The sequence below is a fragment of the Acinetobacter shaoyimingii genome (assembly GCF_011578045.1).
Taxonomy (GTDB): domain Bacteria; phylum Pseudomonadota; class Gammaproteobacteria; order Pseudomonadales; family Moraxellaceae; genus Acinetobacter; species Acinetobacter shaoyimingii.
The window spans coordinates 2,422,198-2,479,868 of the sequence record NZ_CP049801.1; the positions used below are offsets into that span (position 1 = coordinate 2,422,198).

At 38.7% G+C, this 57,671-nt stretch carries 52 protein-coding genes and 1 other RNA gene (2 of these 53 only partly in view); 14 read left to right on the plus strand and 39 right to left on the minus strand.

Annotated features, from left to right (window positions below; translation table 11 throughout):
* A protein-coding gene (locus G8E00_RS10875; protein ID WP_227591362.1) for a YiiX family permuted papain-like enzyme crosses the window boundary here: on the minus strand, positions 1–129 show its start. Its footprint begins 480 nt before the window's first position; 129 of the gene's 609 nt are visible here — the first part of the coding sequence; it begins with the start codon at positions 127–129; its stop codon lies off the left edge, out of view.
* Positions 130–186: 57 nt separating this feature from the next.
* Between G8E00_RS10875 and G8E00_RS10880 the strand changes: the two genes are divergently transcribed.
* The gene (locus tag G8E00_RS10880) at positions 187–906 is read left to right on the plus strand and encodes a glutathione S-transferase family protein (protein ID WP_166224530.1); all 720 of its coding nucleotides are present in this window, start codon (positions 187–189) and stop codon (positions 904–906) included.
* Positions 907–1,075: 169 nt separating this feature from the next.
* On the opposite strand, the gene G8E00_RS10885 is transcribed toward G8E00_RS10880, so the two are convergent.
* The 6 genes from G8E00_RS10885 to G8E00_RS10910 all read right to left on the minus strand — a co-directional run bounded on the left by G8E00_RS10885 (position 1,076) and on the right by G8E00_RS10910 (position 11,433).
* Complete coding sequence (locus tag G8E00_RS10885) at positions 1,076–2,320, minus strand: NADH:flavin oxidoreductase/NADH oxidase family protein (RefSeq protein ID WP_166010670.1); 1,245 nt, start codon at positions 2,318–2,320, stop codon at positions 1,076–1,078.
* Between the two features lie 132 nt (positions 2,321–2,452).
* Entirely contained in the window at positions 2,453–4,054 is a 1,602-nt protein-coding gene (locus G8E00_RS10890; RefSeq protein WP_166226521.1) for an ABC transporter ATP-binding protein, read from the minus strand.
* The gene (locus G8E00_RS10895) at positions 4,029–5,042 is read right to left on the minus strand and encodes an ABC transporter permease (RefSeq protein ID WP_166010672.1); all 1,014 of its coding nucleotides are present in this window, start codon (positions 5,040–5,042) and stop codon (positions 4,029–4,031) included. The genes G8E00_RS10890 and G8E00_RS10895 overlap by 26 nt, the downstream gene beginning before the upstream one ends.
* Positions 5,042–6,118: a microcin C ABC transporter permease YejB gene (locus tag G8E00_RS10900; protein WP_166010674.1), complete on the minus strand. Its 1,077-nt coding sequence runs from the start codon at positions 6,116–6,118 to the stop codon at positions 5,042–5,044. Before G8E00_RS10900 ends, G8E00_RS10895 begins: the two co-directional genes overlap by 1 nt.
* A gap of 141 nt (positions 6,119–6,259) precedes the next feature.
* The gene (locus G8E00_RS10905; RefSeq protein ID WP_166224533.1) at positions 6,260–8,104 is read right to left on the minus strand and encodes an extracellular solute-binding protein; all 1,845 of its coding nucleotides are present in this window, start codon (positions 8,102–8,104) and stop codon (positions 6,260–6,262) included.
* 35 nt (positions 8,105–8,139) lie between these two features.
* Positions 8,140–11,433 (minus strand): lytic transglycosylase, encoded by a 3,294-nt coding sequence (locus G8E00_RS10910; protein ID WP_166224536.1) that lies wholly within the window; start codon positions 11,431–11,433, stop codon positions 8,140–8,142.
* 216 nt (positions 11,434–11,649) lie between these two features.
* Here G8E00_RS10910 and dnaQ point away from each other — a divergent pair, with 216 nt between their 5' ends.
* From dnaQ to nudC, 3 genes are all read left to right on the plus strand, one after another.
* Positions 11,650–13,185, plus strand: coding sequence for a DNA polymerase III subunit epsilon (gene dnaQ / locus G8E00_RS10915; protein ID WP_166224539.1), 1,536 nt, complete (start codon positions 11,650–11,652; stop codon positions 13,183–13,185).
* A gap of 217 nt (positions 13,186–13,402) precedes the next feature.
* Positions 13,403–15,046: a chemotaxis protein gene (locus G8E00_RS10920; protein WP_166224542.1), complete on the plus strand. Its 1,644-nt coding sequence runs from the start codon at positions 13,403–13,405 to the stop codon at positions 15,044–15,046.
* Positions 15,046–15,801: an NAD(+) diphosphatase gene (nudC, locus tag G8E00_RS10925; protein ID WP_166010684.1), complete on the plus strand. Its 756-nt coding sequence runs from the start codon at positions 15,046–15,048 to the stop codon at positions 15,799–15,801. The genes G8E00_RS10920 and nudC overlap by 1 nt, the downstream gene beginning before the upstream one ends.
* Before the next feature lie 41 nt (positions 15,802–15,842).
* On the opposite strand, the gene G8E00_RS10930 is transcribed toward nudC, so the two are convergent.
* The 4 genes from G8E00_RS10930 to G8E00_RS10945 all read right to left on the minus strand — a co-directional run bounded on the left by G8E00_RS10930 (position 15,843) and on the right by G8E00_RS10945 (position 18,935).
* Complete coding sequence (locus G8E00_RS10930; protein WP_166224545.1) at positions 15,843–16,763, minus strand: alpha/beta hydrolase; 921 nt, start codon at positions 16,761–16,763, stop codon at positions 15,843–15,845.
* 1 nt (position 16,764) lies between these two features.
* Positions 16,765–17,448: a BON domain-containing protein gene (locus tag G8E00_RS10935; RefSeq protein WP_166224548.1), complete on the minus strand. Its 684-nt coding sequence runs from the start codon at positions 17,446–17,448 to the stop codon at positions 16,765–16,767.
* Positions 17,449–17,509: 61 nt separating this feature from the next.
* On the minus strand, positions 17,510–17,935 hold the full coding sequence (locus G8E00_RS10940) for a YraN family protein (RefSeq protein WP_166224551.1): 426 nt from the start codon (positions 17,933–17,935) through the stop codon (positions 17,510–17,512).
* 58 nt (positions 17,936–17,993) lie between these two features.
* A complete protein-coding gene (locus G8E00_RS10945) occupies positions 17,994–18,935 on the minus strand; it encodes a penicillin-binding protein activator (protein WP_166224553.1) in 942 nt (313 codons plus the stop codon).
* 11 nt (positions 18,936–18,946) lie between these two features.
* Between G8E00_RS10945 and rsmI the strand changes: the two genes are divergently transcribed.
* Positions 18,947–19,786, plus strand: coding sequence for a 16S rRNA (cytidine(1402)-2'-O)-methyltransferase (gene rsmI, locus G8E00_RS10950; RefSeq protein ID WP_166010693.1), 840 nt, complete (start codon positions 18,947–18,949; stop codon positions 19,784–19,786).
* A gap of 176 nt (positions 19,787–19,962) precedes the next feature.
* Here the strand turns inward: rsmI and G8E00_RS10955 are convergent, their stop codons facing one another.
* From G8E00_RS10955 to G8E00_RS10965, 3 genes are all read right to left on the minus strand, one after another.
* Positions 19,963–20,211 carry a hypothetical protein gene (locus G8E00_RS10955; RefSeq protein WP_166010695.1) on the minus strand — a complete coding sequence of 83 codons (249 nt, stop codon included), beginning with the start codon at positions 20,209–20,211 and terminating at the stop codon, positions 19,963–19,965.
* A gap of 179 nt (positions 20,212–20,390) precedes the next feature.
* A complete protein-coding gene (locus G8E00_RS10960; protein WP_166224556.1) occupies positions 20,391–21,656 on the minus strand; it encodes an FAD-dependent monooxygenase in 1,266 nt (421 codons plus the stop codon).
* The gene (locus tag G8E00_RS10965) at positions 21,653–22,864 is read right to left on the minus strand and encodes an FAD-dependent monooxygenase (RefSeq protein ID WP_166224561.1); all 1,212 of its coding nucleotides are present in this window, start codon (positions 22,862–22,864) and stop codon (positions 21,653–21,655) included. Before G8E00_RS10965 ends, G8E00_RS10960 begins: the two co-directional genes overlap by 4 nt.
* 549 nt (positions 22,865–23,413) lie before the next feature.
* On the opposite strand from G8E00_RS10965, the gene G8E00_RS10970 reads away from it, so the two are divergent.
* Positions 23,414–23,587, plus strand: coding sequence for a hypothetical protein (locus G8E00_RS10970; RefSeq protein WP_166010701.1), 174 nt, complete (start codon positions 23,414–23,416; stop codon positions 23,585–23,587).
* A gap of 369 nt (positions 23,588–23,956) precedes the next feature.
* Here the strand turns inward: G8E00_RS10970 and G8E00_RS10975 are convergent, their stop codons facing one another.
* The 3 genes from G8E00_RS10975 to G8E00_RS10985 all read right to left on the minus strand — a co-directional run bounded on the left by G8E00_RS10975 (position 23,957) and on the right by G8E00_RS10985 (position 27,051).
* Positions 23,957–24,445, minus strand: coding sequence for a hypothetical protein (locus G8E00_RS10975; protein ID WP_166224564.1), 489 nt, complete (start codon positions 24,443–24,445; stop codon positions 23,957–23,959).
* 507 nt (positions 24,446–24,952) lie between these two features.
* Complete coding sequence (pepP, locus tag G8E00_RS10980; RefSeq protein ID WP_166224567.1) at positions 24,953–26,269, minus strand: Xaa-Pro aminopeptidase; 1,317 nt, start codon at positions 26,267–26,269, stop codon at positions 24,953–24,955.
* A 161-nt stretch (positions 26,270–26,430) separates the two neighbouring features.
* Positions 26,431–27,051 (minus strand): UPF0149 family protein, encoded by a 621-nt coding sequence (locus G8E00_RS10985; protein WP_166224570.1) that lies wholly within the window; start codon positions 27,049–27,051, stop codon positions 26,431–26,433.
* 65 nt (positions 27,052–27,116) lie between these two features.
* Here G8E00_RS10985 and G8E00_RS10990 point away from each other — a divergent pair, with 65 nt between their 5' ends.
* The 3 genes from G8E00_RS10990 (at position 27,117) to ssrS (ending at position 28,239) form a co-directional block, all read left to right on the plus strand.
* A complete protein-coding gene (locus G8E00_RS10990) occupies positions 27,117–27,668 on the plus strand; it encodes a hypothetical protein (RefSeq protein ID WP_166224573.1) in 552 nt (183 codons plus the stop codon).
* Positions 27,669–27,670: 2 nt separating this feature from the next.
* Complete coding sequence (locus G8E00_RS10995) at positions 27,671–27,955, plus strand: cell division protein ZapA (RefSeq protein WP_166224576.1); 285 nt, start codon at positions 27,671–27,673, stop codon at positions 27,953–27,955.
* Positions 27,956–28,055: 100 nt separating this feature from the next.
* A non-coding RNA gene (gene ssrS / locus G8E00_RS11000) (6S RNA) lies at positions 28,056–28,239 on the plus strand.
* 353 nt (positions 28,240–28,592) lie between these two features.
* Here ssrS and G8E00_RS11005 read toward each other — a convergent pair.
* The 13 genes from G8E00_RS11005 to G8E00_RS11065 form a co-directional block, all read right to left on the minus strand.
* Positions 28,593–29,402 (minus strand): sulfite exporter TauE/SafE family protein, encoded by an 810-nt coding sequence (locus G8E00_RS11005; protein ID WP_166224579.1) that lies wholly within the window; start codon positions 29,400–29,402, stop codon positions 28,593–28,595.
* 39 nt (positions 29,403–29,441) lie between these two features.
* Positions 29,442–29,936: a flavin reductase gene (locus G8E00_RS11010; RefSeq protein ID WP_166224582.1), complete on the minus strand. Its 495-nt coding sequence runs from the start codon at positions 29,934–29,936 to the stop codon at positions 29,442–29,444.
* Between the two features lie 98 nt (positions 29,937–30,034).
* Positions 30,035–31,078 (minus strand): methionine synthase, encoded by a 1,044-nt coding sequence (locus G8E00_RS11015; protein ID WP_166224585.1) that lies wholly within the window; start codon positions 31,076–31,078, stop codon positions 30,035–30,037.
* A gap of 49 nt (positions 31,079–31,127) precedes the next feature.
* Entirely contained in the window at positions 31,128–32,126 is a 999-nt protein-coding gene (locus tag G8E00_RS11020) for a putative oxygenase MesX (RefSeq protein ID WP_166224587.1), read from the minus strand.
* Between the two features lie 289 nt (positions 32,127–32,415).
* Complete coding sequence (locus tag G8E00_RS11025) at positions 32,416–33,453, minus strand: dipeptidase (RefSeq protein WP_166224590.1); 1,038 nt, start codon at positions 33,451–33,453, stop codon at positions 32,416–32,418.
* 16 nt (positions 33,454–33,469) lie between these two features.
* Entirely contained in the window at positions 33,470–34,621 is a 1,152-nt protein-coding gene (gene pqqE, locus G8E00_RS11030; RefSeq protein ID WP_166224593.1) for a pyrroloquinoline quinone biosynthesis protein PqqE, read from the minus strand.
* Positions 34,618–34,902 (minus strand): pyrroloquinoline quinone biosynthesis peptide chaperone PqqD, encoded by a 285-nt coding sequence (gene pqqD, locus G8E00_RS11035; protein WP_166224596.1) that lies wholly within the window; start codon positions 34,900–34,902, stop codon positions 34,618–34,620. The genes pqqE and pqqD overlap by 4 nt, the downstream gene beginning before the upstream one ends.
* A complete protein-coding gene (gene pqqC / locus G8E00_RS11040) occupies positions 34,899–35,657 on the minus strand; it encodes a pyrroloquinoline-quinone synthase PqqC (protein ID WP_166224599.1) in 759 nt (252 codons plus the stop codon). The genes pqqD and pqqC overlap by 4 nt, the downstream gene beginning before the upstream one ends.
* Positions 35,658–35,667: 10 nt before the next feature.
* Positions 35,668–36,579, minus strand: coding sequence for a pyrroloquinoline quinone biosynthesis protein PqqB (gene pqqB / locus G8E00_RS11045; RefSeq protein WP_166224602.1), 912 nt, complete (start codon positions 36,577–36,579; stop codon positions 35,668–35,670).
* A 72-nt stretch (positions 36,580–36,651) separates the two neighbouring features.
* Positions 36,652–36,726: a pyrroloquinoline quinone precursor peptide PqqA gene (gene pqqA, locus G8E00_RS11050; protein ID WP_075107140.1), complete on the minus strand. Its 75-nt coding sequence runs from the start codon at positions 36,724–36,726 to the stop codon at positions 36,652–36,654.
* Positions 36,727–37,149: 423 nt separating this feature from the next.
* On the minus strand, positions 37,150–38,274 hold the full coding sequence (locus tag G8E00_RS11055; protein ID WP_166224606.1) for a siderophore-interacting protein: 1,125 nt from the start codon (positions 38,272–38,274) through the stop codon (positions 37,150–37,152).
* Between the two features lie 53 nt (positions 38,275–38,327).
* Positions 38,328–39,551 carry an MFS transporter gene (locus G8E00_RS11060; protein WP_166224609.1) on the minus strand — a complete coding sequence of 408 codons (1,224 nt, stop codon included), beginning with the start codon at positions 39,549–39,551 and terminating at the stop codon, positions 38,328–38,330.
* Between the two features lie 73 nt (positions 39,552–39,624).
* Positions 39,625–41,853 carry a TonB-dependent receptor gene (locus G8E00_RS11065; RefSeq protein WP_166224613.1) on the minus strand — a complete coding sequence of 743 codons (2,229 nt, stop codon included), beginning with the start codon at positions 41,851–41,853 and terminating at the stop codon, positions 39,625–39,627.
* 385 nt (positions 41,854–42,238) lie between these two features.
* On the opposite strand from G8E00_RS11065, the gene G8E00_RS11070 reads away from it, so the two are divergent.
* Positions 42,239–43,165: an AraC family transcriptional regulator gene (locus tag G8E00_RS11070; RefSeq protein ID WP_166224616.1), complete on the plus strand. Its 927-nt coding sequence runs from the start codon at positions 42,239–42,241 to the stop codon at positions 43,163–43,165.
* Between the two features lie 50 nt (positions 43,166–43,215).
* Here G8E00_RS11070 and iolE read toward each other — a convergent pair whose 3' ends face one another.
* On the minus strand, positions 43,216–44,139 hold the full coding sequence (gene iolE, locus G8E00_RS11075; protein WP_171522901.1) for a myo-inosose-2 dehydratase: 924 nt from the start codon (positions 44,137–44,139) through the stop codon (positions 43,216–43,218).
* Between the two features lie 565 nt (positions 44,140–44,704).
* Between iolE and G8E00_RS11080 the strand changes: the two genes are divergently transcribed.
* Positions 44,705–45,556, plus strand: coding sequence for a sugar phosphate isomerase/epimerase family protein (locus G8E00_RS11080; protein ID WP_166224619.1), 852 nt, complete (start codon positions 44,705–44,707; stop codon positions 45,554–45,556).
* Between the two features lie 411 nt (positions 45,557–45,967).
* On the opposite strand, the gene G8E00_RS11085 is transcribed toward G8E00_RS11080, so the two are convergent.
* From G8E00_RS11085 to G8E00_RS11115, 7 genes are all read right to left on the minus strand, one after another.
* Positions 45,968–47,155 (minus strand): maltoporin, encoded by a 1,188-nt coding sequence (locus G8E00_RS11085; RefSeq protein WP_166224622.1) that lies wholly within the window; start codon positions 47,153–47,155, stop codon positions 45,968–45,970.
* Positions 47,156–47,247: 92 nt separating this feature from the next.
* The gene (locus tag G8E00_RS11090) at positions 47,248–48,318 is read right to left on the minus strand and encodes a maleylacetate reductase (RefSeq protein ID WP_166224627.1); all 1,071 of its coding nucleotides are present in this window, start codon (positions 48,316–48,318) and stop codon (positions 47,248–47,250) included.
* 11 nt (positions 48,319–48,329) lie between these two features.
* Positions 48,330–48,695: a nuclear transport factor 2 family protein gene (locus G8E00_RS11095; RefSeq protein WP_166224630.1), complete on the minus strand. Its 366-nt coding sequence runs from the start codon at positions 48,693–48,695 to the stop codon at positions 48,330–48,332.
* A 770-nt stretch (positions 48,696–49,465) separates the two neighbouring features.
* Entirely contained in the window at positions 49,466–50,674 is a 1,209-nt protein-coding gene (pcaF, locus tag G8E00_RS11100; protein WP_166224633.1) for a 3-oxoadipyl-CoA thiolase, read from the minus strand.
* A 102-nt stretch (positions 50,675–50,776) separates the two neighbouring features.
* Positions 50,777–51,427, minus strand: a complete 651-nt coding sequence (locus G8E00_RS11105; RefSeq protein WP_166224636.1) for a 3-oxoacid CoA-transferase subunit B — start codon at positions 51,425–51,427, stop codon at positions 50,777–50,779.
* A 10-nt stretch (positions 51,428–51,437) separates the two neighbouring features.
* Entirely contained in the window at positions 51,438–52,124 is a 687-nt protein-coding gene (locus G8E00_RS11110) for a 3-oxoacid CoA-transferase subunit A (protein ID WP_166224639.1), read from the minus strand.
* Complete coding sequence (locus G8E00_RS11115) at positions 52,125–53,006, minus strand: intradiol ring-cleavage dioxygenase (RefSeq protein WP_166224642.1); 882 nt, start codon at positions 53,004–53,006, stop codon at positions 52,125–52,127.
* A gap of 130 nt (positions 53,007–53,136) precedes the next feature.
* On the opposite strand from G8E00_RS11115, the gene G8E00_RS11120 reads away from it, so the two are divergent.
* Complete coding sequence (locus tag G8E00_RS11120) at positions 53,137–54,060, plus strand: LysR family transcriptional regulator (protein ID WP_166224645.1); 924 nt, start codon at positions 53,137–53,139, stop codon at positions 54,058–54,060.
* Between the two features lie 187 nt (positions 54,061–54,247).
* Complete coding sequence (locus G8E00_RS11125; RefSeq protein ID WP_227591363.1) at positions 54,248–55,321, plus strand: Gfo/Idh/MocA family protein; 1,074 nt, start codon at positions 54,248–54,250, stop codon at positions 55,319–55,321.
* Between the two features lie 420 nt (positions 55,322–55,741).
* Here the strand turns inward: G8E00_RS11125 and iolG are convergent, their stop codons facing one another.
* A complete protein-coding gene (iolG, locus tag G8E00_RS11130; RefSeq protein ID WP_166224648.1) occupies positions 55,742–56,767 on the minus strand; it encodes an inositol 2-dehydrogenase in 1,026 nt (341 codons plus the stop codon).
* A gap of 614 nt (positions 56,768–57,381) precedes the next feature.
* Between iolG and chvE the strand changes: the two genes are divergently transcribed.
* On the plus strand, positions 57,382–57,671 hold the 5' portion of the coding sequence (chvE, locus tag G8E00_RS11135) for a multiple monosaccharide ABC transporter substrate-binding protein (RefSeq protein WP_166224651.1). 778 nt of this gene lie beyond the right edge of the window; the window shows 290 of its 1,068 coding nt (coding positions 1–290); the start codon lies at positions 57,382–57,384; the stop codon falls past the right edge of the window.

Genomic DNA, 57,671 nt, shown 5'->3' on the forward strand with positions numbered 1-57,671 from the left:
TAAACTTTGTTGTGACTTAGACACATGGAAAATAATATCGCCTGTTTGTAAAGCAGATTTTGCCCATAATATTGGGCTATACAAAATTGAAATCACCATTAAAAATAATAATTTAAAATTTCTTTTCAAGTTAATTCATCCTGTTTATTCTTATACTCAATATTCTTCAAAATGAAGATCATGATCATGCAGATTAAGCTTTATCATTCACCAAATTCTCGTTCACAGCGGATCATTTGGCTATTTGAAGAGTTAAATTTAGACTATGAACTTATCACTATCAATAAAAGTCGTTCAACAAATAGAAGTCCTTCAAACAAAGAACGTGTAAATATCCCTAATGCTGTTTTACCACTAAAGTTTCCAACAATCTTGATCAATACATCTGATCAGAACATTGCAATTACAGAATCGAGTGCAATTGCTGAGTTTTTTGCTGAACATTCAGCAAAACTGCGAGTAACATCAGAAAAGATCAAGATTCGAAGTGATTATCTTTTTTGGAAAAATTATGCTGATGCCAGTTTTATGCCCAATCTCGCGTTAAAACAAATATTTGCACAGATTGTAGAGCGCACTCCATTACCCTTCAAATGGGGCAGCTTGTTGTTTAAATATGCGTTTAATAAAGGGTATCTAGATCAGGCGATTGATGATCAACTGTATCGAATTAACAACCATTTAAGCCATCAAACTTGGCTTGCAGGTGAGGTTTTCACGATTGCAGACCTATTGCTTTGGTTTCCCTTGCAGGCTTGTGTCATCGCGCATTCCAATATTGCACAATATCCTGTTGTAATGCGTTATATCGAACACATTCAGCAGCGCCCAGCATTCCAAAAGGCCTTAGCAAAAGGACAATGGGACGATTCAATATTTCAGCAGTATTGGCAAAATGCATGGTAAATTTAAAACACTAATCTTGCTCGATAAGAGAATAGCCATTGTTTTCGATTCATGCCTAATTTTTATTGTTTTAGCCTATAACTCAACACATGGCTGAAATATCAACAGACTCTAGTTATAAAAAGCCGATCTAAAAAGATCGGCTTTTTCACATTAAATTTTAGGCAGATTAAGCTGACTTTCGTGAGTTCACTCGGCCTTTTACCACAGCAGTAATATTGCCTTTTAAATATTTAAAGAACACTTTCAGAGGTGACAATTTAGGGTCTGGACGTCTTCCCTCGCCAATCGCTTTGAATTGTGCTGCATACCAAATGATTTCCATAATTGCCATTTTGTCGACAAAAGGAATCCCTGTTTTGATTGGTTTCACTGCATAACGAACATCTTGACCTGCAATTAAACGCTCAGGTAAATCAGTTTCAACGGCAAGTGGTCGAGCCAAGCCAATAAAATCACATGCTCCACTGTCTAAAGCATCATTCATACCTTTTGCAGTACGGAATCCACCAGTCACCATGAGTTTACATTGAACTTGAGATCTTATTTTTTCTGCAAAATCGAGGAAATATGCTTCACGTGCAATTGTGCTGGCTTTACGACTTGCAGACTTTGCTCCTGCCATTGCGGGCGCTTCATATGTCCCACCAGAAATCTCAATCAAATCAATCCCTGCCGCATCAATGGCTTTAAACACTTGAATCACTTCATCTTCTGTAATACCACCACGCTGAAAATCTGCGGAGTTGAGTTTCACTGAAACGATAAAATTGTCAGATGTGACTGCACGTACAGCTTGATAAATTTCCAACAGGAAACGCATACGATTTTCAATCGAACCACCCCATTGATCTTGGCGTTTATTGGTTAGCGGTGATAAAAACTCACTGATCAAATAACCATGTGCACCGTGCAGTTGTATCCCTTCAAAGCCTGCTTTTTCACAAATTGCTGCCGCTTGAGCGAAACGCTGAATAATATCTTGGATTTCATCTTCACGTAATTCACGTGGAGTTGCAAAAGTTGTGGCTAACATCGGGCCAAATGGTACTGCAGAAGGTGCAACTGTCTCTTTATTTAAACCTTTGGGACATTGACGACCTGGATGTGACAATTGAATGAGCTGCACCATGCCATATTTTTTACCGACATCAGCCCACTGTTTAAGTTTTGCTAAATCACGTTCTGTTTCAATCACGACAACACCAGGCTCATTTTTGGCGCGCCAATCCACCATGACATTACCTGTAATGGCACATCCTAAACCACCTTTAGCCCACGCTTCATATAAACCCAAATGCAAATGATTAGGCTCACCAGCAGCATTGGCAAGTGCCTCACTCATTGCACCTTTAATCATTCGATTTTTAAATGTGGTATTACGTATTTGTATCTGATCTGCAATTTGAGTCATGGCATCCTCTCATTCTTGTATTTATCTCAAGCATTCATTGACTTGAGGATTATCATTGCTAAGTTATCCCTAATCTTGAGTCTAAATTTGACAATAGCTAATGTCAATTTTAATCTACGGTCTTTCACACGATTAATACTGACTCGCTTCGATTAACTTTTTGGTATAACTATGTTGCGGTGAGTTAAATAAATCTTGTGTTTCTTGGAACTCAACCACTTTCGCATGACGAAGCACCAATACCTTTTGACACAGGGCTTTGACCACTTGTAGATCATGGCTAATAAACACATAACTGATTTGAAATTCATGTTGTAATTGACGTAAAAGTTTCACAATGGAACGCTGAGTCGTTCGATCCAAAGCCGAAGTTGGCTCATCCAATATGATCAATTTAGGTCGTAACACCAAGGCACGTGCCAAAGCAATTCGCTGTCTTTGCCCACCTGACAATTCATGTGGATATCGATGTTTAAAATTGATAGGTAAATCCACTTTAAGCAATGCCTGTTCAATTCGCTCATTCAAATCAGAGGCACTGATTTTTTGCAAAGCTAGACCTTCACCAATAATCTGCTCGACTGTCATTCGAGGATTCAAACTACTAAACGGATCTTGAAAGACCATTTGAAATTGTGTGCGCAGTGGGCGTAATTTACGCTCATTAAGTTGATTTAAATCTTTACCCATCAATACAATTTTGCCATCACTTTCTATCAATCGTGCGATTGCTAATGCCATGGATGTTTTACCAGAGCCACTTTCTCCAACAATGCCAATGGATTCACCTTGATGTACAGTCAAATCCAAAGGCTCAACAGCGACGAAATAGTCGTGAATACGATTTAACAACCCTTTTTTAATGGGAAATTTCACTGCAAGATGATGTAATTTTAAAACCTCTTTCAAATCATTATTGAGTGGATAGGCCTCACCAAAATCATGATTTAACAGATGCTGTGTATAAGCAGCTTTGGCTTGGGTAAAAATCGTTTTTACATCTCCTTGTTCTTCAACTTTACCCTGATTCATGACAATCACATCATCTGCATAGCGCTTGACCAAATTGAGGTCATGACTAATCAAAATCATTGCCATATTGCGGTTTTGAATGAGAAGTTGGAGTAAATTTAAGACTTGCGTCTGTATGGTGACATCAAGTGCTGTGGTTGGTTCATCAGCAATAATAATTTCAGGATCTAAAGCTAGCGCTGCTGCAATCATCACTCTTTGACGTTGCCCACCCGACAACTCATGTGGATAACGTCGTAATTTATCTTCAGGTTCGCTTATACCCACATCATGAAGTAGATCAATGATTTTCTTTCTAACTTTTTCTTTGGACTGACCTTGTAGCAGTAAAGGTTCACCTATAATTTTTTCGACCCGATGTAACGGATTTAATGCGGTCATCGGTTCTTGAAAAATCATGGCAATTTTTTGTCCACGAATTTGTCGAAGCTGGGTTTGATTGAGCTGAAGCACATCTTGCCCATGCAAATAAGCTTGTCCTTGAACTTTAAGATTGTCCGGCAATAAACCGAGCAATGCTAGACTGCTGATGGATTTTCCTGAACCACTCTCACCCACAATTGCTAAAGTTTTACCTGTAAAAAGTTTAAAATTTAAATCTTCAACAAGTACTTGAGGCGAAGTGCTCGACTCTACTGAAATCTGAAGATCTTCAACGCTGAGTAATGCTTGCAAATCAGTTGCGTCGTGGGTCGAATGCATCACGTGTCGCCTCCCCAATATAAATCAATAAAGACAGCACAATTGCCAAGGTGAAAAATCCTGACAATGCCAGCCACGGTGCATTTAAATTATTTTTTCCTTGTAATAGCAACTCCCCAAGTGAGGCTGCATCGGCAGGTAAACCATAGCCGAGAAAATCCAAAGCAGTCAGTGCGGTGATATTTGCTGTGAGCATAAATGGAAGTTGTGACAGGGTTGAACTCATGGCATTGGGTAAAATATGCCGAAACATGATGGTTGAATCTTTAACCCCAAGAGACCTTGCCGCGCGCACATAGTCCAAATTACGTGCACGTAAGAATTCGGCACGAACCAAACCAACCAATGCAGGCCAACCAAAAATCAGCATAATCACAAACAGCCAATACACACTTGGTGTAAACATGCTGACCAAAATCATGACCATGAATAAAGTGGGCAATCCGCCCCAAACTTCAAGAATACGTTGACCAATCAGGTCGACCCATCCACCGTAATAGCCTTGAATCGCACCCACGATAATACCGATCAGGGACGCAAATAACGTTAAAGCCAAACCAAATAATAGTGAGACTCTTAAACCGTAGAGAATGCGGGTGAGCACATCACGCCCCTGATCATCTGTTCCCAGCAAGTTTTGTGAAGTCGGTGGTGATGGTACAGGTTCAGCCAAGGCAAAATTTGGCGTCTGATAAGAATAGTGAATGAGCGGCCAAACTGACCATCCTTTGGCTTGAATCAATTGTTCAACTGCAGGATCTTTATAATCTGCTTCGGTTTCGAACACACCGCCAAATGTCGTTTCAGGATAAGACTTAAAGACTGGAAAATAATACTGTTGGTCATATTTCACCACGATCGGTTTATCATTGGCGATCAGCTCTGCCATACACGATAGAATGAAGATCACGGCAAATAAGATAAAACAGCAAAAGCCCAGTTTGTTTCGTTTAAAACGCTTTACACGCGCCTGCATGATGGGAGACATTATTTGGCTCCTCGTGCATCGAAGTTAATCCTTGGATCAATCACCTGATACAAGACATCACTGATTAACCGTAAAATTAAGCCCAATAGGGTAAAAATAAACAAGGTTCCGAAGATCACGGGATAATCACGCTGTTGAATCGCTTCAAAGCCCAACAACCCTAAACCATCTAAATTAAAAATAATCTCAATAAACAGGTTGCCGACAAAAAAGATACCCACCAACGCTTCAGGTAGTCCTGCAATCACAATGAGCATAGCATTGCGGAACACATGACCATACAACACACGGTTTTCTTCTAGTCCTTTGGCACGTGCAGACAACACGTATTGTTTATTCAGCTCTTCCATAAAGGAATATTTGGTTAAATACGTCAGACCAGCAAATCCACCTAAGACAATAGCAATCAATGGCAAAGTCATATGCCAAAAATAATCTAAAATTTTTCCACCTAAACTGAAGTTCTCAAAATTTTCAGAGACCAAACCTTGTAATGGAAACCATTGAAAATATGATCCGCCAGCAAAAAAAACAATCAGTAAAATCGCAAAAACAAACGATGGTACGGCGTAACCGACTGCCAATAGTAATGAGGTTGATTTATCAAAGAGCAAACCATGTTGTTTGGCTTTTTTAATACCCAATGGAATCGATACCAAATAGATCAGTAAAGTACTCCAAAGTCCCAAAGAAATGGTGACAGGCATTTTTTCCCAAAGTAATTGAGTGACAGGTTTATCTTTAAAAAAACTGGTACCAAAGTCTAAAGTCAAATAACCTTTGAGCATAATCCAAAAGCGTTCATAAGCGGGTTTATCAAAACCATATTGCGCTTCGATTTTGGCGACCATCTCATCACTTAAACCGCGAGCACCTTGATATTTCAAACCTGAGTTAGAACCCGCAACTTCCCCACCGCCTTGTGCCACGCCTACACCTTGGAAGCTTTCAGCCTGCTGAATGGCTTGTTCGACTGGACCACCCGGTGCAATCTGTACCACCACAAAGTTAATCAATAAAATAAAAAACAATGTGGGAATAATCAGCAGTAGCCTTTTTACAATATATGCACCCATTGAAAGACTTTCCTTGTTACAAGTGTGGTGTAGGTAGCAAACGAATCAAATTAAACATGTCAACCAACACATTTATTCAAACCTATGCAACTTTAACAATTTGAAAGGTTTAACTTAAATATAAATAGACCAATCATTGAGTTAATTCTGACGCAAATACTGCGCCACTTTTTTTGCTTGATTTTGATCAACCCACCAATAATCTAATCCAAGCGATAACTGTGGTTTCACTTGAGGTTGTTTATACATATTCCAGTAAGCATACCAATTTTCACTCTTACCATAGGTTAAAATCTGGTAATAACCCGACCGTAATAATCGATCTAAAATTTTAGTTCTTAAAATTAATTGTTCGCGACTAGGTGCACGAATCACTTGTTGGACCGCATCATCAATTACTGGATTTTTGATTCCGGCAAAATTATAATTACCGATTTCATCTGCAGCTTGACTACTCCACATTTGCGCCTGCTCATTGCTAGGCGTCAAAGATTGTGGCATTGCCATGGTGGTCATTTCAAAATCATAACGGCGCATCCGTTCAATATATTGCGGCGTATCGACTTGACGAATCGACACTTGAATGCCCAGCTTTCTCAAATTACGTACATACGCCATTAAGGTTCGTTGAAAACCTTCTTGATGATTGAGTAACTCAATCCGAACAACTCTACCTTTTTGATCTAGCAATTGACTATTTTTATAACGATATCCAGCTTTAAGTAAAATAGCGCGTGCTTGCAATAAGCCTTTACGATTGAATCCACTGGCGTCTGTTTCTGGAAACTTCCAATTGGCGAGCACACCTTGCTGTTGTAAGGGATGCAATTTTGGCAAATAGTTTTTCAGAATCGCCAATTCAGTAGCAGATGGTGCTCCTTTGGCTTCTAACTCGCTGTTTTGAAAATAACTTTGTAAACGTTGATATTGCCCATAAAATAAAGCTTTGTTTTGCCATTCAAAATCATAGGCATAATTCAGTGCTTGTCTAAAATAAATATCGCTAAATGGCGCTTTTCGAGTATTCAGGACAAAACTTTGCGTGGTCACTGGTACTTTAGTCTTGTGACGATATTTCACCACCATGCCTGATTTAACTGCATTAAAATCGTATTCAGTGACCCAATTACGTGACTTATATTCTTCATGAAAGGTGTATTGACCTGACTTAAAGCCTTCAAAGGCAATATCTAAACTGCGGTAATACACATATTTGATCCGATCAAAGTTATAGCGACCTCGGTTAATCGCTAAGTCTTTTGCCCAATAATTTGGATTACGTTTATAAGTGATGCTGCGACCTGCATCTATTCGATCAATCAGATAAGGCCCTGAACCTAAAATCGGTTTCATGGTCAATTTGGCAAAATCTTTATTTTTCCAATCTGCTTTTGAATAAATCGGCATTTGCGCCAAAATCAAAGGCATTTCGGTGTTGCTGTCAGACTTAAACGTAATTTTCACATCATATTTAGAGAGCGCATTGACCTGATCGATATCCGCCAAATACATCTGTAAACCTGGATTACTCTTGGTCAGATAAAGCTCAAAGGTATAACGTACATCTTCCGCTGTGACCGGAGTTCCATCACTAAATTTGGCTTTGGGATTCAAATGAAAAATGACATATTTGGTTTTGACTGGATCGAAAGTGACCTTTTCAGCCAATAGCGGATACATAACACTCGGTTCATCCAATGAACTTTCCATGAGTGTGTCAAATAGGTAATTCACGCCTTCAGTGGAACTACCTTTACCATTCATACTATTGAGATTGTCAAATGTGCCATTTTTTGCCGCACTGATCATTCCGCCCTTAGGTGCATGCGGATTGGCATAAGGCATAGACTGCGCTTGTGCGTATTTGGGCTGAGTATGAATCGCAATATAAGGTGAGGTTTGAACTTGCGCCCATGTCGTCTGGAAAGCAACGACACAAGCACTGAGAAAAACACATGTACGCGCACATGCAAAGTTAAGCGGCATCCTTTCGCTACTTCCTTATATTGCGTTTGGCAATTTTACAAATTTGGGACTTTAATCGTATCACCAATTCGTAAAGGTGCATTAGGTTTCATATCATTCATTTCAGCCAACTGATGCGTTTCTAATCCATAACGATTGGCTAAACGAATAAGTGAATCACCACTTTGAATACGATAATCTCGAATCGTTTTTGGAATCACAATGGTTTGACCACGTTGTAAGCCTGAACGAGCTGTTAAACCATTCAATTCAGCAAGATCTTTGGTGCTTACACCAATACGATTTGCAATAACATTAAGCGATTCACCAGATTTAACTGTATAGGACTCTGTATTTTTGGCATTTGGACGTGTAGTCGCTGATGACTGAGATTTACTTGGTAAGTCTCCGTCAATTTTCAATTTTTGTCCTACATATACATTGGCATTGCGTGATAAACCATTTAACTCAGCCAAATAACTCAATTGCAAATTGTACTTACGCGCAATACTTGCCAAGGTATCACCAGAACTTACAACATAAATGTCTTTCGATTCGTTTTTTGTTTTGGCTTTGCTGCTGGTTTTGGTTTCTGGCTCACCCACCAATTTCAGTTTTTGACCCACCATCAAACCTGATGAAACTCTTAAACCATTGAGCTCTGCTAACTGACTGCTGGTCAAATTATATTTGGTCGCAACAGAGGTCAGATTATCACCTGATTTAACGGTATAACTTTCTGGGACTGTAGAACTTGCAGGAATCTTCAGTGTTTCACCCACCAACAGATTTTTCGAACTTGAAATTTTATTTAACTCTGCAAGTTCAGCCAATGAAATCTTGGCTTGAGCCGCAACACTCGACAGCGTATCTCCACGTTGAACCTTATAGTTTTCAACTTTATAAGACGACTGCACCTTCACTTGATCAATCTGAGTCTTATTCTCTTTAACAGATGAAGAATCAGATTTTGCGGTTACTTCGTCAACTGGGACATTGATTTTTTGTCCAATATACAAGCTACTATCAGCTTTTAAATTCGGTGTAAGTTGAGCCAATTCTTGATTGGATAAACCATAACGCTCCGCAATTTGTTTTAAATATTCACCACGTTTAACCGTATAAGCTTGGGTTTTAGCTTTACTGGTTGAAGCTCTTTCTTGTTGCTTCTCTTTCGTTGTGAGATTTTTTGCTGTAGTTTCAACCAAGCTTAATTTTTGTCCCACATATACATTGCTGTTCGGACTCAAATTATTGCGTTCTGCCAACTGCTGAACAGATAAATTAAACTGATTTGCAATCGCAGTTAAGCTGTCATTGGGTTTAACAAAATAAACTGTTTGTTTGTTCGATGCTTTTGATTCAGCTTTTTGAGCAACTTGCGGCTTTGCATCATATAAGTACAAAGTGTTACCGACAAATAGCGATGCATTTGGATCAATCTGGTTCCATTTTGCAATATCACGCCAATTCACGCCATTTTTCATGGCAATAGTGGCTAATGTATCTCCAGCGGCAACGGTATAAGTACTACGCTCACCTTTAGGTGCAACCACACGAACTTCACTTTCAGTCTTTTCAAAAGTCTTGTCTTTGTTACGACGTGCTTCTTCAGAATTTGCAGCAGTATGGTCAGCAACTGATTTCGGATAGGCGAAACCTAACTTAACCTCTTCCCCCTGTTGCGCTGCAACAGATTGACTGGTTTGAATTGCGGTTAACTTAATTTTTCCATCTAAAGGATCAACAATTTCTGTACCTGTTGGCACCAAGGCTTTAATTTCGTCAACAACTTCTTTGGTTTCAGCTGGAGTCGATTGAGGTTCTAACACCTCACGCACTTGAACGTCTGTTAAACTCGCTTTGAGCTCTGAGTTTGCACCCAACAATTTCTCACGCTCTTCATTAGAAATTGGTGGCTCAATCATCACAGGTTTAACATTCTGTGCAGGTGTTACTGCAACAGGAATACGAGGCGCACTTGGCACATATGCAGACGTTGCAAAAGCAGCTAAAGCATTAGAACCCACAGGGGTTTTAGCCAATGTTGAGCCCGACAAGTTCGCATTTGATGAAGGCTTTGTTGTTGTGGTCTGCGGTGTGGTCTTTGTTGTCGTTGCTTTTGTATTGTTCGCAGTAATTGTAGTATTGGTATTTGCACTTGTAGACGGTGTTACTGGTTTACTCGTCGTCGTTGCTTGCGTTGTATTTGATTTAATGCTGGTATTGACGGTTAAAGCAGGTTGCGGGTTAACAGGCGTCGCATTTGAATTCTGTGCAAAAAAACCGCTCGATGGTTTTAATGCTTTTAATTTTGCTTCAGCAGATGCGCTTGTATCGACTGGAATAAGCAAACGCATAGTACTTTGAGCATCAATCACATCACCACGGTGACCAGGATTCAACTGATATAGCTCAGCACGGCTGAGATTAATAATTGAAGCAATTTCACTCAGACTTGCACCAGCGGGTACCGATACTTCTTTAAAGTGAGGGCGGTTTGCAATTGGAGGAATTGAAACCCCATATTTTTGTGGTGATTTAATAATTTGTGCCACAGCCAAGAAACGAGGCACATAGTTCATGGTTTCTTGCGGAAGACGTAAAGACCAATAATCTGTTGGTAATCCAGCCGCCGCATTACGGTTAATGGCTTGTTGAACACGACCTGGCCCTGCATTGTATGCAGCAAGCGCTAATTCCCAAGAACCAAACTGGTTATATAAGCTACCCAAAAACTCATAAGCAGCGCGTGTAGATTCAACCACATCACGGCGACCGTCGTACAAACTGGTTTGTCTTAAACCATAAATTCGCCCCGTACTTGGAATGAACTGCCACATCCCTGCTGCCGCGGCACTACTGGTTGCGGCTGGATCATATGAACTTTCAATTACAGGAAGTAAGGCAAGTTCTGTCGGTATACCGCGACGCTCCGCTTCTTTTACAGTGTGATATAGATAGCGCGAAGCACGTGCACTCAAACGATCGATATAGGGTTGACGGCTTGCAAACCAACTACGCTGTGCTTCAATACGTGGATCCCATCGATCTGTATCCATTTTAAAGCCCACGGTCATGCGTTTCCAAACATCACCATGTTTTAAAATCAAGAGACGATCTCCCTCTACAGCACGCATATCAGTCGCAGAGAGTAAATCTTCTAAGGAATCTAGACTATTTGCATCCAAAAGCCCCACTTGCTTTGAAGTTTGCACTTTTTGAGGCGATGATGGCGTTGAAGAACAACCAGCAGTTAAACCAATACCTGCCACTGCTGTCGAGATAACTGATAATTTAAATAAAAATGATGCAGATGGCTGCCACACTGCTGTGGTTGGTTTATACATAAAAATTCCGAACAACATATAATGAATTTATTTTATTAATGTCATTTTAGTGAAGCATTTGCATCACACAAGACATTAAATGCATAGGATGCAAATATAAATGTTACAAGAAATTAAAAAACTTCCAGATATCACACTGATTCACTTGATTTGCGTATACAATAAATTCTTAATTGATGATGTTCAACTCTTAATTTAATCTTATTGGTCCAAATTATGTCTCAAACTATCACCCTTTATGTCGATGGTGCATGTCGTGGTAATCCTGGCTTAGGTGGCTGGGGTGCATATATTATTACTGAACATGAAGAGCATAAACTGTTTGGCGGCGAACCCGATACGACCAATAACCGCATGGAATTAAGTGCTGCAATTGAAGGGATTCGTTTTTGTCCTCAAGATGCCCAATTGATCATTTGGACAGACTCCAACTACGTTAAACGTGGCATTACCGAGTGGATTGAAGGTTGGAAAAAGAAAAATTGGAAAGATGTTAAAAACCCAGATCTTTGGAAAGAACTCGATGCAGTCTGCCAAGGTCGTCAAATCGAGTGGAACTGGATTAAAGGTCATGCTGGGCATGCAGGCAATGAAATGGCAGATCACTTAGCCAATTTGGGTGCTGATCAAACTTTAGAACAACTTAAAAATGGCACATTCCAACCTAGAGATATTTCAAGTAATATTCAAGCTGAACAGATTTCAAACACACCGCTGATAGATGCTATGGATAAAAAAAAAGTAGATAAAGATTGGCTTTTAGATGATCCTTTTGGTTTTGATCTACTCGAACCAGAAGAAATGACACAAGAATTAGCGCATGAAAGCACAGAACCTTTAAACCCAGACGCTAACACTGAACAAGCTTCAGAACAAATTGAACAGCCAAGTGTGCCTGCACTGGTTGCATTACCTGTAGAAAATTCGACGCTTGAATCACTTGAACAAGCAAAAGATCTTTCACATGAAAATAATGACTTAAAGCCTAATATATCTGCGCAAGCGACAAAAAGTCATCCACAGATTGTCATCACTGAACCGACTTTACATTTGCAAGGACCACGTCAGCTTATTCTCGATACAGAAACCACAGGTTTTTATTATCAAGATGGCGATCGAATTATTGAAGTGGGCGCGATTGAAATGATCAATCGCAAGCTGACGGGTAGTTCGATTCACATTTATATCAATCCGAAAAAACCTGTCGGTGATTCTGAAAATGTCCATGGTATTTCAGATGAGTTCTTAAAAGATAAACCACTGTACGCTGAAATTGCAGATGTTCTTTTTGATTACTTGAAAGGCGCTGAAATTATTGCCCATAACGCAACCTTCGATATGAACTTCCTTGATATGGAGTTTAAACGTGCAGGTTTTCCTGCATTATCTGAAGTCTGTACTGTGACTGATACCTTGGTCATGGCAAAAAACAAGCATCCAGGTCAAAAGAACTCTTTGGATGCTTTGGTTCGTCGTTATGAAGTACCACAACGTGACCGTACTTTCCACGGGGCACTCCTTGATGCGGAGATTTTATCTGACGTATATTTAGCCATGACAGGTGGTCAAGTATCGTTTGATATGGATGCCTTATCGGCAAATGCTGACCATAATGGTAAAATTGGCGAAAGAAAAAAAATTGAAATTGATTTACCTGTGATCTTGGCTTCAGACACTGAACTAGAACAACATGAGAACTGGATCAAGCAATATCAAGAAAAACATGGAGAACCTTGTCTTTTTGCAAAATAAATCACTGTTTTGATTTGATATTTTTTGTAAAGAAATCATTGTTCAGTTATATTAGATGATGTAGATCATTCATTTATCTCAGGTGACTGAAGGCGTGTATACAGCATGCTTCAGGCATCTGATAAATGGGTTTTAATAGCCTTTAACATTTAGAAAAATTAGTCTCAATTTAAAGGCTAAATCAGAACATTTATATACCTAGGAAAGGTGCAGATCGATGTCTTACCAAACCTCAATACATTTTGACCCAACATCACTATTGATAATTAAAAAAGAAATCGATAATTCAATACAATTAGTAGAATCTGCAGTCAACAGTTTAATCGAAGATCATAGCCTACCTTTTGGTATAGATGATGCGCTCATTCAGTTGCAACAATGTGCCAAGGTCTTGATCCTGATTGATATGCCTCACTTAGCAAAACTTGCTGAATACGCGTCAGAATTGATGAATAACATCATGCAAAAACCCGATGATGTGAATATGCAGGAAGTGGTTGCTTTGAGTGAAGGCACCACCATGTTGAAACGCTATATCGAATTTAGTTGCCTACGTGAAGTGAATGCAACTCAGTTTTTACTCGACACCATTAATATTCTTGAAGTGGCCTTAGGCAAACCTTTAACACAGGAAGGCGCAGATCTGGTTTCAGGACTTGAACACGCTCAACCCAATGTTGAGTCTGTCACTGCCCTATCTACAGAAAAATCTGTCTATGCACATAAGCTCTATAAAATCTGTTTAGATAAGCTCCTTTCACATAGTGAAACTGAGTTGGATTTGGAAGCGTTAAAAGCTGTAGCTCATTATTTAGCACAGCTTTCAGTCAACACGCCAAGCCAGCAATACTGGCACTTGGTCAATACAGCATTGAAGCAAATTCAATCGATTACCCTATCTGACTCACGCCTAAGAACGCTGATTGGCATCGAAACTAACCTTGCTGAATTCATTACTCATCCTGAAACTTTTGAAGTTTCAACTTTAGATCTTGCCAATGTTCTGAGCATTTGCATCGGTCAGGAAGATGAGTTAGCAATTCAATTGCGCGAGCAATTTAAGGTCAGCAATACGGTGCTTTCTGACACTCAATTACAGGTTTTAAGTCGCCATCTTTATGGTCCTGATTTAGAAACCATTCATGTGGTGAGTAATTTAGTCACTGAACAAATGGCAGAGATTCGAAATGAAATCGAATACAACTACCAAAGCATGTCAGAAGAAAAAACCAATGAGTTGAAAACCAAGCTTCTTGATTTAGCGAATGTCTTCAAATTACTCAATTTGAATGAAGCTTATTTGAGTTTAAAAGCACAAGTCGAACAGCTTAATCAAAGCAACATGACAACAAACAATCAATTTGCTCAAGAGCTTATGGACAGCATTCTAGCGGCTATGAATTCGATTGGAATTTTGGAACGCAACTATACGTCTAGCCGTTTGCAAATGCGTGTAAACAATCTACAAATTTCGCTTGATCGTTTAGACGAAGCCTATGAAGTTCTGCTCACTGAAACCAAAGCATTGGTTGATTTAAGTAGTCAAACGCTGGTGCAGTATATCAAAGAGCCAGACACTACTGATTTGGAAGCAATCCCATCCATTCTAAAAGAAATTAGTGGTGCGATGCTGTTCCTTAGTGTCAAAGATGGTCACGTTGCATTATTGAACTGTCATCATTTCTTAGAAGTCGAGCTACAAAAAGAGAAACCTTTTAGTAACCAACAGATTGAGCGTATTTTAGACGTTTTAGCCAGTGTAGACATGCTTATTGACAATATTCAAAACAAACAGCCTATCTTACAAGAGATGTTTCAGATAGCATTGAAGAGTAGTCAAAACTTAAAAGCTATCGCCTAATGTCTGAACTCTCGCTCGCTTATATTTTTCAACATCAACAACTTTTGGTTGATGACCAATTTCAACTACCGAAAGTCGAAAAATTAGCGGGCGATTTAAGTTTCCAATCGGGTGATCAAGTGATTGCCCGGGATCTTTATATAGAAGAATCAATTCCTGAAGGGTATCAGCTTGTTCCGATTCGTCAGCTCATTAGCCAATGGACCAAATCTCAATTTGAACAAGCAAGTCGTGCTCTACAGCTTTTAGAATGGCGCAGAAATCATAAATTTTGTAGTCATTGTGGGACTGAAACTCAGGTACATCCAACAGAATATGCCATGGTGTGCCCTGCATGTCGCTATCACCAATACCCTCGTCTCCAGCCCTGTATTATTACTGTTATCACCCGTGGTGAGGATGAGATTTTATTGGCAAAAAATGCAAAAAATAAAGGCGATATGTACGGTTTAATTGCTGGCTTCGTTGAAGTCGGAGAAACCTTAGAACAAGCTGTACAAAGAGAAACACTTGAAGAAGTGGGTATTCACATCGACAACATTCAATATTTGTCGAGCCAGCCTTGGCCCTTTCCGAGTAATTTGATGATTGCATTTAAGGCTGAATATGTGTCAGGTGATATCGTGTTGCAAGAAGATGAAATTAGCGATGCGCAATTTTTCAAATTTGATCAGCTTCCGCAAATTCCTTTTGCAGGAAGTATTGCACACGCCATGATTCAACATGTGATTCATGCCAGCAAAATGCCAACATAACATCACATCTCACCAAAACCTGAAAGATCAATAAATCAGTCTTATGAATTAAAAGACTGATTTAATGCATCTAAAATCACACTACGGGTTTTGAAAAAGCGACTAAATAAACTCGATACACTGCCCATAATGGTAATGTGCCCTGTCTTAGGAATAATCATGAGTTCACAATGATTTCCTGCAGACAATAACGCTGACTTCAAATCGATACTATTGTTCTTGCCGACAATTTTGTCGTTTTCAGCCAACAACAAATAATGACGAATATGATTGTGTTCAACAAAATAATACGGCATCACTTGGTTATATGGTGTATCAAGTTCAAAAGCGTGCTCAGCTAAAACATCACCTTTATAATCAAAATGATATGGTCCAGCAATGCCAACCATAGCCTTGATATTGTCTTTTATTTTTAAATCATACAGCTTTGGATGGTACAACAGTGACGCAATATTAAATGCACCCGCTGAATGCCCCATCAATGCGATCTGATCTGTAGAAATCTGTAACTCTTGCTGATGATCATGCAAAAAATGTAAGGCCAAAACCAAATCATCAACATAGTGTGGAAATTTATGTTCAGGTGCCAAGTGATAATTTACAATCGCAACATCATAACCATAACGTGTAAATGCCTCACCCACGAAACCATATTCTGATTTATCGCCTCGACTCCAAGCGCCACCATGAACAAATAAAATCAGGGGCTTATTCGCACTTTGATCAGAGATGTATAAATCCAAACGTTGCCGAGATTTTAAGCCATAAGCAATATTACTTTTGACCCGATAACCTTTTTTAGGCGTCAAGCTTTTGATTGCGATTTGCCCCAAGTTATAGGGTCTAAAATTATCTAATTGATGTTTTAAACCCTGAAACTTTGTACCAAATGTGCTTTGAATTTTTGACACATGTCCTTTTAAATTTGTCGTATAGACAAACTTATTTTTAAGTTTCGACATGTTAATCAGCCGAATAAGGTTCTATTGCAACTGGCGTTTCCACTTGATTATTGACCAATGGTGTCACATAAGCACTTGGGACAGTCGTTGTGCCTTGTGGCTGTGTGCTTCCACTCTCAATGTTGTCAACCAACATCACGATTTTAGTGATATTACCGACTTTGGAAAGTACGGATTCTAAATCCTTTTCTTCGGCATTATTTAAACGCCCCATTACATACAATACACCATCTTCTGTATGTACATGAACTTTACTGTCTGACACAATTGGTGCACGCATAATAAGACTACGTGTATTGGTTGTTACTGCAGTGTCTTGCATGATCGTGTTATAGCCAATTTGACTACCCACAGTGATGTAGTTATGAATAGTCTTCACATCACTCATTGCATTTACATTATCTTCAGCAAGCTGCTTTAAGTGTTCATCTGGCACTTGTCCAGTCAATAACACATTGCTATGAAAGCTATTGATGTTGACGCGTGACTTTTTAAAGCGTGCATCCAATTTATATAGATTGATTTTGGCTGTTCTTTCGATAGAAGAATCAATAAAAACTTGACCTAATGAGCGTGAGCCACTGGAAACACCTATTGGTTCAGTGCCCGTACCCTTAGAAATAAAACTAGCACACCCTGACAGACTCGCGACACACATCATCGTGATTACAATACGGCTCAACACTGAGTAAGTCTCCTCATGAAACCCATGTTCATAACATTATAAATTACTTAAATATTTTCTTTTACAGATTAATCAAGTCCGCATTTAATGTAAATGCATTTTCGATCCACTGTTGATCATACGCTAAGTTTGAAATATCTTGATGTAAGTTTTTTGCAATTTCTTTATAAAAATCAAAACAAATAACATCAAAACGATAATAGTGATGGTGAAATTGTGGATGCTGTTCGATAAATTTTAATGCAGTCTTATATATTTTGATTTGTTTAGATGCGGTGACCACCTCATATGCATGCCCCCATTGCGTTGCTGAACGGGCTTTAACCTCAACAAAGATCAGCTCTTGCTTTTCTTCGTGAACGGCAATGACATCAATCTCACCAAAACGTGAATGATAATTTTGCTGGATCATCGTATATCCAGCATCTTTAATCAGTTTCACTGCTTCAGCTTCTGCCCATTGACCCAGCTGTTTCGATCTAGCCATAGTATTTAACTTCAATCTATTATTATTATTTTGTGATTCAATTACTTTCAAGGCCTCTTTATAAAGCACTTAATCCTTTGCGTTTTTGCTCATAGCATTGTGGTACACGATAAATTTGATTGCCAATAATGGTAATCTGCCCTGTACGACCATTAAACTTGATGTCTTTAACTGCTGGATTTAACACAAACTGCTCTGCAATAAACCAAGCATCAGCACCAAAGGCATATAAGCGTTTATACGGCATTGTGGTTGGATTTTCCCGATGTACTTGAGCAACATCTTGCCATTTTTCCAGATAGAGTGCAGGAACATCACAGAACTTTAAACCTTTTGGCAACGGTTTTTGTTGTTCGACTGAAATGGCTTGTGCGTAAATATGTTTTGTCGGAAGTTTCTTAAATTGGTTTAACCACGTATTACTCCCCAAAAGTAATAACCCATCTTTCGATTTTAAATTTGGAACAGCATCTACCACTTGCACTTCTTCTGGAAACTTCTTAAATAGTGCATTCACAAATGTGAGTGACTCTGCTTCTGTACCTTTTTCACGAATAACATAAATACGGTTAACGCCATCTTTCTTCATCACATTCAGCAATGCTGATGTATCTTGATCCTTCGACAAACTGTATTGAAGTACATTAAAATTTTTCGATGCAACTTCATTCAATGCCAATACAGGAATTTTAGGGTTTGTTTGAATCAGACTCTCAACTTCCTGACGTGCAAGCGGCCCAATAATCAAATTGGTTGATTTTGTCACATTCTTTTTCAGCACATCACTGATATTTTTTTGATCAGTATTGACAAATTTTAACGGAATATTGGCCTTAGATGCCTCATGAGCCTTTACTATCCCGAGTTTTATACTCTCTGCGGCTCGCGCCATAGGGCCAGATTCAGGTAAAATAACCAAAACCTCTGCTTGTGCCTGGAAAACCACGCCCATTAAGGCACAGCAAAACATTCTTTTTTTATTATTCATTATATTCAACATGGAGAAACCTTATGAGTGCTCAGTTATTTGTTGTAGCGACCCCAATTGGGCACTTAGACGACATGACATTTCGTGCGATTCATATTCTAAAGTCTGTCGCAATTATTGCTGCTGAAGACACACGTCAATCAGCGCTTTTATTGAAGCACTATAATATATCAACTCCACTCACAGCGTGTCATGATCATAACGAAAGTAACAAAATTGATATAATTATCGAGCGCCTTAAACATGGTGATGATGTTGCACTTGTCAGTGATGCAGGAACGCCACTGATCAGTGATCCAGGATTTAAACTGGTTCGTGCAGCACAAGAGCATGGTATTCGTGTTGTTCCTGTACCTGGTGCATGTGCTGCCATTGCTGCACTCAGTGCAGTTGGATTGCCAAGTGATCATTTTAGTTTTGAAGGCTTCTTATCTTCTAAACAATCTCAGCGTTTACTTCAATTGGAAAAATTGAAAAACAATACGCATACAATGATTATTTATGAGGCGCCACATCGTATTTTAGATTCAGTCAAAGATATGGCTCAAGTGTTTGGTGCAGATCGTGCAGTTGGTTTTGCACGTGAAATTACCAAAACTTTTGAAACCATTAAAAAAATGACACTTGGCGAGTTGGTTGAATTTATTGAAAATGATCGTAACCAACAAAAAGGTGAGATTGTTTTAGTCATTGCAGGTGCAACTGAAGAAAAAGATATGGAATCAGAAGATTTGGATAAACTTTTGCTTCGTTTGCTTCAAGACTTATCGGTGAAGGCTGCATCACAATTAGCTGCAGATTTAACAGGTATCAAAAAGAAAGTGGCATACCAACGTGCCTTAGAGCTGACTGAAAAAGTCTAAGTCATTACAACATATCTTTTGCTGGCTTTAAGTTGAAGAAACTTAAAGTCATAGATATGAAGTGATGAGCACACTTTAAATCGATAAGTTTAAATCGATAATCTTAAATGCATAATCTTAAATGGATAACTTTAATCAAAAAAGCATCACTTCAAGTGATGCTTTTTTACGTTTATTTAATCGTGTGCACTTTCATCTGGTGGAACTTCTTTGATTTTCCCACCATTGGCAAGGAATGCTGCCACTTCATCTTCTAAAGCTTGGCGTTGACGTAATTTTGCAGTTACCGTTAAAGTTTCAGCTTCAGCTACATCTGCATCCGACACAGTAGCATCATTGACCGCAGCGCCTTTTTCGGCAGCTTTTGACTCATCTTCGTCAACAACGACATCTTCATTATCATCAAAATCGTTTGTATCTGTCATGTTTAAATTCCCCACCAACGACATTGCTTTTAACCAATCGAGATTTGGTTAGATTTAATGAGAAATGTAGCAAGCAATTTTGCATTCGACTAGAGTCTACAACTGCAAATCCGTATTTTTTTTAGCCAAATTCGTAAAAAAATATGACCACTTGTTTAAAAAAATAGCAACTTCCAAAACTAAGGTGCGAAGCGAGTATCCTTCAGTACAGACAATCCATTGGCCTGTTGCATAAATGCATCTTTTAGAACAGCGTGCTGATCAACTTGCTTTAGACCAAAATTACGTGCAAAAACAATCGGACTGAATTCTGTCGTTTCCAACCAACCGATCGCAGACATGCCATGCATCATCGCTTCGTTTTGAATTTTACGGGTATGTTCATAACGTTTTAAAGTTTGCTCATGTGCCCATACACCGCGTTTGAAATCATGCAATAACACATCACATAAAATGGCAGCATCGAGACAACCTATATTCACCCCTTGTCCTGCAAGTGGATGAATGACATGAGCTGCATCACCAACCAAAGCCAAGCCATCTGTGACATAACGTTGCGCTGCACGGGCTTTGAGTGGGAATTTAGCTCGTGGCGTCGCTTCCAATACTTCACCCAGCATATGATGACTTTCACGTGTTAACAATTGTGTGAAAGCCTGATCATCCAATGCGGCATATTCATCTGCATAATCATCTGGCAATGTCCAGACAATGGATTGCCAGTAACCTTGCTCTTCAGCCTTTAAACTCGCCATAGGCAAGTATGCAAGTGGTCCTGTTGGCAAAAAGATTTGACGAGCGACGTATTGATGCGGCTTTGCAGTTCTAATTGCACAAGTTAATCCTGCTTGCTTGTAATCAAGCACATCAAGATCGATATAAGCTTGCTCACGTACAAAAGAATTTGCGCCATCCGCACCAATCAACAACTTGGTTTTAAGCGTTGTGCCATCTGCAAGCTTGACGATCCAACATTTCACTCCACGTTCCACACGTACCACTTTCACTTGCGTTCGGTAGTCTTGGATCGTCGTTAACATTTGCTGTTGGATGGCTAAATTCAAAATACTCGGTTCAACCATTGAACCTAAACTTTGTTCCGCACTTGGATATTTTTCTGAAGAATGCCCAAAGTTAATTTCACCATAGCCATTTTTATTCCAGACTTGCATACCTGTATATGGCATTTGACGAGCAATTTTATCCCATACTTTTACAGTTTTAAGTAAATGCATAGTCGCTTGGCTGAGTGCTAAAACACGTGGGTTAGCAACCTCAAGTACACGGTTCTCGTCCAGAACGGGCGCAGCATCGAGTACTGTAGATTGAACACCACCTTGAGCAAGAAGTAATGCCGTTAAACCACCGACTAAGCCACCACCAATAATGACTACATCTAAAATTTTAGATGAATCCGATGCTGAATGAAGATCAGTTTGACTCATGCTTTTAACCCCATCGCATAATTCGCAACCAAAGGTTTAATCCCTGGAATCACATCAAACGCCACAAGCCCAGTATTACGAAGAAGTTTTAAAACAGGATTTTGATTACTAAAACCACGTACCACACTGTCACAGAACTTGATTACACGTTGCTGATCTTTTAAACGTGCTTGCTCATAGGCTTTGAGCATTTCAGGTTCTCCAATGTCTTCTGAGGTGGTTAAATGCTCCGTCATAAAGCGAACCAGTACATGTGCATCACGTAAACACAAGTTAAAACCTTGCCCTGCCACAGGATGAATCGTATGTGCTGCATTACCCATGAGGATCACACGACCCACCGCTTGTTTATGTGCAAGAACTTGCGAAAGTGGGAAGCTAAAACGCTTACCTGTTTTTAAAAATTTTCCAGCTCGGTCACCATAGGTGTGTTGTAGTGCATCTAGAAAATGCTGATCATTTTCCTCACCGAGCCATTCTCCTTCAGTGCCTTTTTTCACAGGCCAAACCACTGAACGACGGTATTCGCCCGGCAGTGGTAATAAGGCTAAAGGTCCTAGATGACTAAAACGTTCAAAACCCACATGCTGATGCGGTTTAGATGTTTGTACTGCGGTTACAATTGCCACTTGATCATAGTCATGAACATCAACACCCACACCCAATGCTTGACGACAGAATGAGTCACGACCATCGGCTGCAATCACCAATTTAGAACTGAATGGTTCAATGGCTTTTCCATCACGTTCAGCTTCAATGGTGCAAATTTCAGCATCTTGAGTCAGTGATGTGACTTTGAGACCGTCGATCAGTTCAATCAGCGCATTTTGACGAACTTGAGTAAGAAGTACTCTGCCTAACCATGCATTTTCTATCACTTGTCCGAAGCTTTCGACTTTTTCTTGTTCTGCCACTAAACGGGCTTTACCGAAGCTTCCTTGTTCAGTGATATGGACTTGTAAAATAGGTGTTGCATGTTCTTGAAGTAAAGACCACAAACCAAGCTCGTTATAAATTTGAACACTACGGCGTGATAATGCCGTATTTCGAGCATCGAAACTTGAATGATACGGTGCAAGATTCTCATCATCATAATTTGGGTATTTGATCGCCTCGAGCAGTTTCACTGCAATATTTTGTTTGGCTAACATTAGGGCAAGACTCAGTCCTACCATACCACCACCAACAATGATGACCTCTTGTTGCATGTTTCGATCCTTTTTTCCGCGTATCTTGTAAAGTTTAGATACTTCTCATCTATGATTTTATCTTACATCATCGCTTTTGATTTTTATATTGAATTAGGTAAAGGTTCATCATTGATTAAGCTTTTGAAGCTTCTTCAAATTATTCTTAGAATGATAATCACCGTATTGATTAAAAATGAATTTTGGAAGCAACGCCTTAAAACGAAGCAAAATTGAGTGTTCAGCAGATGATTTAAAAGCCCCTTATCCACTTAAGCAAAATATTCCTCATCCCAGCAATAAGAAACTTTCCATAATATTTTAGGTAGCAATGAATGATTATGTTTGATTGATGAAAAGATCGAATTTCATCATCATGACTAATTCTAGTCAATTCCAAAAAGATTCTTTTTATACTTATTAATCTCAAAATCACCATATATTTCAGAGAATTTTCTAATCAATAGCTGGTTAGGATACAGCTGGATACATCTTCACTGTATCTATTCACACTACAAGCGCCCATGCTGATTTTGTCATTAATTCTAATGACAAAATAAGGTAAACATTATGTCAAACTTTTCTAAATTTGCTGCCACTGAAAAAGCGCAGCAACAATCTGATGGCAATAAAAGTGCACCTACACAACCACAACAGACCAATCCTGATCAGCAAAAACAAGGAAATCAAGCGCCTCAAGCTGATAAGCCTCAAGAACACAAAGAAGTATCGACTCCTAAATAATCATTTCTTTGCATTTCGCCAATCATTACATTAATTAAAGGGCACTCTGCCCTTTAATTAATTTATAACAGTTAAAAAATAACAATTAAAATCATTACAGTCTTGATTAAAAATCGCAGTTTTATTCAAACTTTCTTTAAACTTTAAAGACGTCAAAAATCTTGTCTATTTTCAGAACTTACATACTGCTTATGTTTGATTTTTCTTACATCATCAATTTTGTTTTGTCTATTGAATGAGGAATATACCTAACACCCTTTAATAGCCAAAAATATTAATCAAAGCAATAAATTAAGCCATTTTATAAACAATATTCATGGTGCAATTGAATGCGATCATCTTGCTTGATGAGCATTGGGATGATCACAACTAGCTAGAGGTCCGCCAGTGTGGATCAATAAATCGGATTGGCATTCCTTTTTCTTGACATAAAAAACCTTGTATATCTGTCATTCCTATACGCTCGGCAGCTTTGAGAGCTCTGTCTATAGCATCTTTATGTTGAGGATTATTTCTTTTAAACGTTTCAATTTTCGAAAAACCTCCAGGTTTAGACAGTTGAAAAAACTCACCAATGTGTCTTTCCGATTGATAAATACACACATTTGTATAATCTTTCGTTGTCTTATCATCTTCCTGTACTGTAACTTTTGTTACATCGTAACATCTGGACTCATTAGCAATAGGAATCTGCTCTGTTTTTGCTCTATTAATCAGTGATTTCACGACCGAACCTTGAGTGCGAGAAATAATTTTAAAAACACTAAGTCCACTAAAATATATTTTTTTCGACAGAGATTCTCTAGATTCTGTACTGCTTGTAATAGTTTGCGTGCTACCATCAATAATTAATTTCATTTTTATCCTTCATTATTTTTAAATAAATTACAGTAGAAATATCACATGATTGATATTACCAGAGCATGGTTTTTTGATTTTTATTTACAACACAATTTCAACAAAGATATGGAATAAAGTCGTTCTTCGAATATAAAAAAAATCATCATCGAGTGTTATCTGAATGAACAATGAAAGCCATATCTCCTTTTGGCATCTGTATTCGCCGTAATTTCAAAGATAAAATTTAAGGGATAAGATATAACGCCATTACTGAAAATATAATCAAAATGATTGAGAAAAAGATCATCAAAAACCAACCCATAGGATGTCTTCGATAGAAATAGCCAATAGCTATAAAAGTCAGCAAAATAAGTAAAGTCATTGGCCAAAAAATGACAGCAACGATTAAAAGAGATTCAAAAAAATTTAGCTTTATCATCATTTTTGTTTTTAAAGTATTTTAGTTGTTATAACCAATTTTGATTCAATAAAAAAGCCCAATAGTAATTGGGCTTTCACCTTTATTTAAGATGCCATCAACGCTTCAATATCTTCAATGGTTTTGACCACATTTTTAGTCAACACCAGTGGACCTTCTTTGGTGGCAACAACATCGTCTTCAATACGGATACCAATACCACGCCATTTTGCATCGACCGTTTCATCATCGGGTGCAATATATAGACCAGGTTCAACAGTCACAACCATACCTTCTTCATAGGTACGCCATTCACCGTCTTGCTTATATGAACCGACGTCATGTACGTCCATACCTAACCAATGCCCTGTTCCATGCATATAAAACTGACGGAAAGATTCAGTTTGAATGATTTCTTCAATATCACCTTGCATGATGCCAAGATCAAGTAAACCTTGAACCAAAATACGTACAGCGATGTTATGAGGTTCTTTGTATGAATGACCAATACGCACTGCATCAATTGCTGCAATCTGTGAATCTAAAACAACTTGATAAAGCGCTTTTTGTTCAGGGCTAAATTTACCGTTAACAGGGAAAGTACGAGTAATGTCGGATGCATAGAATTCATATTCACATGCAGCATCAATTAAAACTAAATCGCCATCTTTCAGTGGTTTGTTATTTTCCACATAATGCAAAATACAGGCATTTTCACCGCCACCTACAATACTGTTATACGATGGCACACACCCATTTTTACCAAAAATATAGTTCAGCTCTGCTTCTAAAGCATATTCCATCATGCCCGGCTTCACAGTTTTCATGGCCTGCGTATGCGCTTCAGCGCTAATATTGGATGCAATTTGCATCAGCTGAATTTCTTCGGCATCTTTATGCAAACGCATTTCATCGACTATACGATCGAGCTGAATCAATTGTGCTGGAGCTGTATTACCTTTGCGTGATTCACCATTGGCTTGTACGATCCATTTCGCAACGCGAGCATCAAATTCAGCACGATGTCCAATGCGATAAAATAATTTTTCTTTATCCAGTAATTTTTCAATAATTTCTTCATCAAGCAAATCGATGGCATATGCTTCATCTGCATCATAGTCATCAACTGCGCCATCTACACCCGCTCGGTATCCATTCCAGATTTCCATTTCACGGTCACGTTCACGGCAAAATAAACTATACGTGTAATCTTCTACTGAATCTGAAGTTTCAATCACCGCCACCGCTTCAGGTTCAGCAAAGCCCGTTAAGTAGAAAAAGCTACTATCTGCACGGTATTTATAATCGGCATCACGGTTACGCAGCGCTACTGGGCTTGTTTCAATAATGGCAATACTGTTTGGCCCCATGTACTCGGCTAGGCGGTCACGGCGTTCTTGAAAATCAGCTTGAGTCAGTTTCATTTTTTATACGGCTTATATCGAATATGAAAGAGGGTAAATCTAGATATGTCTAATCAAAATAGGTCGATGCCAACCCGAAAGTCAACATCAACCTAGGATCTAGTCAACAAATTGACATCGATCAACCTATTTCTATGAATTAGGTTCGAGTTAACTTAGACCTAACTTGGGCGATGTGGTGTAAACATTTCTACCACATTGTTATCTGAACTTGTCGACAGCTTATTTTGCGCATGTTTCAGCAATGTACTTTCAGCAACAGGTACTTTTGTGCGACCTACCGCTAAACTCACTGGAATAAGACGAACAAATTCATACAACTCTTGATAGCTTTCTTCGCCTTCTTCATCATCGTCAGAATCATCAAACTCAACCGCTGCAACTTCTTGCAAATGTTCAATCAATTCCGCTTCATCTTCACGGATATGCCCTGATGCCAATCCAAAGCCGAGAACTACACCCGCACACCAATCTGCAAGCGCTTGTACGCGTTCAGACAATACATGCTCATCATCTGGAAGTAGTGGTAAATAATCCAGTTCGTCTTCAGACAACGCATGTGAAACATCAATTGTTTCATCTACTAAAAGATCAAGTGCTTCATCGTCCAAAGCTGGCACAGCCAGTGTTGATAAAATTTGTAACCATTCATCACGTGTCGGTGCATCAGTTACACAAACAATACCTGTTAACAAACCGTGTAACTCACTAGGGCTTGAAATCTCTTCAATACCACTAAAATTTTGGTTCCAGTCTGTCCAACCTGAAATATCGTCTTGCATTCGCTTTTCCAATCTCTATACTTCTGTATATATTACCTTTGATTGCGAATATACGCGACCACGATATGTTAGAACAATTACAGCGGCTTCAAACACACATTAGCACTCTCAAAACTCGTTTAAATGAAGTAGAGAGTAACAATCAATCTTTACTACAAGCTCAAGCCAGTAGTGAAGAGCAACATCATGCACAAATCGTTCATAAAAATAGCATCATCACGCAAAAGCAAGATGAAGTTGAAACATTGACTGAGCAATTAACGCAATTACAGTCTCAGTATAAAACCCTGAATACTGATGCAACTGCTTTAGCTGAACGTTATAGTCGTTTGGAAAAAAGTTGCACAGATCTGAAAAACCGTTTTCAGGAAATTTTATCTGAACGTAATGAATTACGTGTAGTGAAAGAAAAAATGCTGGCAGAACAACGTCATGCTAAGCAGGAAATCACTGACTTAAATGCTGAAAAAACACGTTTGATTCAAAAAAATGATCATGCCAAAGCCAAAGTTGAAGCGATTATTCAACGTTTAGCCATTTTAGGAACAGAGCAAGATCATCATGCGCAAGAAATTCAGCAACTTGCTCACCCAACCGATAGCAATGAGGAAGTTTAATCATGTCTGATGTTGTGACTGTAGAATTACGCCTAATTGAACAATCTTTTCGGTTATCGACCACTTCTGAAAAAAAACAGGACTTGGTACGTGCTGGGGATTTACTCAACGAAAAGTTTCAAGAATTTCGTCGTAAAGCACCTAATGTTGAGCATAACAAATTGGTGATTATGGTTGCACTTGAGCTCATGCAAGAAGTATTGACCATGAACAAATCCTTACAAGAATATGCGCACTGTGAACACTTATTAAGCACAATTCTCGAAGACATTGAAAAAGCAGTATAAAACTGCTTTTTCTTTGTACAATCACACGCAATGAGGCTTATTTTCATGAGAATATCTGCCTTTGTGATTTGCCAAACATCAGAGATTAGTTATACTTAATATAACTCTGGGATGTTCGCCAGCGGGTCTATTCCCCTGCCGATACTTAAACTTATGGATGCGTTCTGTATATTTAGAGTGTATGCCCATCTTCGTGTGGGAAACCCATGGAATATACGTCGTGTCCACCTTGAACTCATCGGGTTCAGGGTAACGACACATGCAGCGGCATCTTCGGAGTATTTTTAATTTTTTCTTGTATATAACGATTTAATTTTCTGTTCAAAAAAAAATAAGACATCTAAAAAATAAGACATCTAAAATTCTAATGATCCATCCTAATCTTATCGATCTGACTCTAAATCCATTTGGTTTTATACCTATTCTTTCATACATGTTTACCCATTTTCTATTTTAAAATTCGTAGGATCTCGACATCAATTCATGCTTCATTCGTGTTGTTTTAGCCTATAACACTACACATGCCTGAAATGTCTACAGACCTTAATAAAAAGCCCACATTATGTGAGCTTTTAAAGCACTGAAAATAAAATATAAAAATAAATCGTTGAAAACCAGAAACAGTAAGCTCAAAAAGTCATCGACTTTGATTCATTCCTTTCAATATAAAAAAGCATCCAACCAGCAACAACAAAGCAGAAAAACATTTTTTAAGCACTGCTGGTGATAATGCATGTGCTGCTTTAGCGCCTAATTTTGCGGTCATAAAACTCATGATGCTAATCCCTAAAAAAGCATAAATATGCACAAAACCAATTGTATTTGGGATATCCACTTGCGCTTTCATGCCAAAAAACATGAATCCTAAAGCCCCAGCAATGGCAATGGGTAAGCCACATGCAGCTGAAGTTCCAACTGCTTTTTGCATCACCACACCATAACGATTCAAATAAGGCACAGTTATACTGCCACCGCCTATTCCAAATATTGCAGAAGCCAATCCAATGCCTGCTCCCGCTAAGCGTTGTTGACGAGCTGAAGGAAGTTCTTTGTTTGAATCGATAATCTGCTTAGCACCTTTAAACATGGTATAAGCCACCCAAATCAAAAATACTCCGACAATGATTTGTAAATGAATCCCTGATAACCATCCTGCAATCCCTGCCCCGATAAAGCATCCGATCGCCATGGGTGGTGCAAAATTTTGAAATACTGGCCAAATCACTGCGCCATTTTTATGATGTGCCATGAAAGAGCTGATTGATGTCACAATAATGGTTGCCAGTGAAGTCCCTAATGCCAAATGCATAATCACATCTGGGTTAAAACCCATTTGCGTAAAAACAATAAATAATAGTGGCACAATGATCGTTCCACCACCCACACCAAACAGTCCTGCCGCAAATCCTGCAAGCGCACCGATGGCTAAAAAAATAATGAGTTCCACAATCGACAACTTAAAAATTTAGAAGAAATACATTCAGGTTTAAGCGATTTCCACTTCACCCACTTGATGATAAGCACGGTTAAAATACACCAAGCTTTCTTTTTGCTGACTCTGTTTGATGGCTACTACCCGACACAAGAAAATGCTATGCGTTCCCACAGTTTGAATCTGATCAATGTGACAATCAAAACTCACGATTGCATCGTCCAAGATAGGGGCACCTGTTTTGAGTACTGACCAATCAGCGAGTTTAAAACGATCTTCAGAATTCAATTTACTTGATGCAAATGCATTTGAGATGTGCTCATGCTGGGGACTGAGCACATTGACCGAAAGCACTTTATTTTCAATAAAATATGCATGTGAACGAGAAGATTCATTCATACACACCAACAATGTCGGAGGTGTATCGGTCACGCTGCATACCGCAGATGCGGTAAAGCCATGCCTTCCAGTTACACCTTGTGTTGTAATGACATTTACAGCAGTGGTTAGCAAGGACATTGCATTTCTATAGTCGGTTGCTTCAATCATCTTTTTGATCTCAAATGTTTTGATGACGTATCTCAATCCAATTCAGGGCGAATGATCTTTTGCTCATTCTCCCTAGTCTGTTTGAGCTACACTTTGTGTTAAGCACCAAGTTCATGACGAATAATTGAAGCGCCCGCACTCAATGCCTCAAGTTTGCCACGAGCAACGTCACGAGAAAGAGGTGTCATACCACAATTCGTTGATGGATAGAGCTTATCGGCATCGACAAATTGAAGCGCTTTACGCAATGTATTTGCGACTTCTTCTGGCGTTTCAATCTGATTCGTCGCTACATCAATTGCACCGACCATGACTTTTTTGCCACGAATCAATTCAATCAGATCCATCGGTACACGTGAGTTTTGGCATTCAAGCGACACAATATCAATCTTTGATTGTTGCAGTTTAGGGAAAGCCTTTTCGTATTGACGCCACTCATTGCCTAAAGTCTTTTTCCAATCTGTATTGGCTTGAATCCCGTAGCCATAGCAAATATGCACTGCAGTTTCACATTTTAGACCTTCCAATGCACGCTCTAATGTTGCTACGCCCCAATCATTCACTTCATCGAAGAACACATTAAATGCAGGTTCATCAAACTGGATAATGTCTACACCTGCTGCTTCAAGTTCACGTGCCTCTTGATTTAAAATTTTGGCAAATTCCCACGCCAATTTTTCACGACTCTTATAATGACCGTCATATAGCGTATCAATCATAGTCATTGGACCAGGCAACGCCCATTTGATTGGCTGATTGGTTTGGCTACGCAAAAATTTGGCATCTTCAACGAAGACAGGCTGTTTGCGCGATACCTCTCCCACAACTGATGGTACGCTTGCATCATAACGATTACGGATACGAACAGTTTCACGCTTTTTGAAATCTACACCTTCAAGATGTTCAATAAACGTCGTGACAAAGTGCTGACGGGTTTGCTCACCATCACTCACAATATCAATGCCTGCATAAACTTGCTCATGTAATGACAGTTTTAAAGCATCGCGTTTCGCTTCTAAAAGTGCTTCGCCCTCAAGTTTCCAAGCTGACCACAGTTTCTCAGGTTCAGCCAGCCATGTTGGTTTCGGTAAACTGCCTGCTGTTGAGGTTTGGAGTAACAGTTTTGATTGTGTAAGCGCCATGTCTAATCTTCTTTCTCTAAATTCTTCAATCTTTAATCAATTGGGTGCATTAAGCAGCTTGGTCTTGCTGTATTGTTTCGACTTTAAAATTTGCTGCCCATTCGTTCAGAATGTCGCTGTATGGCTTGATAAAGTTTTCTTCAGTCCACTTGCCTTGCTTTACTGCCAATTCACCACGTTCAACACGGTCATAGACAATCCGTGTCAAAGAATAATCGGCATAGTTCAAACTCGGTTGATACACCACACCCGCAGGCGAATTGGTATTGTAAATTTCAGGACGATAAATCTTTTGGAAACTTTCCATCGTGCTGATGGCACTGATCAATTCGAAATCGGTATAGTCACGGAGTAAATCGCCAGCAAAATAGAATGCGAGTGGTGCATTGCCATGTTCAGGTTTGAAATAACGAACGCTTAAACCCATTTTTGCAAAATATTCATCGGTACGCGAATATTCATCGTTGGTATATTCCACACCCAAGACAGGATGCACATTTGCAGTACGGTAATAGGTTTTAGATGTTGAAACGCTCAGGCAAATGACAGGCTGTTTGTTAAATTCTGCTTGGAAAACTTCTGAATGAATTAAATGCTGATAAAGCTTGCCGTGTAAGTCACCAAAATTCTCTGGTTTTTCATCTGTTTTACCCCCTAGTGCAGGTAATACCACACTGAAATCATAATCACGCACATATGATGAAAAGCTGTTACCAATCATGCCTCCAATACGTTGATTGGTTCTGTGATCGGTAATGGTGCTTTTCAGCATTTCGATAAATGGAAAAGTTTGACCGTTGCCTTCAACATCAAGTTCCGCAGAAATAATGTCAATTTCAAGTGAATAGCGATCGCCTTTTGGATTATCGACCGTAGCTAAACTATTAAAACGGTGATTAATCATCGCGAGTGTACGACGTAGATTTTCTTGGCGACTTTCACCACGTGCTAAATTGGCAAAATTGGTGGTCAAGCGAGTGTTGTCGGCTGGTTGATAGTTTTCGTCAAAACGAATGCGTTTAAGCGAACATGCAAACTTTGTAGTCATGGAGATTCAAACCCTAAATTTTTAAAATAAAAGCTAAATTTCTGTATGGCTTTATTTAAGCTTGAATCTAAAGATGAGTAAAACGATATAAATTCACAAAAAGATGAGTAAAATTCATGTTTGAAATATGCGATGGGGTTTTATTGTTCGTAGTATAGGATTTGAATCATTAAAATACGGTATGAATCTTGGTTATCTATCAAAGGAAAACATCAAGCTTTGGTCTGAAATAAATGCTTGGAAAGTGTCATGATACAAAGCATTTTGAATATAACAATATCGATTAATCTCAACTTTTGAGTATACGACTCAAAACATTGATCCAATTCTTTGATGAAATTTTTTCAATCAACTGATCTGAGAAATGTCGTTGTTGCATCCGCTCAATCAGTGCTGGCATTTGACTCACATCAGATAAATCATCAGGTAAAAGACTTCCATCAAAGTCTGAACCAAATCCAACATGGTCCTCCCCCAAATGTTCAATAAGATAATCTAAATGATCAATAATGATATCCAATGAAGTTTGGGTATTTCGCTGACCATCACGACGCAAAAATGCGACATCAAAGTTTACACCGACCATTCCCTGACTTTCTTGAATGCCTTGAAGTTGCTGATCTGTGAGATTTCGGGCTTGTGGACATAAGGCGTGCGCATTGGAATGCGTGGCGACAATGGGTTGATCAATTAATGCTAAAGTGTCCCAAAATGCACGTTCATTCATATGCGAGACATCAATGAGCATATTTTTTTCTGCACACTTACGAACCAATGCTTTGCCTTGCACAGTTAAACCTGCACCAGTATCAGGTGAATGAGGAAATGATGCATTTAAGCCATCGCCAAAAAGACTTTTTCGATTCCAAAGCGGGCCAATACTTCGCAGACCTTGTTCGTAAAAGACATCCAATACATCAGGATCACATTCTAAAACTTCCGCACCTTCAAGATGTAGCACTATGGCCAACTGCTGATTCTGTTGGCAGGTCTTGATCTGCTGGGCTGACGTACAAATTTGAATCTGACCTTCTGAGCGCACATGTAACTGCTGTGCAAATACCAACTGAGCACAACAAATGTCAATGATTTGCTGAGCGCTAAAATCACTTGATGATGGATCTAGCAATTTTTCAGGATAGTTTTTTTGTAGATAAGCATAAGGTGGAAGGAAGATTGAAAATAATCCTCCCGTCCAGCCGACTTGACGGCAACGCTTTAAATCTAAATGCCCAGGCAATGAACCATGAATAAAATCATGTACAGGATCTTCGGCTGAACTGAGCCACAAACGCGTCAATAGGTCATTGTGTCCATCAAAGATCATGGTTCATCCTTCCTGATTAATCGATTAGCGTGCGTGTCGGAATCAATTGTTTTTGGCTGAGTCGTTTAGAATTTTTTGGATTTCTAAACAGTAACTGTTCAAAAGGCACTGGGGATTCACTTTGTGCTCGGGCATCTAAAATCATCTGATGATGAGGTGATTTACCACAGACAGGATCAGCATTTTTAGCATCGCCTGTCAGCATAAAGGCTTGGCAACGACAGCCACCATAGTCTCGCTCTTTGTCTGAACAGCTTTGACACATCTCAGGCATCCAGTCATCACCACGAAACGCATTGAAGCTTGGAGAGTCATACCAAATTTCTGAAAGCTGTGTCTCACGTACATTTGGAAATTGGATCGGCAGCTGACGTGCTGCATGACAAGGAAGTGCCGTACCATCAGGTGCAACTGTTAAAAAGATTTTTCCCCAACCATCCATACAGGCTTTTGGACGTTCTTCGTAATAATCAGGCACCACAAATATCAGCTTACACTTGATATTGTGTTGCTGGATTTTCTGACGATATTCATTGGTAATGCGTTCAGCACGAATCAACTGTTCTTGGGTCGGCAATAAACCTTGTCTGTTTTCAAAAGCCCAACCGTAAAACTGACAAATTGCTAACTCGACGGTATCTGCCTCAAGTTCCAAACACAGCTCAATAATCTGTTCAATTTGGTCAATGTTGTGACGATGGATGACAAAATTCAGCACCATCGGATAACCGTATTGTTTGACTAAGCGAGACATTTCATACTTTTGATCAAAAGCATGTTTAGACCCTGCCAAAGCATTATTGACGGTCGGATCGCTGGCTTGGAAGCTGATTTGAATGTGTTGCAAACCTGCTTCTTTTAAACGTGCAATACGTTGTTCATTTAAGCCCATCCCTGAAGTAATCAGATTGGTATAAAAACCTTTCTGATGTGCATACGCTACCAATTCTTCAAGGTCTTGACGAACCAAAGGTTCCCCTCCAGAAAAACCCAGTTGTACTGCACCCATTTGACGAGCTTGATCAAAAACATTAAACCATTCTTGCGTGCTTAACTCTTGATTATGCTGAGCATAATCAAGAGGATTTGAGCAATACGGGCATTGTAAAGGGCAACGATAGGTCAATTCAGCCAATAACCATAACGGTAGCCCTACTGGTGCTTTCATGCTAAATCTATCCAATGTTCACGTTGAGCCACCAACATATATTCAATAATATCTTGCTCGATTTCAGGAATATCACCAAATATGGCTTTTACGTTTTGAATAATTTCGGCAATCGAGGTTTTGCCATCAATATGCTGACCAATCGCACTGGCACTTTGGTTCAGTTTGATCATGCCTTCTGGGTAGAGCAACACGTAAGCATCTTGTGCAGGTTCAAACTGAAAACGATAACCTTGACGCCATGTAGGAATGATCGATAAATCTAAATCTGGTAAACTCATTTAAATAATCCTTTATGCCATACATGCTCAGACGTTACGCTGTGATACGGCGCTTCGTTGTGTACATACGCCAAAGTTAATGCATCTAAAATCGTCCACAGAATATCTAGCTTGAACTGCAATATTTCCAGCATACGTTCTTGCTGTTCAACCGTTTTAAAGGAACCTAAAGTAATGGTTAAACCATGCTCGACATCACGACGTGCTTGACTAAGACGTGAACGGAAATAGGTGTAGCCTTGCTCTTGAATCCAAGGATAATGTTTTGGCCAAGACTCTAAGCGAGACTGGTGAATTTGTGGGGCAAATAATTCGGTCAAAGAACTACTTGCAGCTTCACGCCATGAAGTACGACGGGCAAAATTCACATACGCATCGACTGCAAAACGTACACCTGGTAAGACTAACTCTTCTGAGATCACTTGCTCACGGGTTAAACCCACCGCTTCGGCAAGGCTTAACCATGCTTCACGCCCCCCCCCATCAGGATAAACACCATCTTGGTCGATCATGCGTTGAATCCACTCTTGACGCACACGCTGATCTGGACAATTCGCCATAATCGCAGCATCTTTCAATGGAATATTGATCTGATAATAATAACGATTTGCCACCCAAGCTTGGATTTGCTTTTGCGTCGCTTTTCCTTCATGCATCATGATATGGAAAGGATGGTAAATATGGTAATACTGACCTTTTGCCAAAATCGCTTCTTTAAAGGCTTCTGGACTAAGTGCTACTTGTTCTTGTTGCATCATCATGACCTTACAATTCGATTTGCATACCATCAAAAGCGACTTCCACACCGTGCGCTTTCAATTGGGCTGCTTGTTCAGACTGCTCATTTAAGATTGGATTGGTGTTATTGATATGAATCAAAACCTTACGTGATTTTTCAAGCTGATCTAAATACGACAATGAGCCATGTTCACCACTGATATGCAGGTGACCCATTTCACCACCCGTTTTTGTACCCACACCATATTGTTGCATCTCATGGTCAGTCCACAATGTGCCATCAATCATGACGCAATCTGAGGCTTGCATAATCTGCATAATCTGTTCATCAATTTTGCCAAGACCAGGTGCATAGAACAGTTGTTTCTGTGTTTTAAGATCTTTAACAATAAGTGCAATATTGTCGCCATCATGCGGATCGTGACGATGCGGCGAATATGGAGGCGCTGCACTTCGAATGATTAAAGGCGTGAATTCTAAATTTTCAAAGCCTTCAATTTTAAAAGCACGTTTTGGATCAATTTGACGATATTCAAGTCCACCATTCCAATGTTTTAACATATTGAAAATAGGGAATCCTGTGCTGAGATCTTGATAGACCATTTCAGTACACCACACTCGAATCGGACAACCTTCTCGTAATGTGAGCAGACCTGTCGTATGATCCAGTTGACTATCCATCAACACGACATTGGTAATCCCTGTATCTCTTAATTTTCTAGCTGGCTGCGCAGCTTTAAAATCGAAGAGTTGCTGACGAATATCAGGTGAAGCATTGCATAAGATCCAATCTATTCCATTTTCAGAAATTGCAATCGAGGATTGAGTTCGAGCTTTGGCTTGAATCGTACCTTGACGCAATCCATGACAATTATGGCAATTGCAATTCCACTGGGGAAAACCACCACCAGCAGCTGAACCTAAGACATGAATATACATAGATGAATATTTCCAAAAAATAAAAGCCCTAGTCATCTAGGGCTTTCTTAATAGATCTAGGTCTATTAGATCTTAACGAGCTTCAAAATACATCGTGATTTCAAAACCAATACGGATATCTTGAAAAGCGGGTTTAGTCCATTGCATGGGAGTGCTCCGAAATAATCTTACTGAGGCGTAAGATGGATAAAAAGAATTTTCGAAAACATTATAATACTTGTTTGGTGCAAATTATAGTAAATCACCAAACTACTTTAAAATTTATCTAAAACCATCATTTAAAAATCATAAAAAATAATCACTTAAACAAAATAGCATTTATAAAATTATGACCAACCATCTAAAAACAATCTACACTGAGTATAAATCCTATCGTGTAGGCTTTATCCTTCATAAAACGCATCATGAATTAAGTACATATATAGACAGCAACAGGATTCATCAGCCCCAAATGCCTTGTACTAGTGATGTCTCATGATTGCCTATCCTGCTTCGAATCAAGTAAACGTCCAGATCATCATAAAAAATGATCAATACTTTAAATCTTGAAATTAAAAAAATCATACTTCACTAATGAGCCTTATCTAAACGCCAATAGCCCTTAATGTGATTATTTTTTCCAGCCAATTTACGTTCATTTCGAAAATAGTGACGAACCTGTTTAGCAGCATTATTCTCCAAAGCACCCCAAACTTGCTCCAATTGTGGAAATGACTTGAGCAGTGCAATGGATTGCTGTCCTTGTTCCTCAACAGCGGCTGTAATTTTTTGAATGTTGGTTTGATCAGGAAATTTAAAATCATCAAAATATGCAAAATCAGCTGCATCAGCACACAGTAAAATCACAATAGGTGGGATCGGGTTTTTCCAAAAATCCAAAATCCCTGCCAGTGCTGGAAATGCAGTTTCATCGGCAATCAGTACGGCCTGCCCTTGATGTAAATGCTCATGTTTATCATCGGTTTCGGTACGACTAGAGATGAGCGATCCTGTTTGTAGTTGTTGTACCCATCGACTGCCAGGGCTACTGCCATGGGTAAAGACATCGACATAACCCAAATGTAAACCATCAGTATTTGAGCCATGAGCAAATGATTTTCTTAATGTATAAAGACGCACATCTTTGTTCATGTTTTCCATCAGTTTTTGACGTTTTTGTGTCGATAAATGCTTCATAGCCCATAAAAAACCACGATCAAACAAATTTTTTAATACACCACTTTTATTTGATTTATTGGTCTGTATGACAGGTGCTTTTTCCAATACTTTTAAAATAAAACCATAGGCATATCCTGCATAATATTCTGGCAGCGGTGCTTGGCTTTTGATGGTGAGACGTGTGATATTCGGGCTGACTTGAGACTTAGCAATCACTTCAAAAAATTGTTTGGCATTATTGCTAAATTCAATTTTCTGCTTGGCGAAAGAGTTATATGCAAAATAGAGAATTTGCTCTTCTAAATCACCTTTCAATTCAAATTCTATAAATAATTCTTGCTTTGACGACGACGATGGCTCTTGGGTATGAAGCAAAATCCCTTCTTCGTAAATATCCGCAATCATTGCATCATGAATCGCGTTATTTTGACCATAAGTCTGTGCAATGATCAGCAGTTCTTTATGATGATCTTGATTCACATGATCCATGATATCAAGCTTACGGTCTTGATCTTTAATCGTGGTGAAATGTTTCATGAAGTCGCCTAAATATCTAAAATAAAATGTAAAAAATCAATCTAAAGCAAATGTTAATGTGCAACTTCTTGATCATCGGCAGGAATCAACTTCCACGCCAAGGCTGCAACAACCAAGGCACACACGAAGGTCAAAAGAACCACTGCTGTATAACCCATTCGTTGAGCCAGTGCTAAACCAAGTGCCGAGTAGGCAAAGCCCATAAAGACCACTAGGCTGAGTTGTAAACTGAAGAATGTCGCTTTGGCAGGCATGCTGGCTGCACGGTCCATAATCATGGTGGACAATGTTGCCATCACGGCTGGATTGGCAATGAAATAGCCAAAAATTGCTAAGTACACCATGGGCTTTTCGGTATGCCCCAGTGTTAATGGAATAAACAGCAACAAGGTCAAACCTTGCATAATGGTTAACGTGATGAGCGCTTTTTTACGCTGTAATTGATTGATTAATAGTGTTGCTAAAAATGCTGAAAAAATACCAATGATTGAACCAAAGACTTTGGTTGCAAAGCCAATATCCACCAATGACCATTTGGCATCGACCAGCATTGGATTTAAAATGCCAAAAACCGCTGTAAAGCCGATGGGATAAATGAACAATAATAAAAACCAGCGCCGATATTTATAAATAAAGACTTTGAGCTGTTGTCCCAGACTTTTAAATTGTGAAGCAATGGTGTGATGTGGATTGACAAAAATATCTTCAGGCTCACGGTAAAATAGCAACTGAATACACGTGATGGCAGTCAATACAGCTAGTACTGTCAAAGCGCCTTTCCATTGCAGCCACGGATAAAGGATTAACAGCAAACCACCGCCAATAATATTGCCCAGTAAGTTACTGGCATATTGGATACTGTTGGCAAATTGACGTTCAGAGGCTTGGAAAATCTTACTGGCTAGACCATCAATGGCAACATCTTGAATACTCATAAACAAGGTGTAGACAATAAATAAAATCAATACAATCGTGAACTGATGTTGAATATCGAGCCATCCACACATGAGCAATAAGATCATCATGCAGAACTGTGCAAAGATCAGCCAACTGCGATATTGCCCTTGAGTGAATAAACGAAAGCTATCGACAAAAGGCGCATATAAAATTTTACCCAGCATGGGAATCGCAATCAGATTGAGTAAAGCCAATTGATTCAGTGCAATGCCACTTTGTCTTAAAATGGCAAATACAGCTGACATAATAAATGCCACACCAATATATTGCGTGGTGTAAGTGCTGATCAATAAAACCCAAGGCTTTGAGGTGTTATTCATATTGCGATATACCCATACCCTTTTTCAAATGTTGTTTAATTTTGAAATCAATTGCGCTAAGAATGGCATTGGCTTAGAAATCAATTTGCATTGATAATTTATAAGTACGAGGGTCACCACCGACACCGACATAACCGTTCCAAACCCCTGCCCAATGTTTTTTATCTAAAACATTATCTACACCGCCACGAAACACCACATTATGTTTGGCAATATTGGTGGCATAACGACCACCTAAATCGAGCACAAACCAATCAGGAATTTTTTGCGTATTGGTATCGTTGGCATACAAACTTCCTGTATAGGTGGTATTTGCAGTTAAAGTTAAACCTTCAAGTTGTTGTACATCCCATTCAAGCCCAAGATTGGATTGCCAATGTGGAATACCTTTCACATCATTTCCATCCATGACACCGCCTGCAGTCTTTTTCCATTCAGCTTCTAAATACGACACTCCACCAAGTAACCGCACATTTTCAATAATTTCGCCCGCAGTGGTCCATTCAATCCCTCGGTTGCGCTGTTCACTTTCGCTGTAATTACGATTGGCATCTTGCGCTAAACTATTTTTGGTAATTTGATAGATACTCAGGGTATTTTTAAATTTACCCATATCCCATTTCGTACCCACTTCATACTGTTTTGATTTATACGGTTTAAGCGTTTTTTCTGCGATTAATGGATTGGTCGGGTCTGTGATGGTATCGCCTTGTGACAAACCTTCAATATAGTTCGCATAAAGTGACAATGAATTGTCCCAAGGCTTAACTACGAAACCGACCATGGGGGTCACTGCACTCTCGTCATAATACGGACTGCTTGGAAGTCCTGTTAAAATGCTATAGCTTTGTGATTTCACATTTTGATGACGTATACCCAAAGTCAATTGATACTTTTCATCCATAGTCGACAAAGTATCTGCTACAGCAAAACTGGTCAGCGTTGTGTCAGAGGTTTTGGGTAAATAAGTTGGACGTGCGGCATTTAAAGCTGGGCGTGTTGGACGGTAAATATTCGATGCCCAAGGTGTTCCCATGACCAGTCCCATCTGGGTATCTTGATCTAATAAGTTGGCGCTGATCACCACATTGTGTTTAATCGCACCGGTATTAAATTTACCTCGTACCCCTAATTCACCCGCATCGACATTGGTTTTATTGGCATTCATACGCGACACAGCCATATAGTCGCCATTGGGTTGTGCTGCATTGCCTAAAGCATTATTGGCAATCACTCCCACACCATTTTGGCGTTTCGTTCCCGCTGATACAAAGGCTGTCCATTCAGGCGCAAAATCATATTCAACATGGGCAATCGCCCCGCGTGTTTTGGTATGAGAGTAAGAACCAGGTTGATGATTCAACTTAGAATCTGGTGCTTTAGGTACAACTGATGTTGCAAAGGACACCATCAGTGGCTGTCCACCATCGAGTTTTTCATTAATATCATATAAGTCTAAGCTGGCACGGAATTTTTTACCCTTATAATCGAATGCAGCCGAACCCAAATAACGGTTTTCCTCTTGCCCATCAAGCGCTGTATCACCATAAGATTTGAGTGCATTGACACGTACACCAAACTGTCCATCTTGTCCGAAACGGCGTCCAACATCGATATGAACACCAAAAGTTGAATCAGATTTATATGTTGTGGTTAATCGTGTAATGTCTTCAGAAGTTGCTCGTTTGGGCACGACATTAATCACGCCGCCCACTGCCCCACCAATGGACATCCCATTCAGTAATGCACTGGTACCCTTAAACACATCGACACGTTCTAAAAATTCAGTGGGTACACGATTATGCGGTAAAAGCCCAAATAAACCATTCCACGCTAACTCATGACTTTGTGTGTATAGACCACGAATATTGAAGTATTCGCCTATGCCTCCTTTAGAAAATACACTACGTACCGATGGCTCACTTCTTAAAACATCTGCAACAGAAGTCGCTTGCTGGTCGGCAATATACTTTGAGGTGTAACTGGTGATACTAAATGGAATATCCATGTCATCTTTATCACCCAATATCCCCACTTGGCTTTTTTTACTGATTTGCCCTGCTGAAAGTGTTTGATCTTGATTTGCTGAAACGACAATAGTAGGAAGTTGTTGTTCAGTTGTATTTGTCGTTACTGAACTATTTGTTGTACTACTTGTTGTACTACTTTCTGGATTGAACAAACTTTGTGTATTTTGAACATCATTTAGATTGAGCGCATCCTCAGCCAAAACATACTGTGTAGACAGCAAAGCTAAACTTAAAAATAAAACAGATTTTTTTAATTGATATATCGTGCTCATTTTTTACCTTGGAGAGAAAGGTTCTGCATAAAGTCCATGAATGTTATCAAGAATCATTCTCAAGTACTAAAAATTATCCGATATTAATTTATAAAATTGGGAAAGATATTGTTTTTAAATATTTTTCTATTTAGGGACTGCTAAGAAAATTTTCATTGCTTCAATCACAGGAATTCATATTTCTTGGCAAATGCTTCATTCATTATTTTAAGATATGAATAAGGGTCTCTTGTCATTGCAGACAAGCCTTGTGAAATAGCAATAGCCCCTAATTCCCCCCTTAATACATTGACATAAAATAACGATCTATAACTTTAAAAGATATTGACTTGCTTAAATATTTTAATGATAATGATTCTCATTTATACTTATTATGAGCACCCTGATGTCTATTTACATTGATTCCCACAAGGCTGTGTTAAAACAAGTTGGTGATCTTTTTTTAGATATGTACTCACCCTTGCCGAATCACCACTTAAATCATTTCAACCCTTCGGAAGGCGAAGGCTATAGTGAAATTTATGATTTTGGAAAACTCTGTGTAGGCAAGGGCAAATATTGGGTGGATCGACCATTAAAAATGAGTGCTGAATCTCCGACAAATGCATTTGGCATCACCATTTTACTCTCTGGCACGCATCACATTAAAAACCATAGCACGAATCATGAATATCACATTCGATCGCCTATGATTATTTTGCGTAAAGGCAGTTTAGGTCTACAAACCATTTATCTTCAAGAAAACAAAGAAATGTCCCTGATTACACTCGATTTTAATGAAACATTTCTTGAGATTTTGGAGAGCAATTTTCAACATCATGAACTGGTTAAATTCTTTTTATCAGGTTCAGGTTCTGCATTAAAAACCATCACTATTCCAAATAAAAATGTTTTACATCAAGCACACTATTTATTGAATCTTCCTTTTGCCCAATCGTCTATAGATCTATTGCATTTGGAAGGTGCAGCACTGGAATTAATGAGTTTATTGCTCGATAACAATACAAAGCCTGACGAAGTCCCAGTTTCCATCACCAAAACAATTGAAATTCTAAAAACCGATTTTGAGCAAAAAATTACGATTCGTGCTTTGGCAAAACAAGTGGGTATCAATGAGTGTGATCTAAAGCGCTTATTTAAAGTATATACAGGTAAAACAATTGGGCATTATTTATTAGAAATTCGCATGAAACATGCACAAATTTTACTTAAAGAAGGTGTTTCAATTGAATACGTGGCCAATCAAATTGGTTACAGCAGTGCACAATATTTTAGGCAAGTTTTTGAGCGTCATTTTGGTTATCGTTGCTAAAGCACAATGAATCAAAAAAAATCAAAACAACGCCCTACAGTAACTCCATCTCAAACATGATTAAAATTATTTAACACTTTGTTTTTTTGTAATTTTTCAATGAACTCCTTACCCATTAATGCATATTCTAAGGGATTCGCAATTTTTGGATCTTGTTCAGCTTCAATGACAATCCAACCATGATAGTGATGCTCGGTCAAATAATCATAAATTTCTTGATAGTTAATGACACCATCCCCCGGCACAGTAAAAATGCCATGTAAAAATGAGTCTAGGAATGATTTATTGCTTTTTTTACATTGCTCTAATGGCTCCAGACGTACATCTTTAAAATGCACATGCGCAATCCGATCAATATATTGGTGCAACATCGACAATGCATCTCCATCAGATACATAAATATGCCCAGTGTCATACAGCAAAAATACTTTGGTTGGATCTGTCATGGCCATTAAACGATCCACTTCTTCTTTAGTCTGTACACCAGTTCCCATGTGATGATGAAATACCAATTTCAAATTATATTTCAGCGCCAATTCACCAAAAACATTTAAACCATCGGCAAGTTGTTGCCACTCTTCATCAGAAAAGTACGGCTTTTCCGTATAGACACATTGTCCATTGCCTTGAATGCTATAGGTTTGCTCCGAATAAACCACGACATCAGCATGAACAGCGTGTAAAAATTGACAATGTTTTTCAAAATCAATAAGCGCTTGTTCTAAGCCATCACGAATGATATAACCGCTAAACCATTGGCCAATAATATTGGTTTTTCGGAGACGCACTTCTTTATTTAATTCTTCAGGATCAGTCGGATAACATCCGCCAATTTCTGTACCTTCATAGCCCGCAACAACTGCATCACTTAAAATTTGCTTATAGGTGTTTTCTTTACCAATTTCAGGAATATCATCATTACGCCAACCAATCGGTGCAATGCCTATGCGTATTTTATTTTGACCGATGTCCATATACCTATTCTCCATTAATTATGTTAGCCGAGCGGGGCTATATTCGTTTTAAAATATTGTTGTCTAATTTCTCTCTTTTATCAGCGATAAAAATGAAAAACTTATTTTCAGCTTTTGCGGTGTATTCGGCGCTATGTCTGCTTAAGGTATGTTGATCTGGTTTATTCATGTTGAATATATTTTTTGTTGTTTAGATAGATGGAGCAAAATAGCCAGTATGATCAACGTTTTCAAAGGTATGATGTCATTTTAGGTTATTTAAAAATACGCTGACTTACATTCACACCACGAACGACTGGCTTTTCTAAAACACTCATTTTTCTTTTTAATGCCTAGAATGATGTATCGTGATTTCAATTTATTTGCTGATTTTATAAAATTTATTTGCTGATTTTATAAATGGCTTGAGCAGACAAGATTATTTCAACTTTAAAAGATGCTTTAGATATTTGATTAGGGATTAACGCCAAAAACGAAATAGTGTTTTAACTTTTTAATGTTTTTCTGATGAAAATTAATTGCTAGTCTTTCTAAAAAATATGTATATGTAAAGGAAGACATTTTCATGCAAAAAAATTTAGAACTGATTGCTGCTTACTTCACCATTGGCGGGGATGTTTACCCAGGTGCTCCTTCTGAAGTCAGTCCATTTTCATTTGCACATCGTGTACAAGCTGCAGCTGAAGCAGGCTATAAAGGCGTTGGTTTAGTCCATAACGATTTGATGGCTGTTGCTGATAAACTCGGCTACAAACAAATGCGTCAAATCTTAAATGAATTTGGCATGAAATACTTTGAAATTGAAATTTTAGAACATTGGTATCGTAGCGGTGAAATTCGTCGTCAATCCGATAAAATTCGTGCAGAAATGCTGGAAGTAGCCGCAGAAGTTGGTGTGAGCACCATCAAACTAGGCTCAGGTCCTGCAGATGATCCTTTAAATATTGAATTAATGACGGAAAACTTTGCAAAAATAGCAGATCAAGCCGCTGTATCTGATACCGCCGTCATGATCGAATTTATGCCATTTTGTAATTTAAATACTTTAGCACCTGCCATCGAAATTGCTCAAAATGCGAATCGTAAAAATGCAGGGATATTGTTAGATATTTGGCATGTGGCACGTGCAAATATTGATTTTAATGATATTCGCAGTATTCCTCAGCATTTGATTAAAGGTATCGAATTGGATGATGCAAATCGTTATCCACTTGAGAACTTATTTTTAGATACGATTCACAAACGTCAATTGCCAGGTGATGGTGATTTAGATCTTGCACTGTTTATCGATGCGGTCAAATCTACAGGATTTGCAGGTCCTTGGGGCGTTGAAGTGATTTCTGAAGTTCATCGTAAAAAACCATTACAACAGATGGCACAAGAATCATTTGAAAAAACCATACGCTACTTTCAATAAATGCTGCTGAAACTCATGCATCTTTAATTCATTAATCATTTAAATACTCTTAGGAGTATTTAAATTAAAAAATAAGATTGTGCGAACCTAAAAATAGAGCTTGAAATGAAGGGCGAGTAAATCATCCAATGATTATAAAGCTACCTTCCTGATAAATAGTCATATACAGCAAGATATCAGTCCCTATTATGGGTTATTTTTCACTAAACTGAACAGCATCTTTGTTCAGCCCTATTCAATACTATTCAGGTCACATCTAGGTTTGAAAAACTGTCTTGGTTTGAATTAGCTTGATATTCAATATCATAATAATGGTTCAATGTTAAAAGGCCCAATCAATCTAGTTGGGCTTTTATACTAAATGCATTTTAACTCATCATCATATTCAATAGCATAATGCTGAGCCTATCATTACCACCAATGTTCGAGCTGAATTCCAATATTAGATCCGTGCGAAGTATTAAAGAAACGACTGTCTGGATGGACTGAATCTCTTCGCATTTGCTCATTGTCGTTCCAAAATGCATAGGTATAAAAGAGTCTTAACTCTGGTCGATCATTATAACCTGTGCCTTTTAATGACCAAGTTGGCGCAATTGTGATTTTACTGAGGTTGTAAGTCTGATTTTTATCACTGATTTGATCATATCCAACTTCCCCTGTAATTTTAAAATGTTCTTTAACGACGTAAGACGTTCGAGAACCAGCAGAAAACCATTTGGTATCGTCAGTATTTTCGTTACGATTCACTTGATAAAGAATCTGCGCCTGCCCATTAAATATTTTGTTGTCACTTTCCCAATCTAAGACATCGAGTACTCGAAATGTTTTATTTTTTCGAGTTAGATGAAAATCTCCTGTATGACTTAACGCTGTTCCAGGACCTTCACCATATTGCACTGCAACCGTATTTTTTCCATTCAGTACATCTGAGGTTACCAATTGCAGCGTAACAGCAAGACCTTTATTTTTAGCATCGATATATGACACCCCTCCATTCAATGTATTTTTATCATTCAGTTGAATATCTTGGACAGTTAAATCGTGCCGATTAATGTAGTTTTCTTGAAATGCATTATCTTTTCTGGAAAAAACATAACTTAAGGCAAAATCATCAAACTTATAGCGATCTATACCAAACCCAGTACCACTCTGATTCCAATAGAAAAAATCAGTCATATGGATATCATTACGATTGTAGTATCTTCTACCCGCCCAAAAGTTACCGCCATTTAAAAATGGAACATTCTTCCATTCCAAATAAATTTCTCTTAATCGTGTAAAACCATTATCCCCATTAAAAGTCAGGGATTGATCGTATTGATTATAGAGTTGTAACATTCCCTTAATGTCAATTTTGGAGCCATCAGAGAATTCCACTAAATTTTGAGTAGCAGCAAGTTCAGCATATTGCTCACATTCATTACCTAATCGGTATTTAGAGTGAGCACCAATTAATCTAAAACACTCTTGTGTTCCGCCGTTATCGGTTGCTCCAATACCAGTTCGGAAATAGCCATTTGTTTCCAGTGCTGTGACCAACTGCGATGTTGTAAGAATTGTCGCGCCTAAGGTCGAGGTAATTATTTTTGTTTTCATTCTCAAAAATTCCTTTTTTGAATCATTTATCTATTTGCCTTATGTGTCATAAGACAGATAGATGCGGTTTGTAAGTTGAATTAAATGCCTCATTAGGCTGGACGATTACCTTCAAAAGCATTTTGAAGTAATGCTCGAATGGCATTTTTTTCAATGGGTTCAGGATTCCAATACGGGTTAGATAATGCGATTTCAGTGGCTTTATTTAAATCTGCTTCGCTTAATCCCAAGGATTCAAGTGAGGTTGGTCCATTTAGCTCTGAAATGAGCTGAAATAGTGCTTGGGCTGCAGTACCTTCCGAAGCTCCCAATGCTCGTTTAATACGCATCATGGCTTCTGGTGCAGCTTTTTCGTTATATGCAATTGCATGAGGCAAAATGATGGTATGCGTTTCTGCATGAGGTAAGTTAAAACTTCCACCTAAGGTATGACAAAGCTTATGGTGTATGGCCATACCAACATTACCCAGCACATAACCACACAACCAAGCACCATATAAACATAGACTACGGGCTTCAATATCTTGATCATTTTTTCTTAATAGTCGGAGTCCATCTGCTAAGGATTTAATGCCTTCTTCGGCGAGTAAGGACATAATCGGATTACCATTTTGGGCATATAACCCCTCAGCAGCATGTGCGATTGCATTAATACCACTGGTGATCGACATTTCAATCGGTAAACTTAAAGTCAGCTCTGGATCATAGATCACGGTCTTGGGTAACACGCGAGGATCGTTACCCGTTTTCTTTATTCCATTCTCAGTAATGCCATAAACAGGGGTCATCTCAGATCCTGCATACGTCGTTGGAATTGCAAGAATGGGCAAATCGTATTCAAGTGCAATCGCTTTTCCAAGCCCCGTAGTTGATCCTCCTCCTACTGCAATTGCACAGTCCGCTCCCAGCTCTCTGGCAACAGCAACAGCTTCTTTAGCTGTTTCAACTGGAACATGCATCACCGCTTTAGGGAAAATACCTACCGCATCATGCCCCAAGATATCTGATATTTTTTGTGCAAGTTCAACTTGTTCAGGGGTCGATAAAATCAAAGCTTTTTTTGCGCCGAGGCGTTCAATTTCATTTTTTAATTTTTTGAGAGAGCCAGCACCAAAAATCACACGACTTTGCGGAACGTTATATTCAAACTCATTTTTCATCATCATCATCATCCTTATGGTATTGGCGTTGGCTGATAGGCGTAAAAAAGCCAAATGCTATTTTCTTTTTTCCAAACAGCCAGTGACTTATTCTTTAAGCTTTTTGCGACATTGCCAGCAACTAAATCTGAATGCATTTCACCAAATACGAGTGCTACATCACCAATAATCTGTATTTTATGAATCGGGTGTTCGATCCATTTATAATCGTAAAAACCACCAAATAATTTACTTAAATAGGATTCTTTTGAATCTGTAATACCACTTGTATGGGTATACGTCATATCTGGATGTGCAAGTTTTGCAAAATCTTCATATCGCTTTTCAACGATTGCTTTGAAGCGCTCTTCTTCAAGACTTTTAATTAAAATATCTTCCATTAATTTAATAATGTTCCATATAACTTAAGATTTAATTCATCCTATCTTTTATAAAAGAAGTAAAAAACAACGATTAAGGAAATTATTATTTTCATAAATGAAAAGAATCATTTTACTTAAAATTTAATTATAAAAATTAGATACTTATCTTTTTTAAATGCGCTGTGAAAATAATTCTGAATGAATTTCATCTAAATTCTGCTTAATCCAACTTTTTATTCACTTGAATCGTGAGCTTAATTCTCATGATAAAGCGGCTATGTACTTCTTAATGTACATATTCTTGCAGAATCACCTGAGCTGTTTCAGGCTTTACTGATTACTCAATTGTATCTTTCGTTCAGTAAAATAAATCAAATTTCAAATTATTCTGCTGTCTAAGTTGCTACGCATTTGCTTTGAATCAAAATTGAAAAAGACAATTTCAGAAATATAAAACTTAAGATTTCGGTTTGAGTTTTAAATATTTGCAATGGTAAGTTCAATTTATAGAAAGACATTAGATTTTTAGAGAAACAGTATTAAATGATTTTTAGAGAAACCGTATTAAACAGAAAAATAATGAAGTAAAACCAAATATGAAGACTTGAGTGATGAACTTATTGTGGCAACTTAACTCATGGCGCTGCCCATCTCTATTTTAAATCTATGGCATATCCGTGAATCACAGTTAAAATAGAGGATTAAACTTATTAAAAAAGGATCCCATATATAGATCCTTTTTTAATCACAAGATTTTATAGAAAGTTTTGAGAAAAAGTTTTGAAAAACTAATGCTCAATTCGTTCAATGATTAAAGCAATGCCCTGACCGACACCAATACACATTGCACATAAGGCGTACTGACCACCTGTTTGTTCAAGCTGGTTCAAGGCTGTCGTGACTAAACGTGCACCAGATGCGCCGAGTGGATGACCCAATGCAATCGCTCCGCCATTTGGGTTGACACGAGCATCGTCATCCGTCAAACCTAGCTCACGAGTACAGGCCAAAGTTTGAGCGGCAAAAGCTTCATTGAGTTCAATAACGTCCATTTGTGCCAAAGTCAGATTGGTCTGTTGCAGTAATTTCTTAATCGCAGGGACTGGAGCAAAACCCATAATGCGTGGTTCAACACCCGCAGTCGTAGCTGCAATAATCTTGGCACGTGCTTTCAATTTATATTTTGTGAGTGCTTCATCTGATGCAATTAACAGTGCCGCTGCCCCATCATTAATACCCGAAGCGTTACCCGCAGTGACCGTGCCTTCAGCTTTCACCACAGGTTTGAGTTGGGTTAAAGCTTCCAATGTGGTGGCACGTGGATGTTCATCGGTATCGATCACAAACGGATCACCTTTGCGCTGTGGAATCGTTACAGGCACAATTTCATTGGTGAAATAGCCTTTGGCTTGTGCTGCAGCCGTACGTTGCTGGCTGGTTAAAGCAAACTGATCCTGATCTGCACGACTAATATGAAATTGTTCGGCCACGTTTTCCGCAGTTTGTGGCATGGTGTCCACACCATACATGTCTTTGAGTTTGGGATTGATAAAACGCCAACCCATGGTGGTGTCTTCAATCTTTTGGGTGCGACCATAAGCAGTTTCAGCCTTGCCCATCACAAATGGAGCGCGACTCATGCTTTCTACGCCACCTGCAATGATAATATCTGCCTCACCTGCTTTGATGGTACGTGCCGCCATCGCAATCGCGTCCAATGATGAACCACATAAACGGTTAATGGTCGTCGCTGGTACTTGGTATGGTAAACCTGCAAGCAGTGCTGACATGCGTCCGACATTACGGTTGTCTTCACCCGCTTGATTGGCACATCCATAGATCACGTCGTCGACCTGCTGCCAATCTACACTTAGGTTACGTTGCATGAGGGCTTTAATCGGAAGTGCCCCCAAATCATCAGCACGAACAGAGGCTAGGCATCCAGCGTAACGACCAAACGGCGTCCGAATGGCATCGACAATATAGGCATTTTTCATTTATTTATATCCCAAATCATTAGAATCCCTAAACTTTCCCCCTCTGAATCCCCTTTAAAAGTGGAACTTTGCCTTCCTTTCTAAAGGTCTAAAGGTAGGGATTTAAGCAGTTGCATCAATCAGTGTTGCACCCGTCATTGCTTGTAGTTCGTCAAAGCTTAATCCTTCGACTTTTTCCAATACTTTCAAACCTTCAGGCGTGACATCAATGACACACAGGTCGGTATAAATTCGGTCTACACATTTCAGACCTGTCGCAGGATAAGTCAGTTCTGCCACAATTTTGGGTTCGCCCTGTTTGGTAACATGATCGGTCGTAATAAAGACTTTCTTGGCACCCACAGCCAGATCCATAGCGCCACCTACAGCAGGAACCGCATTCGGTGCACCCGTATGCCAATTAGCTAAATCACCATTGGCTGCAATTTGGAAAGCACCGAGGACAGCAATATCAAGGTGTCCACCACGCATCATCGCAAATGAATCTCCATGATGGAAAAACGCACCGCCTTTTAACATAGTGACGTATTCTTTACCCGCATTGATCAGTTCAGGATCTTCCTCACCTTCTGATGGTGGTGGTCCAAATGCCAACAAGCCATTTTCTGAATGTAAGAAAACATCTTTATCTGCAGGCAGGTAGCTCGCAATCTTGGTCGGTAAGCCAATACCAAGATTGACATAAGCACCATCAGGAATGTCTTGAGCCACACGTTCAGCAATTTGGTCACGGTTGAGTTTTTGATAACTCATGCCATTCTCCTTATGCAGTTTGCAATGGTGTTGTTGGTTCAACTTGAACCACATGTTGCACAAAGATACCTGGAGTAATGATATGTTCAGGATCTAGCTCACCCAGTTCGACCACTTCGGATACTTGCGCAATAGTCACTTTCGCTGCCATCGCCATGATTGGACCGAAGTTACGTGCTGATTTACGGTAAACCAGATTGCCCCAGCGGTCGCCCTGCTGCGCTTTGATCAAGGCAAAATCAGCATGGATCGGATATTCGAGCACATAATCTTTGCCATCGATATGACGGGTTTCTTTTCCTTCTGCCAACAATGTTCCATAACCTGTTGGGGTAAATACTGCCCCCAAGCCCATACCCGCAGCTTGAATACGGCAAGCCAGATTACCTTGGGGGACCAGTTCCAACTCGATTTTGCCTGCACGGTACAGTTCATCGAACACCCATGAGTCAGACTGACGTGGGAAAGAACAAATCACTTTTTTTACAGCACCTGCTTTGAGCAATTTTGCCAGACCATAATCACCATTACCTGCATTATTGCTGACAATGGTCAAATTTGTGATACCCAAATCCAACAAGCCATCAATGAGTTCGGCAGGCTGACCTGCGGTGCCAAAGCCACCAATCATGATAGTAGAGCCATTCGTGATTTGAGACAGTACATGTTCTAGGGATGTGGTACTTTTATTGATCATTTAAGCCCCCTCATCCTGAGTTAGTTTTTTATTTAAAATAAAATCAAACGCTAAGGTATAGAAAGGATTATTTTGATATTCACCATTCGGTGCGACACCATTCTCATGTTTAATCCACTCAGCGATTAGTGAAGAGCGAACGCCGAAAACTGCATCAGAATCCAAATAAGTGCCTTCAGCCTTAAATATATGCGTGACTAAACGTTCATAATCAGGCGCACAGATCATAAAATGAAGATGTGCGGGTCTCCAAGGATGTCGATTTAATGCTTCAAGCATTTTACCGACTGGGCCATCATGAGGAATTGGATAGGCTTCAGGAACAATGGTTTGAAAATAATATTTGCCATTCTGATCTGCATGAAAAATGGCTCGACTTTGGTATATTTCTAAATCTGTTTTCTGTACATCGTAAAAACCTTCATCATCGGCTTGCCAAACATCAATCACAGCATTTGGAATCATTTCACCATCAATACCTTTAATGACACCACTGACAAACCAAGGTATCCCCTTCACACCTTCACTCATGTTATCCCCCAACTCTAAATGGGGAGCATCTTGGACATGAAATGGGCCAAATACTGTTGCTTCAGTACAGCCCATAGGTTTTTTATGATTTTGAGCAATAACTAAAGTGGATAAACCCAATGTATCTGATAAAAGAATGAATTCTTGACGTGTTGGACTACAAATCTGCCCCACTTCGGTGAGAAAATTTATCCCAATTTCCCATTCTTCCTCGGTTAATTGAACTTCTCTAGCAAATGCATGCAGATGTTGCACTAAAGACAGCATGACGTCTTTTAATCGCTCATTGGAAGACAAAGAGTTTCTTTCGATCACGGCCTGAGTGATCGTTCTTTCATCTAAATTTTTCATAATTTTTCCCTAACACAACCTTACTTCCTTTAATCTCATGCTAAGCTTGTTGTAATAGAAATAAAATGTTGGTTAAGAAAATCTTTATTTCAATATAGGAATAATAATAGGAATAATAATAGGTAAGAAGATGGATAGATTAATCAGTATGGAGCTCTTTGTTGCAGTTGCAGAGCTTGGTACGCTAAACAAAGCAGCAGAAAAATTAGAAATATCCAATGCCGCAGCAACTCGACATATTGCTGCATTAGAAAATAGACTGAATGTAAAATTGATTGAACGCAGTACTCGTCGCTTATCCTTAACAACAATTGGTCTTGAATATTATAAAAAATGTAAAGATTTACTTTCTGAAATTAAGCAGGCTGAATCATCCATTAGTTCAGCCGCAGTTGAACCTGAAGGCACCGTCACGATTACGTCTTCAATTTCATTTGCGATTATGCACCTTACACCTTTAATCCCTAAATTTAATAAAATTTATCCAAAAATAAAAATAAATTTAATTGGTGCAAATCGTTACCATGACATCATCGATAGTAATATTGATATTGCCATTCGAACGCGTGAATTTGAACCTGACTCAAATTTAACCATTAGGAAACTCGCGACGACACATCGAGTTTTGGCAGCATCCTATGATTATATAAAAAGGAATGGAAAGCCAAAATACATTGAAGATCTCAAAGATCACGATATTTTGCTCTATAGCCATGCCAATAACCCAAGAGTACTCAACTTCAGTAAAGATGGCGAAGTGCAAAATTTCACACTTGATCCAGTGATGGAGACCAATGACGGTCAAATTGTCAGATCTGCGGCATTAAATGGCGCTGGGATTTTGATTCAGCCCCTCTATATTATTTATCAAGATATTGTTGAAGGTCGACTCATTCCAATCCTTACCGACTGGCAACTGCCCGAATTAACAATCAATATTACTTTTCAAAGCAGGCAATTTATGCCTATAAAAAATAGGTTGTTTATCGATTTCTTAATTGAAGATTTCAAGAATAATGAATACGAGCGCTACTGGAATTCTATTCGCACTTAAGTTTTTCATTCTAGCAACTGCAACTCATGTATTTATCACCTATTAAGGTCATATGATTCAACGAAAGTACAAATGATTATTTCATAATTGAAATAATCATTTCCTTAAAAATTCTTTATCACCCTATTAGAAAAAGATAACGTGAATCTATTCAGGACTGAAAGATTTTCTTTACAGGAGTTGTATTTTGAAAAAAAATAAATTAAAAGTTGCGTTATTAGGGATTACCCACCCACATACTTCAGGGCGTGTAAAAGCATTACAACGACGCAATGATATTGAAATTTATGGTGCAGCAGATCATAGCGAACTTCTAAAACCATTTTGTGAGGCTTTAAATCTTGTAGAACGAACCAAGGAAGATATTCTAAATAATCCAGATATTGATATCATTCTTATCCACTCAAAAAGCTATGAAATGGCTGATCTCTCCATTGCTGCCTTAGAAGCAGGCAAAGCTGTTTTAGTCGAAAAGCCAGCAGGTCGTGGTGTAGCAGATACTCAGCGTATTGTGGATGCTGTCAAAGAACATAACGGTTTCGTACAAGTCGGTTATTGCTGGCGTTTTGCCCCATCCATTAACGTCATGCATGATGTAATTCAGCAAGGTAAAATTGGCAAAGTTGTACAAATTCGAGCACATGCAGGTTGTTCTCACAATGAAGCTGCAACAGCACATATGAGACAGCCTGGCGATTTAGGCGGTGCCTTCTTCGTGATTGGTTGTCATCTATTTGACCGCGTACTGCTTCATTTTGGGATGCCAAAATCTGTCAATGCCCGTATCACCAAATTTAAAGACTTTAAAGGTGAAGAGTCTCGTGAAGATGCTGCAGGTGCAATTCTGAACTATGACGATAAAATTGTTGTTGTAGATTTCATGGCGTGGGATGTACTTCCATGGACTGAAAGCTGGGATATTACCGCTTATGGTACAGAAGGCATTATGTCTTCACGCTCACTTCCGTCTTCTTATAAACTTTATCAAACCGGTAAGGTAGAAGGCACAACGGAAGGCTGGACAGAGTGGAATGAAACGAGTTTTCCTGAAATTTGGGCAACCAAGAAAACTGAATACTCGCCAGATATTGCAGAGATTGGCAACCCTGTCTATTTTGACCGTGAGTTAAATGCATTTATAGATTCTTATACCAATGGAAAACCATCACAGATACCAGAGACTCAAGCACACAATATTTCTGTACTTCTTGCGGCTTTATTTGATTCTGCTGGCAAGAATGGAATTGAAGTTTTTTTATAAAGAATTGAACCATCAGCCTAAAAAAATGCAGCTGAACTAAGCTGCATTTTTTATGACTTTTTTGATTGTACGATTGAAATCGATATTGTCTGAATCATAAATATATCGACGAAAATTTCTTTATATTGAAATTGAATGATGATGAGTTCACGTGTGCTGACTGAACAGAAGACACCGAATTGATGATCTTGATTTTACTCTTGTTATTCTTTGCTGATCTGATCATCATCTTTGCTCAAGATGATGTTTACTCAGAGATAATTTTTTAGATAAGGTTATTTTTCAACCTAAACTTAGGTCCATTGAGCGTTTCATATCAAATGCCATTATTTCGCGATGAAGCGATGAAGCGATGAAGCGATGAAGTATGCCGAGACATACTTCATTTGAGAATAAATAACTCTACACCTGACTGATGCTTTAAAGCGTAAAATATTTTGAAGGACCTTCAGGATTGATACGAATGGCTTTATTGCTTTCCACTGATTCCATCGCACATACAGCCAAATAAAGGGCTTGTAACCCATCAAATAGATTGGTTGGAAACGCTTGTTTTTCGACAAGGCAAGAGACAAATACATTAAACTCTGTGCGATAAGAGCCAATATAACGTTCTAAGAAGAAGTTCAACAACGGTTGTTGTGAAGCCGTCGTATCACGCGTATATTTTTTCAGGGTCGATGGACGATGGTTTTGAGTTTTTAACAAACCTTGAGAGCCCAAGACTTCAATACGTTGATCATAACCATACACTGCCTCACGACAGTTATTAATGATACATTGCTTACCTGATTTTGTTTTCAAGGTAATACTGCAAGTATCATAATCGTTAATTGTCGCTAATTTTTCGTCAACCAAACGACTTGCTGTCGCAAAAATTTCAACAGGTTCTTCACCCAGTAGATGACGAGCAGCATCAAAATCATGAATGGTCATATCTTTGAATATTCCACCTGAGGATTTCATATATTCGACTGCTGGCATACCTGGGTCACGGCTGGTAATAATGACCTGACGGATTTCACCAATTTCATTGTTCAAAATGGCATTTTTAATGGCCATTGTATCTTCGTCAAAACGTCGATTAAAAGCCAACATGACTTGACCATGACGACTTTGAATTTCTTGAACTGCGGAAATAGAACGTGCGAAATCTAAATCAATGGGTTTTTCACACAAGACTGGCTTTTTGCACTTGACCGCATGTAACATTAAATCGATGTGTAGATCCGTTGCAGTTGCAATCACAACAGCATCAATATCATCACGATTAATTGCTTCATAATAGTCATAGCCAGCTTCACAATTTAATTCAGTGGCTAATTTATCTACACCCTCTTTCCAAGGATCAGCAATCAATTTAAGCTCACATTGTGTGTTTAGAAATGCACTTTTAGCGTGAATCTGAGCGATGCGTCCGGCACCAAGAATTGCTACTTTTACCATATAGTTACTTCCTTTTAATCATATTAATAATAACGATAACTTCAAAAAATGACTTGTTCTTGATTATTCTTAGGTTATACAAGCCCTTTTTTAAAGAAAATAGCGATTTCTAAAAACACTTTTTCACTTTTGACATGAATGCACGTGTCTTGTGCCTCATAATTTCTAAAAAATAATAAAATATGACTTCATTCTTTCGCAAAACGAAAAATACTTTTTCAATTTTCGACTTTTTTTCCATTTTTATTGCTCTTATTCTGCAAATGAACAGATAACAACTCCAACCCGTTATCAATCATAGGGACAAATGGATAGAAGCGACAGGAACGTCGTAACACAATAAGGAGAATAAATTTAGAGCTCTTTTGTTCCAAAGACTCTAAGAATAAAAGAAAGTTATATAGCAGTGATCCCATTCGTTATGGTCAAGGACTATTCAGACTAAAAATATATAGCAATTGTTCAGGATAATTATTCTCTTTAATGAATGGGTAGCAATACAAACCCTAAGAGGCTGTTATAACAATCATTTTTTGAAGCAGTGATGTAATTTTAAATGGAATTTAAACCGATTTACTCACATTCATTTCGCTTAAAGCTAAAGGAAACTCACAATGAAAATATATAAAACGCTAACCACCTCTCTCACTGTATTTACCTTAGCCACATTTGCAAATTGTGCTTATGCGGCTGGTGAGTTAATTGGTATTACCCTGCCAAATAAAACAGAAGCACGTTGGGTCATGGATGGTAATAACATCGTCCAAAACCTAAAAGCTAAAGGTTATAAAACTGATTTACAGTATTCAACTTATGATGTTGCGACGCAAATTGCCCAAATTGAAAATATGATTACATCTGGTGCTAAAGTTCTAATTGTTAGTCCAGTAGATGCTGTAACGTT

Excerpts from the sequence above, each read along its gene's own strand:
- G8E00_RS10880 (WP_166224530.1), top strand. The coding sequence starts at position 187 with ATGCAGATTAAGCTTTATCATTCACCAAATTCTCGTTCACAGCGGATC.
- G8E00_RS10885 (WP_166010670.1), bottom strand. The coding sequence starts at position 2,320 with ATGACTCAAATTGCAGATCAGATACAAATACGTAATACCACATTTAAA.
- G8E00_RS10890 (WP_166226521.1), bottom strand. The coding sequence starts at position 4,054 with ATGCATTCGACCCACGACGCAACTGATTTGCAAGCATTACTCAGCGTT.
- G8E00_RS10895 (WP_166010672.1), bottom strand. The coding sequence starts at position 5,042 with ATGTCTCCCATCATGCAGGCGCGTGTAAAGCGTTTTAAACGAAACAAA.
- G8E00_RS10900 (WP_166010674.1), bottom strand. The coding sequence starts at position 6,118 with ATGGGTGCATATATTGTAAAAAGGCTACTGCTGATTATTCCCACATTG.
- G8E00_RS10905 (WP_166224533.1), bottom strand. The coding sequence starts at position 8,104 with ATGCCGCTTAACTTTGCATGTGCGCGTACATGTGTTTTTCTCAGTGCT.
- G8E00_RS10910 (WP_166224536.1), bottom strand. The coding sequence starts at position 11,433 with ATGTATAAACCAACCACAGCAGTGTGGCAGCCATCTGCATCATTTTTA.
- dnaQ (WP_166224539.1), top strand. The coding sequence starts at position 11,650 with ATGTCTCAAACTATCACCCTTTATGTCGATGGTGCATGTCGTGGTAAT.
- G8E00_RS10920 (WP_166224542.1), top strand. The coding sequence starts at position 13,403 with ATGTCTTACCAAACCTCAATACATTTTGACCCAACATCACTATTGATA.
- nudC (WP_166010684.1), top strand. The coding sequence starts at position 15,046 with ATGTCTGAACTCTCGCTCGCTTATATTTTTCAACATCAACAACTTTTG.
- G8E00_RS10930 (WP_166224545.1), bottom strand. The coding sequence starts at position 16,763 with ATGTCGAAACTTAAAAATAAGTTTGTCTATACGACAAATTTAAAAGGA.
- G8E00_RS10940 (WP_166224551.1), bottom strand. The coding sequence starts at position 17,935 with ATGGCTAGATCGAAACAGCTGGGTCAATGGGCAGAAGCTGAAGCAGTG.
- G8E00_RS10945 (WP_166224553.1), bottom strand. The coding sequence starts at position 18,935 with ATGTTGAATATAATGAATAATAAAAAAAGAATGTTTTGCTGTGCCTTA.
- rsmI (WP_166010693.1), top strand. The coding sequence starts at position 18,947 with ATGAGTGCTCAGTTATTTGTTGTAGCGACCCCAATTGGGCACTTAGAC.
- G8E00_RS10955 (WP_166010695.1), bottom strand. The coding sequence starts at position 20,211 with ATGACAGATACAAACGATTTTGATGATAATGAAGATGTCGTTGTTGAC.
- G8E00_RS10960 (WP_166224556.1), bottom strand. The coding sequence starts at position 21,656 with ATGAGTCAAACTGATCTTCATTCAGCATCGGATTCATCTAAAATTTTA.
- G8E00_RS10965 (WP_166224561.1), bottom strand. The coding sequence starts at position 22,864 with ATGCAACAAGAGGTCATCATTGTTGGTGGTGGTATGGTAGGACTGAGT.
- G8E00_RS10970 (WP_166010701.1), top strand. The coding sequence starts at position 23,414 with ATGTCAAACTTTTCTAAATTTGCTGCCACTGAAAAAGCGCAGCAACAA.
- G8E00_RS10975 (WP_166224564.1), bottom strand. The coding sequence starts at position 24,445 with ATGAAATTAATTATTGATGGTAGCACGCAAACTATTACAAGCAGTACA.
- pepP (WP_166224567.1), bottom strand. The coding sequence starts at position 26,269 with ATGAAACTGACTCAAGCTGATTTTCAAGAACGCCGTGACCGCCTAGCC.
- G8E00_RS10985 (WP_166224570.1), bottom strand. The coding sequence starts at position 27,051 with ATGCAAGACGATATTTCAGGTTGGACAGACTGGAACCAAAATTTTAGT.
- G8E00_RS10990 (WP_166224573.1), top strand. The coding sequence starts at position 27,117 with ATGTTAGAACAATTACAGCGGCTTCAAACACACATTAGCACTCTCAAA.
- G8E00_RS10995 (WP_166224576.1), top strand. The coding sequence starts at position 27,671 with ATGTCTGATGTTGTGACTGTAGAATTACGCCTAATTGAACAATCTTTT.
- G8E00_RS11010 (WP_166224582.1), bottom strand. The coding sequence starts at position 29,936 with ATGATTGAAGCAACCGACTATAGAAATGCAATGTCCTTGCTAACCACT.
- G8E00_RS11015 (WP_166224585.1), bottom strand. The coding sequence starts at position 31,078 with ATGGCGCTTACACAATCAAAACTGTTACTCCAAACCTCAACAGCAGGC.
- G8E00_RS11020 (WP_166224587.1), bottom strand. The coding sequence starts at position 32,126 with ATGACTACAAAGTTTGCATGTTCGCTTAAACGCATTCGTTTTGACGAA.
- G8E00_RS11025 (WP_166224590.1), bottom strand. The coding sequence starts at position 33,453 with ATGATCTTTGATGGACACAATGACCTATTGACGCGTTTGTGGCTCAGT.
- pqqE (WP_166224593.1), bottom strand. The coding sequence starts at position 34,621 with ATGAAAGCACCAGTAGGGCTACCGTTATGGTTATTGGCTGAATTGACC.
- pqqD (WP_166224596.1), bottom strand. The coding sequence starts at position 34,902 with ATGAGTTTACCAGATTTAGATTTATCGATCATTCCTACATGGCGTCAA.
- pqqC (WP_166224599.1), bottom strand. The coding sequence starts at position 35,657 with ATGCAACAAGAACAAGTAGCACTTAGTCCAGAAGCCTTTAAAGAAGCG.
- pqqB (WP_166224602.1), bottom strand. The coding sequence starts at position 36,579 with ATGTATATTCATGTCTTAGGTTCAGCTGCTGGTGGTGGTTTTCCCCAG.
- G8E00_RS11055 (WP_166224606.1), bottom strand. The coding sequence starts at position 38,274 with ATGAAACATTTCACCACGATTAAAGATCAAGACCGTAAGCTTGATATC.
- G8E00_RS11060 (WP_166224609.1), bottom strand. The coding sequence starts at position 39,551 with ATGAATAACACCTCAAAGCCTTGGGTTTTATTGATCAGCACTTACACC.
- G8E00_RS11065 (WP_166224613.1), bottom strand. The coding sequence starts at position 41,853 with ATGAGCACGATATATCAATTAAAAAAATCTGTTTTATTTTTAAGTTTA.
- G8E00_RS11070 (WP_166224616.1), top strand. The coding sequence starts at position 42,239 with ATGTCTATTTACATTGATTCCCACAAGGCTGTGTTAAAACAAGTTGGT.
- iolE (WP_171522901.1), bottom strand. The coding sequence starts at position 44,139 with ATGGACATCGGTCAAAATAAAATACGCATAGGCATTGCACCGATTGGT.
- G8E00_RS11080 (WP_166224619.1), top strand. The coding sequence starts at position 44,705 with ATGCAAAAAAATTTAGAACTGATTGCTGCTTACTTCACCATTGGCGGG.
- G8E00_RS11085 (WP_166224622.1), bottom strand. The coding sequence starts at position 47,155 with ATGAAAACAAAAATAATTACCTCGACCTTAGGCGCGACAATTCTTACA.
- G8E00_RS11090 (WP_166224627.1), bottom strand. The coding sequence starts at position 48,318 with ATGATGAAAAATGAGTTTGAATATAACGTTCCGCAAAGTCGTGTGATT.
- G8E00_RS11095 (WP_166224630.1), bottom strand. The coding sequence starts at position 48,695 with ATGGAAGATATTTTAATTAAAAGTCTTGAAGAAGAGCGCTTCAAAGCA.
- pcaF (WP_166224633.1), bottom strand. The coding sequence starts at position 50,674 with ATGAAAAATGCCTATATTGTCGATGCCATTCGGACGCCGTTTGGTCGT.
- G8E00_RS11105 (WP_166224636.1), bottom strand. The coding sequence starts at position 51,427 with ATGAGTTATCAAAAACTCAACCGTGACCAAATTGCTGAACGTGTGGCT.
- G8E00_RS11110 (WP_166224639.1), bottom strand. The coding sequence starts at position 52,124 with ATGATCAATAAAAGTACCACATCCCTAGAACATGTACTGTCTCAAATC.
- G8E00_RS11115 (WP_166224642.1), bottom strand. The coding sequence starts at position 53,006 with ATGAAAAATTTAGATGAAAGAACGATCACTCAGGCCGTGATCGAAAGA.
- G8E00_RS11120 (WP_166224645.1), top strand. The coding sequence starts at position 53,137 with ATGGATAGATTAATCAGTATGGAGCTCTTTGTTGCAGTTGCAGAGCTT.
- iolG (WP_166224648.1), bottom strand. The coding sequence starts at position 56,767 with ATGGTAAAAGTAGCAATTCTTGGTGCCGGACGCATCGCTCAGATTCAC.